We start from the raw sequence: 55,508 nt of genomic DNA on the forward strand, positions 1-55,508 counted from the left end.
GGGCGCGGTTTATCGCGGGGGGGGGGGTTATGTTGGCCCTGGGCGGCCGTGTTGCCGGGGCGCCCCCGGGGCCCGTTTCCGCGGCGTGGGGTGCTGGGGTGGGGGCCCCCCCGGGGGCGGGCCCCCCACTTCCGAGGCACGGCACGCGGCTGACAGGGCCGACGGGGCCGAGCCGGAACGTCGGCCGCAATGCGCCTACTTCCGCCCCCACGCCGAGATCAGCGGCGCCGTCGCCAGGTCCATGGTCCCGTCGGCGACGTTCGCCAGGTGCTGGTCGATCTCGTCGTCCGTCGCCAGGCCCGCCGTCACGAGCTGCGCACGGATCTGCCCGACCGTCGCCGTCTCCAGCGCCGTGCAGGCCGGTGACGCCAGCGGGAAGTACGCGTCCGCCTCGACCTGCCGCAGCCCCGCCGCCCGCAGCAGCCCCGGCAGCTTCCGGCCGTACGACAGATCGGCGCCGCGCTCCGCGAGCAGCGAACGGAAGCCGTGCCGCAGGCGGTTGGCCAGTTGCTGCGCGGGCCCCGCCTCGTCTGGACAGAGCAGCGGCTGGAGCGCGGGGTCGGCGTCCTCGATGAGCAGCCGGCCGCCGGGGCGCAGCGCGCGGATCATCGACGCCAACGCCCGCTCCCGGTCCGGGACATGGACCAGGACGAGGCGCGCGTGCACCAGGTCGAAGCTCTCCGCGGGCGGCTCGTCGACGCCGATGTCGTGGCGCCGCACCTCGACGGGCGTACGGGGCGTGGCGGCCTGCCAGGACGTGTCGATGTCGGTGGCGAGGACCCGGCCGGTCGGGCCGACCTTCCGCGCGAGCCACGAGACCACGGACGTGCCGCCGGCCCCGACCTCCCAGCAGCGCCAGCCGGAGCCGATGCCGAGACGCTCGATGTGCCGGAACGTCGTGGGGTCGAAGAGGACCGAGAAGGCGTCGAAGCGCCGTCCTGCCTCGGGCCGCTGGTTGTCGAGGAGGTACGCGTGCTCGCCTGATCGCATCATGAACCGATCATCTCAGCCCAATCGTTGGATACCGGACATTGCGCCAGTGGAGCGGAGCCTTCCGTTCCCACAGGGGTGGACACGCTGTCGGTGACCGCTGGCAGACTGACCCATCAAGTCATCTTCGTGACGGAAAACGAACGGCACAACGGCCGGAAAGCGGGAGGGCCAGAGCATGTCCATGGCGGGCAATCTGCGGAAGGTCGGCGGTCTGCGCAGGGTGGGCAGCCTGCGCAAGGTCGCGCGGCTCGCGCGGCGCACGCCCAAGGTCGACCTGAGCCACCCGGCGCGCTCCCCGCTGGGCTCCGCGGTGGTGAACTGCGTGACCTACCGGGACGGCGTGCGCGAGGCGGGCGACAGCGATCTCGTCGAGTCGGTGCGCGCGGTGCGCAAGGCCGCGGACGGGTTCGTCTGGCTGGGGCTGCACGAGCCGTCGGAGCTGGAGTTCGCGGACATCGCCGAGCTGTTCGACCTGCACCCCCTGGCCGTGGAGGACGCGGTGCACGCGCACCAGCGGCCCAAGGTGGAGCGGTACGGGCAGACGCTCTTCGCGGTCCTGAAGACGGTCTGCTACGTCGACCACGCGGAGCTCACCGCGACCAGCGAGGTCGTGGACACCGGCGAGATCATGGTGTTCCTCGGCCAGGACTTCGTGATCACGGTGCGGCACGGCCGGCACGGCTCGCTCGGCCCCGTGCGCGAGCGGATCGAGGCGGACACGGAGCAGTTGGCCAAGGGCCCGGCGGCGGTGCTGCACGCGATCGCGGACAGCGTCGTCGACGACTACCTGACGGTGATCGACGAGGTCCAGGCGGACATCGACGAGGTCGAGGCGGCCGTCTTCGCGGCGAACGGCGCGAAGGCCGACCCCGGCCGGATCTATCAACTCAAGCGCGAGCTCCTCGAGTTGAAGCGGGCCGTGGTGCCGCTGTCCCGGCCGATACAGGAGCTTTCGGGGCGCCCCTTCCCCGCCGTGCCGCCCGAGATACAGGCGTACTTCCGCGACGTGTCGGACCACCTGCTGCGGGCGGCCGAGCAGATAGCGGCCTTCGACGAACTGCTCAACTCGATCCTGCAGGCACATCTGGCACAGGTGACGGTCGCGCAGAACGAGGACATGCGAAAGATCACGGCGTGGGCCGCCATCGTCGCCGTGCCGACGATGGGCTGCGGCGTCTACGGCATGAACTTCGACCACATGCCCGAGCTGCACTGGCGGTTCGGCTATCCGCTGATGATGTCCGTGATAGCGGTCATCTGTTTCGTGGTCTACCGAGGGTTCAAGCGCAACGGCTGGCTGTGACCCACCGAGCGGTCACCCGCTCCACGCCGGGTGGCGCGGGTCGTCCGCGCGGACGACGACGTCGGCGCTCCGCGCGGGCCCGGTCTCGGAGTCGTAGCGCTCGAAGGCCGGGAGCGTCCACTGCTCGGACTCGGGGGTGCGGCGCCGCAGCGCGCCCCGCGACAGGCTCACGTGCACGGCCAGATCGAAGGGGAACCAGTGGTGCAGGAGCAGCGGGCCGTGCATCAACAGCACGCCACCGGGAGGGAGTTGGACGTACCCGCTGCGGGTCGCGCGGTCCGTGACCGGGTCCCACAGGTCGGGCAGGACCCGGCCCGTGCCGTCCGGTTCGAGCGGGCCGAACACCTCGCGCCACAGCGCGCCCGTGTCGAACCAGCCGCTGTAGTACGCCTCGACGTCCCGGTGCCCGTACTCGAACCGGAGCGAGGCCGGGCGCAGAAAGCCCTCGGTGCCGACCGTGAGCGAAGACCGGCCCCGGGTGCGCAGGGCCTCGGAGACGAGCGCGGCGAGCTCGCCGGTGCGGGCGGCCGGCGCCCCGTCGAGGGCGACCTTCACCCACGGGCCGCCGTCGGCCGGCTTCAGGTCGAACAGCCGCTCGGCGAGGGCGTCGCCGAGCCGTTCCCAGGTGATCGCTTCGAGTCGCACGCACTCCATGATGCAGGGCACGCGCGGGCGGGCATCACGCTCGTATGACCAGAGCCGTCCCGCCGCAGGCCGGAACCACCTCACCCCAGGCCGAAGCCGTCCCGCCGCCGGCCGCGCGCACCACCCCGGCACCGGCCGCCGCGCGCAGCCCCCTCGTCCTCCAGCCGGTCAAGCGCAGGCGGTGCGGCGCCTGCCGGCGGGGGCCGCTCGGGTTCCTGACCCTGGAGGACGGGCAGCCGCGCTGTCTGGACTGCGCCGACCTGGGGCACCTGGTGTTCCTGCCGCGCGGGGACACGGCGCTGACCCGCAGGGCGCGCGAGGAGAGCACGCTGTCGGCCGTCGTCGTGCGCTTCCACCGGAAGCGCGGGCGGTACGAGCGGCAGGGCGTGCTCGTCGAGGAGGCGGCGCTCGCGCGGGCCGAGGCGCGCTGCCTCGCGGACTCGGAGGCGCGGGCCCGGCGGCGGGCGCGGGACGCGGCGCGGCGGGCGGCGCTGGACGCGGAGTTCGTGGCGGAGTTCGCGGCGCGGATCCTGCGGCTGTTCCCGGGCTGCCCCGCGGACCGGGCTACGGCGATCGCCGCGCATGCCGGGGCGCGCGGGAGTGGGCGGGTGGGCCGGAGCGCGGCGGGGCGGGCGTTCTCACAGGGCGCGGTCGCGGCCGCGGTGCGGGCCGCCGTGCGCCATGTGGACACGCCGTACGACCGGCTGCTGATGGAGGGCGCGCCCCGCAGGGAGGCCCGGTCGCGGGTGGCCGGGGCCGTGACGGCGGTGCTAAACGAGTGGCAGGGGCCGACCCCCGCCCCGCCCACCACACCCGCCCCGTCGACCGCACCCATCGGACTCCACAGAAACACCACAACCGGCACCGTTCGCTCAATGTAATCGTGAAATCACTGTCCACAACCGACAAACTGCGGCATGATCCCCCTGAGACAGGGGGGCGCATGATCGAAGGTCCGTATTTCGTGCTGGTCGTGCTGGGGGCGGTCTGGTGCGGGGTGAGTTCAGGGGTGTTCATCGCGTTCTCCACATTCGTGATGCGCGGCCTCGGCGCGCTGCCGGCCGCACAGGGGATCGCCGCGATGAACGCCATCAACGTCGCCGCGCTCACGCCACCGTTCATGGTCGTCTTCCTCGGCGCGGCGGTGCTGTGCGCGGTGATCGCGGTCGTGACGTTCGTGCTCTGGCCCGATCCGGGCACCGTCGAGCTGCTGCTCGGCTGTGCGCTGTACTTGGTCGGCACCTTCGGCGTGACGGTCCTCGCGAACGTGCCGCGCAACGCGGCGCTCGCCGGTCTCTCCGGCGCCGAGGACTCCGAGAGCGGCGCCGCGCAGTGGCGGACGTATCTCGTCGAATGGGTGCGGTGGAACCACGTACGGGCCGCGACGGGCGCCGCCGCCTCGGCGCTGTTCGTGCTCGCCCTGACCTGAGCCGGGGCGGCCCGCGCCCACCCGACGTATCGTGACGAAAGGAACCACGGCACCGACAGGAGTCACGGCGTAGGGAGACGGCCATGGCCGACCCCAAGGGCTTCCTCACCACGCCCCGGCAGGAGGCGCCGCGCCGCCCCGCCGCGGAGCGGGTCCGCGACTGGGACGAGGTGTACGTCCCCGGCGGCCTGCTGCCCATCATCGAGTCCCAGGCCGACCGCTGCATGGACTGCGGAATCCCGTTCTGTCACGAGGCGTGCCCGCTGGGGAACCTGATCCCCGAGTGGAACGAGCTCGTCTCGCGGGACGACTGGCAGGCGGCGAGCGAGCGCCTGCACGCCACGAACAACTTCCCGGAGTTCACCGGCCGCCTGTGCCCGGCCCCCTGCGAGGCGGGCTGCGTCCTCGCCATCAACCAGCCGGCCGTGACCATCAAGAACGTGGAGGTCGCCATCGCCGACCGGGCCTGGCACGAGGGCTTCGTGTCCGCGCAGCCGCCCGAGCGGCACACCGGACTGACCGTCGCCGTCGTCGGCTCGGGCCCCGCCGGGCTCGCGGCCGCGCAGCAGCTGACCCGGGCCGGGCACACGGTCGCCGTGTACGAGCGGGACGACCGGCCGGGCGGGCTGCTGCGCTACGGGATCCCCGCGTTCAAGATGGAGAAGCACCAACTGGACCGAAGGCTGGACCAGTTGACCAAGGAGGGCGTGCGCTTCCGTACGTCGACGGAGATCGGCCGGGACCTCGCAGCCGCCGACCTGCGGTCCCGCTACGACGCCGTCGTGATCGCGACCGGCGCCACGGCCTGGCGCGAACTGGACGTGCCCGGGCGTGAGTTGACCGGCGTCGAGCAGGCGATGGAGTACCTGCCGTGGGCCAACCGCACGTACGAGAACGCGCAGAACACTCCGAAGGAGCAGTCGGTTCCGGAGCCACCGGACTCGCCGCTCACCGCCACCGGAAAGCACGTCGTCATCGTCGGCGGCGGCGACACCGGGGCCGACTTCCTGGGCACGGCGGTGCGCGAACGGGCGGCGTCCGTCACACAGTTGGACATCTACGACCGGCCGGGCGAGGCCCGCGACGAGGAGGCCGAGCCCTGGCCGACGTACCCGAAGCTGTACCGGCTCTCCGCCGCGCACGAGGAGGCAGGTGAGCTGCGCACGGCTCCGGCGGCCGACGCGGACGCCCGGCTCTTCGCCGCCTCCACGCTGCGCTTCACCGGGGACGCGGCGGGGCACGTTCGGGAGCTGCATCTCGTGGAGGTGGACGCGGCGCGCAAGCCGCTGCCGGGAACGGGGCGGACGCTGCCCGCCGATCTGGTGCTGCTGGCGCTCGGCTTCCACGGGCCCGAGCGTCGAGCCGGTGGTCTCATCGACCAGTTGGGGCTCGACCTGGACGAGCGGGGCCGGCTCGCTCGGGACGCCGCCTTCGCGACGGGTGTGCCGGGCGTGTTCGTCGCGGGGGACGCGGGGCGCGGCGCTTCGCTCGTGGTGTGGGCGATCGCCGAGGGCCGGGCGGCGGCCGCCGCGGTCGACCGCTGGCTGACGGGGCGGACACGGCTGCCGGAGCCGATCGGGGCGCACGACCGCCCGATGACCGTCTGAGCGGACCGCCCACCGAAGCGGCCGGCCCGCGGTGCGTCACGAGAGCAGAAAGTCCGCGGCTCCCGCCTTCGCCCCTTCGATGAACGCGGTGATCTCACCGATGGTGTAGATCAGCGCGGGCCCGTCGGGGTCCGACGACTGACGTACGGCGACGCGCCCGTCGGCCAGCTTCATGGCTTCGAGGCAGTTGCCGCCGTTGCCACCGCTCCAGGGCTTGTGCCAGCCCTCGCTGCCGAGTTCGCGCGCGGGCATGCCGTTGTAGATCGGCTCGCCGTCGACGCCTCGTATTCGGTCCTTGATCGAGTCCATTCACAGCTCCTTGCGGAGATCACGGAGAATCTCCTTTGTGCGTTGCGCCGTCGCGGCATGCGCCGCCATGCGGTCCATGACTTCGAGGTGGGTGGCCACCTCGGGGCGCGCGTCGAGGTAGACCGCGCCTGTCAGGTACTCGCTGTAGACCATGTCCGGCAGTTCTGACATGGCAAATCGGAACAGGACGAAGGGGCCGTACGTGCCCGGGTGCGGGCCCGCGGCGAACTCCGCGACCTGAAGCGTCACGTTCGGCAGCTCCATCGCCTCGAGCAGCCGGTCGATCTGGGCGCGCATCACGTCCGCGTCGCCGACCGGGCGGCGCAGGGCGGTCTCGTCCATCACGACCCACAGACGGGGGGCGTCCTCGCGGGTGAGCAGGGCCTGGCGCCGCAGGCGCAGCGCCACGTGCCGCTCGACCACGTCGGGGTCCTCGGCGAGGGCCCGCCCTATGGCTCCGGACTCCAGCACCCCGCGCGCGTAGTCCTCGGTCTGCAGCAGGCCGGGCACGAAGTGCGGGTCGTAGGACCGGATGAGCCGGGCCGCGCCCTCCAGGCTCACGTACATGGAGAACCAGTTGGGCAGGATGTCGTGGTACCGCTGCCACCAGCCCGGCTTGTTGGCCTCCTCCGCGAGCTGCACGAAGGATGCGGCCTCGTCGTCGGCGACGCCGTAGGCCTTCAGGAGCAGTTGGACGTACGGGATCCGCAGCGAGACCTCGGCGGTCTCCATGCGGCGGATCGTCGCGGCGGTCACGCGGAGTACTTTCGCGGCCTCCTCGCGCTTGAGCCCGGCGCCCTCGCGAAGGTCCTGCAGGCGGCGACCGAGAACGACCTGGCCGACCGTCGGCGCGGACCGGGGTTCGCTCACGCCCCCTACCTCCCAGTAGTCCCGATGTCTGAAACCCGCCACTTCGCACTGCGGGGAAAGGCCCGAAAGACGTCCCTCACCGGCCGTTTCCCTGCGGTTCGCCCCCGATTGGGGCCGCGTGGCGCGCTGTTGCGAGCAGTCTGCCATGCCCGCTCCACACGGCATACGCCACTCTGCACTTTTCAGAGTGGCCCTTGCCAAGTGTTCATGGCGGGGAGATAGTGGCAAGCGTGACTCCGTCTGCGCCTTTAGGAACAGAAGCCGGCGAAACTACGCTCGGTGACCGTTCGGGTACCCCGGCAGGGGCCCACCCGTCGGCTGCCCGTCGCAGCAGTTTCGAACTGGCTCCCCATCCGGGCTCCGCCGCTCAGGCCCGGCGCGTGACGCGCACCCACCTCAGTGCGTGGGGCGCGTGCGAGGACACCTGCGACGCGGCGGCCCTCGTCGTGTCCGAACTGGTCACGAACGCGATCGTGCACACCGCGAGCCGCCGCATCCAATGTGAGTTGCGCGAACTGCGCGACGCCTCGGGCGACCGCCTGCGGATAGCGGTCAGGGACGAGGGCTGCATCCCCGGTGACACGCGCGCGGGCCGTGTCGCGCCCGAGGAGGAGCACGGCAGGGGCCTCCTCCTCGTGGCCGCGGTCGCGACGGCGTGGGGCGCCCAGGAGACCGGGCCCGGCCTCCTGGTCTGGGCCGAACTGCCCCACGACGACCGGGAGCCGCAGCCGCCGGGCCCGGTGCCCGGCGCGTCGGACGGCGCCGGATGGGCCTGGTGAACGTCCGCCCCTGCCGGACGGCGGGCGGAGGAACGACGAACGTGCGAAACGGGATCGGATGGGCGTGGTGACAACGGGCAAGCGGACGATGCACTTGAACTCGCTGGCCGGACTGGCCCGGAGGCGTCGCCCCCGGTCCCCGGAGCACGCGGACGCGCCGCGTCCCGGCCGCGCCCGGCCCGTGCGGCTCAGCGTGCCCGCGGGCATGACCGCGCCGCTCGGCTGCGACGCCGTCGCGGTGCCCGAGGAGTTCGGCCGGGCGATGGCGAAGCGGCTGCCGCGCATGGGCTGTGTGTACGCGGACGGGGCGCACTGGTGGTGGCTCGTGCCCTCGGACTCCGATGTGTCCCTGGAGTGGCCGGCGCCCGCGGCCTACACGGCGGGCGCCCTGGTGCGCGACGCCCCGCGGGCCCCGTCCCTGGTGCACTGCCCGGAGGGTTCGGTGCCGTACACGCCGCCGATTCCGCTGTACCTCGCGCTGTGCCGGGTCACGGGGACCACACCGGTGTGGTCGCGCTCGGTCGGCGCTTCTTGAATTCCCGGCGCCGGGACGGGCGTCAGCCCACCGGATCGGCGACCGGTTCCCGCACGATCACCAGGAACGCGTCCGTCGCCAGGTCCATGACCACCTCGGCCTGCTGGCCCTCCTGACGGCGCCGGCTCGCGTACTCCTCCGCGGGCCAGGAGCCGCGGGGTCCGCCCGCCGGGAAGCGTTGCAACACCACTCGTCCGTTGATCATCACTTGTCCCTGCCCCCGTGATCGTGCCGATGTGCGGCGCCCGGCGCGTCCGGGCGCTTCATGAGGGAGAACGTTGACAGGGGCGCTCACGGCTCGCAACGTGACGAGAATGACACCGAGTTGAGACGCGGTCAGGTCGTACGCGCCGGGGTTCCGGCGGCGGATCTCAGTCGAGGTACTCGTCGTGATAGCGCACCCGCGCGCTGCCCGCGGGAGCCCCGAGGGCGGACGCGCGCCCCGCCGGCTGCTCCCACTCCTCCTGGCGGCCGAGGGCGGTGAGGTCCAGGAGGTTCGTGGTGAACCCGATGTGGTCCATGCCGCGGGCGAACGTCGAGTACGTGTGGAAGACCCGCTCCCCCTCGCGCAGGAAGCAGCTGATCGCGGGCTGCTCCTGCGGGACGCCGTCCTCGCCCGCCACCGTGGCCCCGAAGTCCTGGTTGAAATCGCTGAGATGGGAGGAGTACCAGGGCACCGTCCAGCCCATCCGGGCCTTGAACGGCAGGATCCTGGTGAACGGCGCGCGGGACACCGCCGCGAACTCCGTGCCCCTGGCCCGCAGATGTGCCAAGTGCCCGATCTGGTCGAGGAATCCGGAGCAGCTGCGGCAGCCCGCGTCCCAGTCGGGGGCGAACATGAAGTGGTAGACGACGAGTTGGGAGCGCCCCTCGAACAGGTCGAGCAGCTCCGACTTCCCGTCCGGGCCCTCGAACACGTACGACTTGTCGATCTCGACCATGGGCAGCTCGCGCCGCCGTGTGTTCAGCGCGTCCCGTGCCCGGGTCGCCGCCTTCTCCAGGGCGAGCAGTTCCTCGCGCGCGGCGCGCCACTCCTCGCGCGTGACCACCTTCGGCAGCCCCATGGTTCCTCCTCCGGTCGTGTCTCTCGTCAGGGGTGACCGGGGGGCGGTGCGGAACTCATCGCTGCGGCGGAAGTTTTTCCGAAGGAAGTACGGGAGGAGTCCTGTCGTCCCCGCGCGGCCGCTGGGACGCTGGCCGCCCCGGCCCGTCCGGGCCGGCCGGAGGACGGAGCACGCCATGCTCGTCGGAACCTGGAACCTGGAGAACCTCTACCGTCCCGGTGGCCCCTACGGCCCCCGCGACAAGGCCACGTACGAGGCGAAACTCGCCTCTCTCGCCGACACCGTGAACCGGCTGCGGCCCACCCTTCTCGGCGTGCAGGAGGTCGGCGACCCGGCGGCGCTCGACGATCTGGTGCAGCTGCTCGACGAGCGGTACCGGGTGACGTTGTCGGAGTACCCGGACGAGCGCGGGATCCGGGTCGGCTTCCTCAGCGACGTCATCGTGAACGTGGTCTCGGACACGGCCGCGTTCCCCGAGGCGGTGCGCCCGGTGCAGGTCGACGACAGCGGCAGGACCGCGGACCGGACGGGCCGCGGCGTGCTCGCCGTGCACTTCTCGACGCGGGCGACCTGGCTCACGGCCGCCGTCTGCCACCTCAAGTCGAAGCTGCTCGGCTACCCGGGCGGCAGGTTCGTGCCGCGCGACGAGGGCGAGCGGGCACGCTACGCGGCCTACGCGCTGCAACGGCGCGCGGCGGAGGCGGCGACCGTGCGCGCCCTCGCGGACACCCTCATCGGGGAGGACGGCCGTCGTGAACGCGTCGCCGTCCTCGGCGACCTCAACGACGAGGTGGCGGCGGCGACCACGCAGATCCTGCAGGGCCCGCCCGGCTCCGAGATCGGCACGCCCGGCTTCGACCACGCCGACAAGGGCGACGCGAAGCGCCTGTGGAACGTGGCGCCGCTGATTCCCGAGGAGCAGCGCTACTCGCGGGTGCACGCGGGTCACCGCGAGCTGATCGACCACGTCTTCGTCTCGCACGAGCTGCTCGGCCACGTCGTGCGCGCCGGAACGGGCGTGCCGCGCGGCGAGGACACCGCCCTCGAACCGCTGCCGTCGGTGGGCGCGGACCCGCAGGACCGGCGGGACGCGCCGGGCTCCGACCACGCGCCCGTCTGGATCGACCTGCGGCCCTGAACCGCGCGTGTCAGGCGGCGAGTTCCGCGAGCAGCACGTCGATCCTGCGCGCGTGCTGCTCGGGCACCCGCCCGGTGTCGTCGACCTGCACCGCGCACGCGGTCGTCGCGTCGACGAGCCGTTCCAGTACGACGGTGACCTGCCGCGAGCCGTCCGAGTGCCGTGCGAGCACCGGCAGTTCGGCGGCGGCCAGGTCGACGGCGGCCCGCGCCTGCGCGAGCGTCCGGTACGCCTCGCGCCGCAGCGCCCACCGCCCGTGCCGGTCGATCCCTTCGGCGCCCTGCGCTCCCTGCGCGGACTCGCTCAGCACATGCCGTACGTAGGCGTGAGCGGCGTCGTGCGCGACGGCGAGCCGCACCCGCACCCCGCCGCCGCGGTGCCGGCCCGGCAGCGGCAGATGCCCGGCGACCAGCACGATCGCGCAGGCGAGCAGCGTCTCGGTGATCCGGCCCCAGGAGGCCTGCGGCTCGCCGCCGACCATCACCAGGGACAGTACGAGGACGGTGACGACGGCGGTCTGCGCGGCGAAGTGCCGGGTGGCGACGGGGATCAGCGCCCCGCAGGCGGCGACCAGCGCGACGAGCCCGAACGGCTGGGGCAGCACGGCGGCGAGCCCCGCGAACAGCACGGCCCCCGCGACGGTCCCCGCGGCCCGGCACAGCGCGCGCGAGGCGAGCGGCCCGAGGTCCGGCTTCACGAGGAAGACGGCGGTGGCGGGCAGCCAGTACCAGTGCAGCGGGTGCAGGGCTTGGGCGACGGCGGCGCTGGCCCCGAAGGAGAGCCCGACCCGAACCCCGTACTCGCGCCCCGCGGGCCCGGCGACCCTGCGCAGCAGCGTGCTCGCGGACGCGCGGCGGCGTGCCGACGGCAGGTGGCCGGCGGCCCCGTCGAACGCTTCGGCGGCCCGCAGCAGCGACTCGTCGAGCGCCCGCAGTCCCGCGTCGGCGCGGGCGGGGGCGGGCAGTGCGCCCGGTGCCTCCCCGGACCGCACGGCGGCGGCGAGGCGGCGCGGCCCCTGCGCGGCCCGCGCGGGCACCGGCTGCCCGGCCCAGGCGAGCGCGGTGGCGGCCTCGGCGAGCGGGAGGGCGGCGGAGTACTGGCGGCGCAGGCGCCGGGTGGCCGCCGAGCGGCCGGGCCGCAGGGCGTCCTGCGCCTGGTCGAGGGCGGCGGTCAGGGCGACGCGGCGCGCCTGGGCCTCGGGGCCGCCGACGGCGTCGAGCAGCCGGGCCACGGCTTCGTACACGGAGGCGACGGCGGCACGCTCACCGTCGTAGAGATACCCGAGGCCCTTCGTGCGTACGTTCGCGCGGACGGGAGAGGGCAGCACGAGCCGCAGCAGGATCAGCCACGCGGCGCCCCCGGCGAACAGCAGCGCCCGCTGCCAGCCGGGCTCCGGCAGCGGCATCCCCGCGCCTATCGCGACGGTCACGAGGAACTGGGTCCCGGCCGAGGACGCGACGGGCCCGATGGCACTGAAGGCACCGCCCACGAGCCCGAGCACGGCGAAGATCCCGGCGATGAGCGCCCCGGTCGGCAGCGCACCGCCGACGAAACTGCCGACCGTCATCCCCAGGGCACCGGCGAGCGCGGGCCCGCCGAGCCGCGACACGGCGGCGAGCCGCGGCCCCGGCCGGTCGTTGACCCCGGCGAGCAGCGTCCCGAGCGCGAGCAGCACACCGCTGGAGGGCCGCCCGGCGGCGACGGCGACGAGCAGCAGCGGCCCGCCTGCCAGGGCCCCGCGCACGACGGCGGGCCACGGCACGGGCGCGCGCTGGGCGCGCAGTGCGTGGCTCAGCCAGGGCGGAAGCGAATGGGGGCGGCGCATGACGGTGGGCAGACTCCTGTCGTACGAACACGGAGGGGTGCCGGACGCCGTCGGCCAGCCTGAACTGGTCTGTCAAGAGTAAGCGGAGTTGTTGGAGGGGAGGAAACAGCGAGGTTTCCGGAATGTGACACTTGACCGTGCCCACACGACGTACTGCTCAGGACCACGGCGGCTGGCCGGATCTCCCCGGCGACACGGCCCTGACGATCCACGTCCCGGAGGCGGACCCGCTGGTCCGCACGCCGTCGAGGGCCCACATCACGCTCCTCTACCCGTTCCTCCCGCTGGCCCGGATCACGCCGGAGGCGGACGACGACCTGCGCGCCCTGTTCGCGGCGACGCCCCCGCTCCCGCTCACCTTCTCCGAAGTGCGCCGCTGGCCGGGCGTCCTCTACCTCGCGCCGACCCCGGACGACGCACTCCGCACCCTGACGAAGTCGCTACGGGAACGCTGGCCGGAGGCGGTCCCGTACCGCGGGATCTTCGGCGACGAGGGCCTGGACCCGCACCTCACGCTGGCGAGCGGCGCGGGCACGGACGACATCCCGGAGACGGAGTTCACGGGGGCGCTGCCGCTGCACGCGCGCGTGGAGTCGGTGAAGCTGATCGCGACGGAGGGCGCGGGGACGGGTTGGCGCGACCTCCGCACGTACCAGCTGGGCGCCGCCGGCTACTGAGCGCCGGCGACGGCCCGCGCCAGCAACTCCCGCGCGCGGTCGACGAGTTCAGCGAGTGGAATCGAAGGATCGGCCACGACCCGGTCGATCCCCCGCAGCCCGGCCCGCTCCAGCAGCCGCTTCTCGTTGGTCACCCACTCCCCGCGCGCGGCGAGCACGGCATGGGCGGCCTGCATGGCCGCGCCGGCGACCGCCCCGACGACCTCGGTGCGCCCGCCGAGGGGCGCGTTGTTCCCCTTCGCGTATTCGAGGGTGATCGAGGCGCGCCCCCACCACACGTCGGGGGCGGCCTTGCGCAGGGCGGCCGGGTACCCGTCGGGCCGGGGCGTACCGCCGCGCAGCACGCGGTTGACGGCGAGCTCGGCGACGACGAGATACGACGGGATCCCGGCGAGGTGGAACATCAACGGCTCGACCCGGAACCGCCCGGCCTCGGCCTCCCTCAACTCGTGCTCGACGACGTCGAGATCCCGGTAGTGCACATCGACGCGCCGCCCGTCGACGGTGAGCCAGGCCCCACCGTTGAACACCCCGCCGCCCCAGCCTCCGATCTCGGAGACCTCGCCCTGCCACCCGACGTCCCGCAGGTGCCGGGGCTCGAACAGCCCCTCGCTCCCCCGGTAGTACACGGCGGTGTCCCAATCGCTGGCGGCGGTGTGCGTGCCTTGGGCGCGTGACCCGCCGAGGGTGACGGCGTGCACGCCGGGCAGGGCGTCGAGCCGGTCGGCGAGGCGGTCGAGGAAGACGTCATCGGTGAACTCGGGCATGTGCCCACGCTAAGCGAACCTCGGCCGTGACGTCAGGCGTCCAGGGGCCCGTTCAACGGCCCGTCCAGCGGCAGGGCGGCCGACTCCGCCCGCTCCCGCCTGCACACCACCCCGTACAACCCCGCCCCCGCCGCCGTCCCGATGAACCACGAATACGCCGCCACCGAGTCGAAGTACGGGACAAGGGCGAGCACCACGGCCAGTGCCGCCGACGGGACGAACGCCGCCAGGGCCTTCGGGTTCACGCCGTGGCGGTAGTAGTAGCGGGACCCCGGCCGCGCGTCGAAGAGGGCCTCCGTGTCGACCCGGCCGCGCTTCACCCAGAAGTAGTCGAGCATCAGGATGCCGAAGAGGGGGCCGAGGAACGCGCCGAGGCCGCCCAGGAAGTAGTTCACGACGTCCGGGTTCGAGTACAGGTTCCACGGCGTGACGAGCAGGGCCAGGACCGTCGAGATCGCCCCGCCCACCTTGAACGTGATCTTCTGCGGCCAGACGTTCGCCAGGTCGTAGGCAGGCGAGACGAAGTTGGCGACGATGTTCACGCCCATCGTCGCGATCGCGAAGGTCAGGGCGCCGAACACCAGGACCCACGTGTTGCCGATCCGCGCCACCAGCATCGCCGGGTCGGTGATCGCCTCGCCGAAGACCTCGACGCTGCCCGCCGTGACCACGACGGACAGCACCACGAAGGCGGTCGAGTTGATGGGCAGGCCCCAGAAGTTGCCGCGGCGCACCGTGCGGTAGTCCGGCGCGAAGCGGGAGAAGTCGCAGAAGTTCAGCATCAGGGTGCCGTAGGTGGCCAGGATCAGGCCGATCGCGCCGAACCACTGGCGGAACTGTTCGCCCGTGGACACCGGGTGCGGTGTCGACGTCAGGGAGATCGTCCAGCCGGCCTTCGCCCAGATCCAGATCGCGAGGGCGAGCATCACCACCCAGATCGCGGGGCCGCAGAAGTCCTGGAACTTGCGGACCGATTCCATGCCGCGCGTGATGATCAGGGACTGGACCAGCCACAGGAGGAGGAAGGACGCCCAGCCGAGCGCGTGCAGGCCGAGGAAGGAGTGCTCCGTCCACGACTTGGTCTCCGGGAACGCCGCCAGCACCATCACATTGACCGCCACCGACGCCAAGTACGTCTGGATTCCGTACCACATGATGGCGATCACGGCCCGGACGAGCGCGGGGATGTTCGCTCCCCAGACGCCGAAGCTGATCCGGCTGACGACCGGGAACGGGACGCCGTGGCGCTGGCCGATGCGGCCCATCGCGTTGCAGCCGATGTAGATCAGGACGAAGCCGATGAGCAGCGAGGTGAAGACCTGCCAGGCGTTGAGTCCGAGCACCAACAGGCCTGCGGCGAACGTGTAGTTGCCGAGGTTGTGGACGTCGGACATCCACAGCGCGAAGAGGTCGTAGACCTTCCATTTGCGTTCGCGGGCCGGCGCCAGATCCTCGTTGGTCAGGCGCGGGTCGGGCGGCGTGGGGGTCATGGGCTTGGGGTGCACTGGCTCGGCCACGGACATACGGGTCCTCCGGCGAGGGGGCATTGGGGGCATGGGGGAGCATTGGGGGGTGTTTGGTATACCAATACCGCGCGATCGTCCCGCCGCCGACCGCATCGGGCAATGTCCGTGCGGTTACATCTCCGTAAACCCACCCCACTCCCCCTGCCCCTCCGGGACATCGACCAAGATGGCCCCATGACGACGGCAGGATCGGTGGAGCCCCCGGAGCCCCTGGGCGCGGTGCGCGAGCGCGTGCTCGCGGCCCTGCGCGAGGACATCATCGGCGGGCGCAGGCGGCCGGGCGAGCGGCTCGTCGAGCGGGAGCTCGCCGAGCGGTTCGGGGTCTCCCGGGTGCCCGTCCGCGAGGCGATCCGGGCGCTGCTCGCCGAGGGCTTCGTGACGTACGAGACGCCCCGCAGGGCCGTCGTGCGCACCCTGACCCGCACCGACGTCACCGAACTGTACGAGCTGCGCGAGGCCTTGGAGGTCTACGCGGCCGGGCTCGCGGCCGAGCGGGCCACCAAGGACGATCTGGCGGAGCTGGAGGGGCTGCTCGAACGCGCCACGCTTGCGACGCGCGAGGGCGACGCCGAGACCAACACCGACGTCAACTCCCGTTTCCACGACCGGCTGTTGGAAATGGCCCGCAACGAACTCATCGTGTCCGTGATGCAGCCCGTCAGCGGGCGGCTGCGCTGGCTCACCCGGCGCGCCGAGGAATGGACCCAACAGCTCGCCGAGCACCAGGAGTTGTACCGGGCGATGGCAGGCGGCGACGCGGACCGGGCGCGGGCGGTCGCCCTCACCCACGTCCGCACCAACTACCACTTCACCGTGCGCCACCTCTTCGACGACGAGCCCACCCCGTAGCACCGTGGGCCACCCCCCTAGCACCACGAGCCCACCCCGTAACACCAGGAGCAACCCCCTCGTGCCCACCCTCATCGGCGCCGCCCGCACCCGCCCCTGCACGCTCGTCGTGTGCCGGGGCTGCTGCTGCGGCGACGCCCGCAAGTACCCCGGCTACGACCACGACTGGCAGCTGGAGCGCTGGCAGGCGGCGGCGCGGGCCTCGCAGGGGCGGTTCGCCGTGCGGGTCGTCGACTGTCTCGGGCCGTGCGACCAGGCGAACGTGGTCGTCCTCCAGCCCTCCGCCCAGGGCCGTGCCCGCGGCGGAAAGGCCACGTGGATCGGCTGGTCGATGGGCGACGACGCGACCGACGAGGTTCTGGCGTGGGCCGAAGCGGGTGGGCCCGGTCTCGCACCCGCGCCCGTCGCCCTTGAGCTGCAGTTCATCGAGGCGCAGGGCAATGGGGTCTCCCCTGCTCGAACGTAGTTGAGAGCTTGGGGAAGCGTCAGACGGCGCCGCGGCCGCTAAACCGGTCCGGGTCGGCGAACCGGTCCAGGGCCGCGACCAGTTCGTCGGTGATGCCGCGCGCCCCCACGGTGTGCCCCGCGTCGTCCACGACGATCAGCTCGGCGTCCGGCCAGGCCTGCGCGAGCCGCCACGGGATGCCGAGCAGATTGCCCAGGTCCACCTTTCCCTGCACCACCACCGCGGGGACTCCCTTGAGCAGCGGCAGGTCGCGCAGCACCGTGTCGGGCCCGTCGAGGAAGTGCCCCCGACCCCAGTAGTGCGTCACCGTGCGCGCGAAGCCGTACCGGAAGACCGGGTCCTGGTAGCGGGGCACGGAGCGCGGCGGCTGCGAGACACACGCCGTCTCCCAGTCGGTCCAGGCGAGTGCCGCCCGCTCGCGCACGGCCGGGTCGGGCGACTCCAGGAGCCGGTTGTACGCGGTCGCCAGGTCGCCGTCCCGCTCCCCCTCGGGCAGCGCGTCGAGGAACGCGGCGAACGCCTCCGGGAACACCGCGCCGAGCCCCCGCGTCAACAAGTCGACTTCTTCCTGGCTGCCCGTCGCGAGGCCCGTCAGGACCAGTTCGGAGACGGACTCCCGGTGCGTCTGCGCGTACCGCAGGGCGAGCACGGAACCGAAGGACACGCCCCACACCAGCCAGCGCTCGATGCCGAGGTGGGCGCGGAGCAGCTCCAGGTCGGCGATCAGCTTCGGCAGCGTATTGACGCTCATGTCGGTGTCGTACGCGCTCGCCGGCGGGGTGGAGCGGCCCGCGCCGCGCTGGTCGAGCAGCACGATCCGGTAGCGCTCGGGGTCGAACAGGCGGCGGGCGAAGGGCGTGGCCCCGGATCCGGGCCCGCCGTGCAGCACAACGGCGGGCTTGCCGTCCGGGTTTCCGCAGGTCTCCCAGTGGATCCGGTTGCCGTCGCCCACGTCCAGGAGGCCGTGCCCGTACGGTTCGAGGGGCGGGTAGAGAGGCATCCGGCGAAGCTACTGCACGGACTGCCCGTCCGTCTTGATGCTGCGCATCCGCCCGTACGCGTACACACAGCCCGCGAGCGCCAGGTCGGACAGCAGCATGAAGCCGATGGAGTACGAGTTCTGCGCGCTGTAGATCGCGCCCATGACCAGCGGCGGGACGAAGCCGCCGAGGCCGCCGATGGCGCCGACGATGCCGGTGACCGAGCCGACCTGGGACGGTGGGGTGACCTGGGCGACCAGGGCGAAGACGCTGCCGCTCGCGGTGCCGAGGCCCGCGCCCATGACGAGCATGTCGACCGTGCCGCCGGGGGCCAGGTTCGGGTTGAAGGCCTGCACGATGGCGAAGACCGCGACGACTGCGAGCGCCCAGGCGGTGACGACGGCCGGGTGGATCCGGTCGGAGAGCCAGCCGCCGATCGGCCGGAAGACGACCGTGACGAGGGCGAAGCCGGCGGCCTTGGTGCCCGCGTCGATGGGGTCGAGGTCGTACCAGGTCTTCAGGTACGTGGGCAGATAGGTGCCGTACGCGACGATGCCGCCGAAGCCGATCGCGTAGAGCGCGGAGAGTTCCCAGGTCACCCGCAGCTTCCCGGCCTCGCCGAGGCGTTCGCCGAGTGTGGTGGTGGGGATGGTGCGGCCCGGGTGGTCGCTGATGAAGAGCCAGGCGATCACCACGTACGCGGCGAGCGCGATGGCGACGATGTAGAACGGCAGGTTCTCGCCGTGCTTGGCGATGCGCGGGGTGAAGTAGCCGGACAGCGCGACGCCGCCCATGCCCATGCCGAAGATGCCGACCGCCGCGCCGCGCTTGGCGGGCGGGAACCAGGCGTTCACCAGCGGGACCCCGATGGCGAACGTGGTGCCGCCGAGGCCCAGCAGGAAGCCGACGAGGATCATGGCCAGGTAGGAGTCCCTGGCCACCGTCACCAGCAGCACGGGGATGATCGTCGCCGCGGTGACCAGCGGGAACATCAGCTTGGCGCCGAACTTGTCGGTCAGGGCGCCGACCGGGATCCGGCCCAGCGAACCGACGATGACCGGCACGGCGACCAGGAAGGACTGTTCGAACGAGCTGAGTCCGAGGGACTCGCCGAAGGCGCTGCCGAGCGGGGCGATGAGGTTCCAGGCCCAGAACGTGAGCGCGAAGCCCACGGTCGCCACGATGAGGTTGCGATAGGCCGCCGCGGGCGGCTTGGACGTCGTCTCCTGCGCTGTCAGTGCTGCCACACCGCCACGCTAGGAAGCGGGGGCGTCCCGGTCTCCCTGAGCTGGGCCGAACGGGTGCAGGCCCGCCGTCCGTGCTGCCTCCCGCAGTACGTCCCGCAGCATCTTTGGGGTGAGTCGGCCCGTGAACGTGTTGCGCTGGCTGACATGGAAGCAGCCGAAGAGCGCCAGTGCTTCGGCCTCTTCGGCACCTTCCAGGTCGACGCGGGCGCCGTGCGCGAACGTGGGGCGGGGGCGCGGCACCGCCCACCCGGCCTCCGCGAACGCGGGCAGCGCCGCCTGCCAGCCGAATCCGCCGAGCACGACGACCGCGCGCAGGGTGGGCCGCAGCAGGTGCAGCTCCTGGACCAGCCAGGGCCTGCACGTGTCGCGTTCGGCCGGGGTCGGTTTGTTGGCGGGCGGCGCGCAGTGCACGGGCGAGGTGATCCGGACGCCGTGCAGCGTCAGCCCGTCGTCGGCGCTGACGGCGTCGGGACGGGAGGCGAGCCCGATGTCGTACAGGGCCCGGTAGAGGACGTCGCCCGAGCGGTCGCCCGTGAACATCCGGCCCGTGCGGTTGGCGCCGTGCGCGGCGGGCGCGAGGCCGACGATCAGGAGCGGGGCGTCGTGCGGGCCGAAGCCGGGCACCGGGCGCCCCCAGTACGTCCAGTCGGCGAACGCCGCGCGCTTGGTGCGCGCGACCTCCTCCCGCCACTCGACGAGCCGCGGGCAGGCGCGGCAGCCGCTGATCCGCTCGTCGAGTTCGCCGAGTCCGTCCGCTCCGTCCATGCACCCGACGATAGGGCTACGTGAACGCGGCCCCCAGCGCGACGAACACGCAGATCAGCACGAAGAGAATCGCCAGCAGCGGCCACACGAACCGCAGGTACTTGTCGTAGCCGACCTTCGCGAGGGCGACGCCGCCGATGGTGACGGCGGTCGTCGGCACCCACAGGTTCATCCAGCCGCTGGCCGCCTGCCACGCGGTGACGACGACCGCGCGCGAGACGTCCGCGAAGTCGGCGAGCGGCGCCAGGATCGGCATGGCGAGGGTGGCGTGCCCGGACGTGGACGGGATGAGGAAGGCGAGCGGCAGGTTCACGAGGAAGACGATGATCGCGAAGACCCCGGACGAGGTGCCCTTCACGACGCCCTCGATGGCGTGCAGGACCGTGTCCGTGATCTTCGAGTTGTTCATGATCACGGTGACGCCGCGGGCCAGCAGGATGACGAGGGCGGGCGACACGAAGTCGGCGGCGCCCTGGATGATCGTCGAGCTGAGCTTCTGCTCGCCCATCCGCGCGACGATCCCGACGAGCACGGCCGCGACCAGGAAAAGCGCCGCCAACTGCGGGAACGACCAGTCGAGTTCGAAGCCGTACGGGGTCGCGTCGGCGTCACCGGTCAGAGCGCTCGCCCAGGGCACCACCGAGAAGATCATGAACGCGAAGACCAGCGCCGTGGCGGCCAGAACACCCTTGTGCAGACCGGTCAGTTCGGGGACCTCGGCGCTCTCGGTCGCCGTCTCGTCGAGGTCCCGGTCCCCCGGCAGGAAGCCCGAGATCGAGCGCTCGGGATCGCGCCGCACCCGCTTCGCGTACCGGATGACGTACGCGATGGTGACCGCGGTCAGCACGATCCACATCACGAACCGCAGCGCGATGCCGTCGCCCAGCGAGATCTCGGCGGCCGAGGAGGCGACGCCGGTGGCGAACGGGTTGACGGTCGAGCACAGCACGCCGACGCCCGCGCCGAGGATGATCGCGCCGACCGCCGTCATGCGGTCGTAGCCGAGCGCCAGCATCAGCGGCACGATCAGGCCGTAGAACCCGAGCGTCTCCTCCGCAAAGCCCTCGACCGTACCGAGGACGGAGAAGACGGCCATCACGCCCGCGATGAGCAGCGCCCCGCGGTCGCGCAGCCGGTGGGCGAGGCGGCCGATGCCGCGGTCGAGGGCACCGGTCGCGAAGACGACGGTGATGAACGCGCCGATCGCGAGCACGAACAGGAAGACGCCCGCGCTGCCGTACAGGTCACCGGAGTTGTCGGGCGAGACGAGGGCGGTCTTCGGGTCCTGGATGCCGTAGAGGCCGTTGACCGGGGCGAGGAACAGGTCGTTCAGGCGGTCGACGAAGGACTGCCCGGAGTCGACGCGCTGGTACGTGCCCTCGACGGGCGCGCCCTCGCCGTTCCTGTCGTACTCCCCCGACGGGATCAGGAAGGCGAGCAGCCAGATCGCGATCGTGACGACGGCGAGGACGGTGAGGGCGCTGGGGAAGGTGAACTTCTTCTTCGCCGGTGGCTGTTCGGGAGCCTCTGCCGTGTCCGTCGGGCCCTCGGTGCTCATGCTCCGCTCCGGAAGTCGGCGGCGTACTCCCGCACGAACGCGCACATCGCGACGACCGTGGCGTGCAGTTCGGAGAACAGGACGCGTTCGTTGGGGGCGTGCAGATTGCAGAGGTTGTCCTGGGCGCCGAAGAGCAGCACCTCGGCGCCGGGCGCGGCCTTCGCGAGGCCGTTGACCAGCGGGATGGAGCCGCCGGTCGCGACGTACGAGGCGTCGGTGCCCCACGCCTCCTTGAGGGCTGCGCGGGCGGCCCGGTAGGCGGGGCCGCCGGTCGCCGCCTCGTAGCCCGGCCCGGTGTCGCCGGGGGTGACGGTGAGCGCGACGCCGAAGGGCCGCAACGAGCGCAGATGCCGTACGAGGAGTTCCTGGGCCTCGTTCGGGTCCTGCTGGGGGTGGAAGCGCAGGTTCAGCTTGGCGCGGGCGTGCGGGACGACGGCCGAGGCGGCGCCCGCCACGCTCGGTGCGTCGAGGCCGATGACGGTGATCGCGGGGCCGCTCCACAGGCGCTCGCCGAGGGTGCCGCTGCCGAGCAGCGGGAGGCCCTCCTCGACACCGGCGAGCTCGCGGAACTCGTCCTCGGTGTAGCTGGTGCCCTTCCACTCGTCGCGGCGCAGGCCCTCGACGGCCACGTCCCCGTGCACGTCGTGGAGCGTGGACAGGGCCTTGAGGAGGACGAGCAGGGCGTCGGGGGCCGCGCCGCCGAACTCGCCGCTGTGCCGGGCCTCTTCGAGGGTGCGGACCTCGACGGTGACCTCGGCGGCGCCGCGCAGGCCCGTGGTGAGGGTGGGGGTGCCGGGGCGGATGTTTCCGAGGTCGGCGATGACCATGGCGTCGCAGGCGAACCGGCCCGGATCGGTCGGCGGATACGCGTCGAACGGGCTGCCGTACTCCTCCTGCCCCTCGAAGACGATCTTCACCCCGACGGGCGGCCGGCCGCCGAAGGCCCGCAGCATCCCCAGATGCGCGATGACGTTCGACTTGTCGTCCGCGATGCCGCGCGCCCGCAGCCCGCCCTCGATCTCGGTCGGTTCGAACGGTGGCGACTTCCACAGGCTCTCGTCGCCGGGCGGCTGCACGTCGTAGTGGGAGTAGAGCAGGACGGTCGGGGCGTCGGGCGTGGGCGGCGGGATCTCGCCGAAGATCACCGGGGCGGTGTCGGGCAGGTCGAGGGTCTCGACCCGCTCCACGCCCGCGTCCCGCAGCAGCCCGACGAGCAGCTCATGGGCCTCGTGCACCGGCTCCTGGGGGTAGCCGGGGAAGGCGACGGACGGGATGGCCGCGAGCCGCTCCAGGTCGGACCGCAGCCCGTCCATCAGTCGGTCGACCGCCGCCCGCGGGTCACCGCTCGGGTCGATGGCATCCGTACCGTCCATACCGACCATGTCTTCATGCACCCCTAACTGTCGAATACGCTCCTTTCGCCCGGATTATCCGGGGAGGGTGGGGGCAGTTCGGCCGGGGCTCGCCGAGGGGTGCGACAACGGGTTCAGGGCGCGGCCCGCGCGGGACTATCGTCGGACTCATGGCATCGCAGACACCGGGGACACCACAGGCGCCGGACGGGCCGGACGGCGGCGGCAGCGTCCGGGTCGACAGCTGGATCTGGGCCGTACGCCTGGTCAAGACGCGCTCGGCGGGCGCCGCGGCCTGCAAGGGTGGGCATGTCAAGGTCAACGGGACGAGCGTCAAGCCCGCCCACGCGCTGCGCATCGGGGACGAGGTGCGGGTGCGAAGGCCCGGCGACCGCGAGCGCCTGGTGAAGGTCACCCGCCTGATCCGCAAGCGCGTCGGTGCGCCGGTCGCCGCCGAGGCCTACGTCGACAACTCCCCGCCGCCACCCCCTCGCGAGGCGATCGCCCCGGTCCCCGTCCGCGACCGCGGCACAGGCCGCCCAACAAAACGCGACCGCCGCGAACTGGAACGCCTGCGGGCCACGTTCGACCAGGACAAATCAAGCCCCGGCGCAGGTTGAGCAATTCAAACCCCGGCGCGGGCTGAGCAAATCAAGCCCCGGCGCGGGCTGAGCAAATCAAGCCCCGGCGCGGGCTGAGCAAATCAAGCCCCGCCGGCGATTGAGGCGCGGGGTCCGGGGCAGAGCCCCGCGGCGTAGGACCGGTGTCCCGCAACGGAACCCGCGGCGTAGACCGGCATCCCGCAACGGAACCGCAGGCGCCACCCACCCTCACGCCAAAACAGCCCGCACCCACGTCCCGTCCTCCGTCAACACCCGGTCGATCTTCAACCCGGCCCCCGCCAACACCTGCTCGAACTCCGGAGGAGTAAGCGGACGCACCCGATACGTCTGCGTCCACACCGCGTCCGGGAACACGTACTCGACCTTCACCGAGCGCACGCCGTCGCCGACCGGCTCCGAGTAGAGCTTGCGGATCGTGAACCCACCGCCGGGCCCGGTCACCTCCCGCGGCAGGTTCTCGTGCGCCCCCTGCCACTCCCGCTGGATCAACACGCAGCCCCCGTCGGCGACATGGCGCCGGCACGCGTCGAGCATCCCCGCGCGCACCTCCGCGTCCCCGGTGTGGACGAGGATGGACCCGAGCAGCACCGCGTCGAACGTCTCGCCGAGGTCGAGGGTCTCGATGGCGCTCCGCACCGTGCGCGCGCCTCTGACCCGCTCCAGCATCTCCGGCGACTCGTCCACCGCCGTCACCTGGAACCCCCGGTCGACGAGCGCGTGCGTCACACGGCCCACCCCGCAGCCGAGCTCGAGCAGCGTCGCCCCGGCGGGCACGGCGCCCGCGACGACGTCCGGCTCGCCCTCGACCGCGAGCCGCGAGTACAGCTCCACCGCACAGCCGTCCGGCGTGATGGCGCCCGGACCCGTGCCCTCGTAACCCGTACGCATCTCAAGGCTCATGCACGTCCAACGATCCGCCCACCGGCCCGGTTCCAGCCGCCCGCCCCTTCACCCGTGAGTGGCATCCTGGAAGGTGCCGCACCCCGAGGGGATGGTGATCATGAACCGCACGCATCCGCGTCGCACGCACGTGTCAACGCACGTGCCGCACTCGGCGCACCTCGTCCGCACCGGTGACGAGCCGGTCACCGCCCGCAGCCCGCTGCGCCTGAGGCTCGGCCTCGCGCTGTTCGGGCTCGTGTGGACGGTCTTCGGCACCGTCGCGTTCCTGCTCGCGCACCGCCCGGGATGGGCCCTGGCCTGCGGAATCCTCTGGCTGATCACGACGGTCGACCTGTTCATGATCCTTCGGCACCTGCGCCAGGGCCCGCACTATCAGCCGGGCCGGGACGTCCCCCCGTACCGCAGGGTCCGGTAGCGCCCCTCAGTCGTCGAAGCGCGCCGCCGCCAGGTACTCCGGCTGCGGGTCGAGCGCGGCGGCGAGGCGGAAGTGCCGCCGGGCCTGCTGCGGGCGCGACCACCGCTCGTACGTCCTGGCCAGCGCGAAGTGCGCGAACGCGTTGTCCGGCTCGCGCTCCAGGACGATGGTGAACTCCAGCTCGGCCGCCCGCAGTTGCGCGGCGGCGAAGAACGCGCGGGCCCGCAGCAGCCGGGCCGCCGTGTGCTCCGGGTAGACGGCGAGCACGTCGTCCAGAAGCTTCACCGCTCCGCGCGGATCGCGCGCGGCCAGGAGCTGCTCGGCGGCGCGATAGTCGATGACGTGTGTCTCCGGGGTGGCCTCGGGCACGACGAACCTCCTCCTGGTGTCGACCACGTCAACACCGTGGACCGTAAGGGCTATTCCTTCCCGCGGCCCTTCGGCAGAACACGCGGCGCGCTCAACGCGAGCGGCTCAGGGACACCGTCAGCACCATGCCGACGAGCACGAGCAGCGCTCCCGCGAGCATGAAGGCCCGGTCCACGCCGGGCCGCTCGCTGCCGAGCAGCACGGTCTCGCGCGGGTCCTCGGTGTCGTACGCGACGCTGACAACGCCGCCGGCGGCCAGCGGGCGCCGCTTGCTGGGCGGCACCGGCGAGACGACCTCGACCACCCTGCCGTCGCCCGTCTCGAACTGGAGCAGCGGCCGCTCGGACCCCGGCTGCGGCGGTTTGACCAGGGCCTGCGCGACGTTCCCCGCGCTCTGGACGCGCCGGCCGCGCTGCAGCCCGTACGCGCCCGCGATCAGCGCCACCAGTCCGCCCAGTGCGGTGCAGGCGGCGAGAACGATCACGCGGTCGCGGCACGCGCCCGGCGCGCCAGCTCCGCCCAGACCTCGTCGACCCGCTCCCGCAGCCGCTCCAGCGGTACGTCGTTGTCGATCACGACGTCCGCGATCCCGAGCCGCTTCTCGCGGGTGGCCTGCGCGGCCATCCGGGCCCGCGCGTCCTCCTCGCTCATGCCGCGAAGCCGGGTGAGGCGGTCGAGCTGGGTGTCGGGGCTCGCGTCGACGACGATCACCAGGTCGTAGAGCGGGGAGAGCCCGTTCTCGGTGAGCAGCGGCACGTCGTGGACGACGACGGAGTCGGGGCCCGCGGCGGCCTCCAGCTCGGCGGAGCGGGTGCCGACCAGCGGGTGCACGATCTTGTTGAGGGTGGCCAGCTTGTCGGCGTCCGCGAACACGACGGAGCCGAGTTTCGGCCGGTCGAGGCTGCCGTCGGGCGCGAGCACCTCGTCGCCGAACGCCTCGACGACGGCCGCGAGCCCCTCGGTCCCGGGCTCGACGACCTCCCGCGCGATCCTGTCGGCGTCGATCAGCACGGCTCCCCGCTCCACGAGCAGCCGTGACACCTCACTCTTGCCGGCGCCGATTCCGCCGGTCAGCCCCACCTTCAACATAAGCGGAAGCTTAGGGCCTGCCCGCGGAATCGGGCAGAGCCTGCGATCAAGCAGGACCGAGATCAAGCACGGGCCGCGACCAGACCGGGACCGCGATCAGGCGTCGCCCTCGCGCTCCGCCAGGAACTTCTCGAACTCCTTGCCGATCTCGTCCGCCGACGGGATGTCCATGGGCTCCGCCAGCATGTTGCCCCGCTGGTCCGCTCCCGCGGCCGCGTCGTACTGGTGCTCAAGGCCCTGGACCAGCGAGACCAGCTCCTCGTCGCCCTCCTGGACCTGCCGGTCGATCTCCGTCTGCGTACGGTGCGCGTCCGTGCGCAGCCCGTGCGCGACGCCCGGCAGCACCATTCCGGTCGCCGCCGTGATCGCCTCGAGGACGGTCAGCGCGGCATCCGGGTACGCGGAGCGGGCGATGTAGTGCGGGACGTGCGCGGCGACGCCGAGGACGTCGTGGCCCGCCTCCATGAGGCGGTACTCGACGAGGGCCGCGGCGCTGCCCGGCACCTGCGCCTCGTCGAACGGGCTGGCGTGTCCCGGCACCAGATCGGTGCGGTTGCCGTGCGGGGTCAGGCCGACGGGGCGGGTGTGCGGGACACCCATCGGGATCCCGTGGAAGTTCACCGCGAGGCGCACTCCGAGGCGCTCCGCGATCTGCCGCACGGCGGCCGCGAAACGCTCCCACTCGACATCCGGCTCGGGCCCGGCGAGCAGCAGGAACGGCGCCCCCGTCGCGTCCTGCACGAGCCGCACCTCGAGCACCGGCGTCTCGTACTCGGTCCACCGGTCGCGCCGGAACGTCAGCAGCGGGCGGCGGGCCCGGTAGTCCACGAGCCGGTCGTGGTCGAAGCGGGCGACCACCTGGTGCGGCAGCGAGTCGATGAGCCGCTCGACGATCTGATCACCGGTCTCGCCGGCGTCGATGTAGCCGTCGAAGTGGTAGAGCATGACCAACCCGGCCGACTCCTGGGCCAGCGCCATGTCCACGGCGGCGAGCCCCTTCGGCTCCCATGAGTACAAATCCTGCGGATCAAGCACAGTGACCGCTCCTCCTCGTGTTCCATCCCAAGAACGCGCGGAGCGGGTGCGGGCATTCCCGCCCGCACCCTTTCTCAGCCGCCTCTCACGAAGATGAGCAGCGCATAAGTCGGCGCCGGGACGTGTCAGTCGGCCAGCACGCGCGCGTGCAGCCTGCTCACGGCCCGCCGCGCCGACGTGAACGCCCCGTGCTGCCAGGCGTCGGTGTAGCTGAGCCAGTCGCCGGCGAAGTGGACGCGGCCCGTCGGCTCGTTGAGCGGCTTGTAGCGGGGATCGTCGGGGCCGCCCGGGGTGTCGTGCCAGGCGGCTTCCAGGTGCGGCGTCTGCCGCCAGTGGTGCGAGAACGAGCTCGCCAGCTCCGTCCGGTACTTCTCGCCGTAGATCTTCACGCCCTGCGCCACGGCCCGCGCCTCGCGCTTGTCGGGCGTGAGCTTCCCGTACGCGTCGGCATCGGCGTCGTAGTTGTAGTAGCCGATCATGAGGCCGCGCTCGCCGTGGAACCCGTACGACGGGTGCCAGATGTGGCTGAGGTCCATGTCGGTCTCGGTGATGCCGCCGTAGATCCGGTGATCGGTCTCCCACCAGCGGGACCGGTACTCCAGGCCGATCTTCCCCGCGGACTGCGGCGTGATGGCCTCCAGGGCGCTCTGCACGCCGGAGCCGAGGTTGTGCGGGATCTTGGCGAGGATGTTGGGCGGCAGCGCCCCGACGCAGAAGTCCGCCTCGACGACCCTGGTGCGACCGCCCTGCGCGTAGGTGACGGAGACCCCGTCCCCCTTGTCCGTGATCTTGCTGACGACTGCCCCGGTACGTATCCGGGAGGCCCCTATCGCGCGCGCCAACGCCTTCGGTATCCGGTCCATCCCGCCGACCGGCTGGAACATCTGCATGGCCTGGTCGAAGCCGAACTCGAAGGAGAAGTAGCGCCCGACGCCGCTCGCGAACACCTCCGACGCGGAGGGCACGTCGCCGAGCACCACGCCCGGCGTCCCGGTCGCGGCGGGCACGGTCGCGTACCCGCGCCGGTCGCACCCCTCGTAGGAGAGCTTGTCGCCCAGTGCCCCGAAGTCCTTCAGGAACTCGACGAGCCGCTCCTGGTCGGCGACGCTCAACTCCTTGTCCAGCGCCCCCTTGTCGGAGGCCTTGGCCAGCAGCTCGGACACGTAGCCGTAGACATCGGCCTTGGCGGTCCTGTAGCGCACGGGCTTCGTCATCCCGGCGGACTCGTTGAAGAGATACGCGTCGGCATTGGTGTTGGTGAACACCTCGATGGGGACGCCGAGTTCACGGCAGTAGTCGAGCGTCACCATCCACTGCGGAAGTCTCGCGGGGCCGGCGTTCATGTACTGCCCGTCGCTGAACCGCGCGGTCTGCCGGTTCCCGTACGTGTCGACGGTCGAATCCCCGCCCCGCACCGTGAAGTTGCGTCCGCCGGTCCGGTCCCTGGCCTCCAGGACCGTACAGTCGTAGCCGGCCTTGCCCAGCTCGTACGCGGTCGCGAGCCCGGCGATGCCGCCGCCCACGATCACGACCTTCGCGGCGCCGCGCCCGCTCAGCGAGAAGTCCCCCGACCGCGGCGCACGGTACGGCGCTTCGCGCCGCGCGGCCTGCGCCGTGGGCGCGAGCCCGAGCGCCCCCATGGTCGCGAACATGGCCCCGGCGCCCCCGCTGACGCCCACGTTCCGCAGAAACGCCCGCCGACTGCTGCCCGTCCCTGCCGCCTGCTGTACTGCCGCCATGTGCCCGGCTCCCCTCAGGATCAGTGAGTTCTCGACCGACCCGGGGATGCTGACAACACCGTGTTACGCCCCGCCCCCACTAGCTGTATCCCCCAAGTAACGGCTTTTGGGGGCGCGGGGAACTGCGCGCGCAACACATCGCCGCGCACACAGCCGGCGAGGCAACGCCCTGTGGCCCAGGGCACAAAAAACGGTTGGGCTGCACCATACGGTGCAGCCCAACCGCTAACTACCTGCTAGCGCAGAGCGTTTCAGCTCTGGCCACCCGCCAGCTTCTCGCGAAGCGCGGCGAGCGCCTCGTCCGAGGCGAGCGCGCCGGAGTTGTCGGCCGTCTCCGAGGAGTACGAGCCGCCGCCGCCACCGCTGCCGCCGGAGGCAGCCGGAGCCGAAGCACCGGCGGGAGCCGCGGCACCCTCGGCCTCGGCCTGAGCGTCGGCCTCGCGGGACTTGATGACCTGAGCCTGGTGCTGCTCGAAGCGCTGCTGCGCCTCGGCGTACTGGGTCTCCCAGGCCTCGCGCTGGGTGTCGAAGCCCTCGAGCCAGTCGTTGGTCTCGGGGTCGAAGCCCTCGGGGTAGATGTAGTTGCCCTGGTCGTCGTAGGACGCGGCCATGCCGTACAGGGTCGGGTCGAACTCGACGACCGACGGGTCGGCGCCGAAGGCCTCGTTGGCCTGCTTCAGCGAGAGGCTGATGCGACGACGCTCGAGGTCGATGTCGATGACCTTGACGAAGATCTCGTCGTTGACCTGGACGACCTGCTCCGGGATCTCCACGTGGCGCTCGGCCAGCTCGGAGATGTGGACCAGGCCCTCGATGCCCTCGTCGACGCGGACGAACGCACCGAACGGAACCAGCTTCGTGACCTTGCCGGGAACGACCTGGCCGATCTGGTGCGTGCGGGCGAACTGCTGCCACGGGTCTTCCTGCGTCGCCTTCAGCGACAGGGAGACACGCTCGCGGTCCATGTCGACGTCGAGGACCTCGACGGTGACTTCCTGGCCGACCTCGACAACCTCGGACGGGTGGTCGATGTGCTTCCAGGAGAGCTCGGAGACGTGGACGAGACCGTCGACGCCACCCAGGTCCACGAAGGCACCGAAGTTGACGATCGAGGAAACGACGCCGGAGCGGACCTGACCCTTCTGCAGGGTGGTGAGGAACGTCTGGCGGACCTCGGACTGGGTCTGCTCGAGCCAGGCACGGCGGGACAGGACCACGTTGTTGCGGTTCTTGTCCAGCTCGATGATCTTCGCCTCGAGCTCCTTGCCCACGTAAGGCTGAAGGTCGCGGACGCGGCGCATCTCGACGAGGGAGGCCGGCAGGAAGCCACGGAGGCCGATGTCGAGGATGAGACCACCCTTGACGACCTCGATGACGGTACCGGTGACGATCCCGTCCTCTTCCTTGATCTTCTCGATCGTGCCCCAGGCACGCTCGTACTGAGCGCGCTTCTTGGACAGGATGAGACGGCCTTCCTTGTCCTCCTTCTGGAGAACCAGGGCCTCGATCTCGTCGCCGACGGCCACGACCTCGTTCGGGTCGACGTCGTGCTTGATCGAGAGCTCGCGGCTCGGGATGACACCTTCGGTCTTGTAACCGATGTCGAGGAGAACCTCGTCCCGGTCAACCTTGACGATGACGCCGTCGACGATGTCGCCATCGTTGAAGTACTTGATCGTCTCGTCGATGGCGGCGAGGAAAGCTTCCTCGTTACCGATGTCGTTGACCGCAACCTGCGGGGTGGTGGCGGTGGTCTCGGTGCTGCTCGTCATGTGGGAAAGGGCTCCGGCGGACATTGAAAGTCGGTGGGTACTGCTACGCCGGGAGCCCGTTTCGCTCTGAAGAAGCCGGACAGCCTTGGAAGCGCCGAATCCGGACTTCCGTGTGGAACCGGTGGCGCCTCGACAACCGAGGGGACATGCAACAGATGCGAGCACAGCCTGCTATGTCCGAGGTGCGCAGGCCCGCAGCGCAACTTGTAGCATACGGGGGCAGCCGGACAGGGTCAATGCGCGAAGGCGCACACCCGGGGCGGATCGCCGCATACCCGGCACAAAACCTGTCACGCGAGGCCACTGGCATCGCCATGGGCCTCGCAGGGCCCGCACACTATTACGAGGGAGCGGATCATCCAAGAGTCCGGACCAATGGAAGCGCACGACTCCCCCACTACGGTCGACGACGACTCGACGGCGACCCGGCGGGACGCGGACACCACGGAGAGCGCGCGGGCCAACCGCGGCTGGTGGGACAGGAACGCGGACGACTACCAGGTCGAGCACGGCACGTTCCTCGGCGACGACCGTTTCGTGTGGTGCCCCGAGGGGCTCGACGAGATGGAGGCCGAGCTGCTCGGCCCGCTCGACGAGCTCGCCGGCAAGGACGTCCTGGAGATCGGGGCGGGCGCCGCGCAGTGCTCGCGCTGGCTGCTCGCCCAGGGCGCGCGTCCCGTCGCCCTCGACCTCTCGCACCGCCAGCTCCAGCACGCGCTGCGCATCGACGGCGGCAAGGTGCCGCTCGTGGAGGCGGACGCGAGCGTGCTCCCCTTCAAGGACGGCTCCTTCGACCTCGCCTGCTCCGCGTACGGGGCGCTCCCCTTCATCGCGGACCAGGTGCAGGTGCTGCGCGAGGTGCACCGCGTGCTGCGGCCCGGCGGCCGGTTCGTCTTCTCGGTCACGCACCCGGTCCGCTGGGCGTTCCCCGACGAGCCGGGCCCCGAGGGCCTCTCCGTCTCCGCCTCCTACTTCGACCGCACCCCTTACGTGGAGCAGGACGAGGAGGGGCGGGCCGTCTACGTGGAGCACCACCGGACCATCGGGGACCGGGTGCGGGACGTGGTGGCGGGCGGCTTCCGGCTCGTCGACCTCGTGGAGCCCGAGTGGCCCGGGTGGAACACGCAGGAGTGGGGCGGCTGGTCGCCGCTGCGCGGGAACCTGATCCCGGGGACGTCGATCTTCGTGTGCGAGCGGCAGTAGACACTGGTCACGTGATCCGTGACGACGCCCTGCGAGCCCTCCCCGTACGTTCCGCGCTGCCGGACCTGACCTCCGCGCTCGACGCGGACGGGGTCGCGGTGCTCGTCGCCCCGCCCGGCACCGGCAAGACGACCCTCGTTCCGCTGGTCCTTGCCGGGCTGCTCGACGAGGACGCTCCCGTACGTCGTGTGGTGGTCGCCGAGCCGCGGCGGATCGCGGCCCGGGCGGCGGCCCGGCGGATGGCGTGGCTGCTCGGCGAGAAGGCCGGGGAGCGGGTCGGGTACACGGTGCGCGGGGAGCGCGTCGTGGGGCCTCGTACGTGCGTCGAGGTCGTGACGACCGGGGTGCTGCTGCAACGGCTGCAGCGGGATCAGGAGTTGGCCGGCGTCGACGTCGTGATGCTCGACGAGGTGCACGAGCGGCACCTGGACGCGGACACCGTGGCCGCCTTCCTGTGGGACGTGCGCGAGGCGCTGCGTCCCGAGCTGAAGCTGGTCGCGGCGTCCGCGACGACGGATGCCGAGGGGTGGGCGGCGCTGCTCGGGGGCGCTCCGGTCGTCGAGGCCGAGGGCGTCTCGTACCCGGTGGACGTGGTGTGGGCGCCGCCCGCGCGTCCGGTGCGGCCGCCGCACGGGATGCGGGTGGATCCGGCGCTGCTCACGCATGTGGCGTCCGTGGTGCGGCGCGCGCTCGCCGAGCGGGACGGGGACGTGCTGTGTTTCCTGCCCGGCGTCGGGGAGATCGCGCGGGTGGCCGGTCAGCTGGGCGGCCTGGGCGAGGTGGACGTGCTGCAGGTGCACGGGCGGGCAGCGGCCGCCGTGCAGGACGCGGTGCTCTCGGCGGGTGCGCGGCGGCGGGTCGTCCTTGCCACGGCCGTCGCCGAGTCGTCGTTGACGGTGCCCGGGGTGCGGGTCGTCGTGGACGCGGGGCTGGCCCGTGAGCCGCGGGTGGACCACGCGCGCGGGTTGAGCGCGCTGACGACCGTACGGGCCTCCCGGGCCGCCGGGACGCAGCGGGCCGGACGTGCCGGGCGTGAGGCGCCGGGTGTCGTGTACCGGTGCTGGGAGGAGGCGGAGGACGGGCGCCTGCCGCGCTTCCCCTCCCCGGAGATCAAGGTCGCGGACCTGACGGCGTTCGCGCTGCAGGTGGCGTGCTGGGGCGACCCGGACGCGTCGGGCCTCGCGCTGCTTGACGCGCCGCCCGGCGGGGCGATGGCGGCGGCCCGGTCCGTACTGACGGCGGTGGGCGCGGTCGACGGGGATTCGGGCCGGGCCACCGGGCGGGGTGCGCGGCTCGCGCGGCTCGGGCTGCATCCGCGCCTTGGCCGTGCGCTGGTGGACGCGGCGCCGGTGGTGGGCGCGAAGCGGGCGGCGGAGGTCGTGGCGCTGCTGAGCGAGGAGCCGCCGCGGGAGTACGGGGACGATCTCGGCGGGGCGTTGCGGGCAGCTCGCCGCGGGGGTGACGCGTATGCCCGGCGGTGGACCGCGGAGGTCCGGCGGCTCGCCCGCCTGACCTCGGGGGACGCGGCTCCCCCGGCGACCGGATCGGACGATCACGCCGTCGGTGTCGTCGCCGCGCTCGCCTTTCCCGAGCGGGTCGCCCGGCGCTCCGGCGGATCGCTGCTCATGGTCTCCGGCACCCGCGCCGACGTGCCCGACGGCTCCGCCCTGCGCGACGCCGAGTGGGTCGCCGTCGCCGTCGCGGACCGGCCCGTGGGGGCCGGGCACGCGCGCGTGCGGCTCGGCGCCGTGGTGGACGAGGAGGTCGCCCGACGGGCCGCCGCGTCACTGTTCCACGAAGGCGATGAAGTGGCCTGGGCGGGCGGCGAGTTGGTGGCTCGGCACGTCACCCGGCTCGGCGCCGTGGAACTCGCCGTGCGCCCCCTCAAGAACCCCGCCCCCGGCCTCGTACGGGACGCGCTGCTCGAAGGGCTGCGGCGGGAAGGGCTCGGGCTGCTGCGGTGGAGCAAGGATGCCGTGGCGCTGCGGGAGCGCCTTGCGTTTCTGCGGCGGCATGTCGGGGAGCCGTGGCCGGACGTGGGCGACGAGGCGCTGCACGCGCGCGTGGACGAGTGGCTCGAGCCCGAGTTGAGCGCGGCGCGGCGCCGGGCGGACCTCGGGCGGATCGACGCCGGGGAGGCGCTGAAGCGGCTGCTGCCGTGGGCGGGCGGGCAGGCGGCGCGCCTGGACGAGCTGGCGCCCGAACGCCTCGAGGTGCCGAGCGGGTCCCGGATCCGGCTCGACTACGCGGACCCCGAACAGCCCGTGCTCGCGGTGAAGTTGCAGGAGATGTTCGGGCTGCGGGAGACGCCGCGCGTGGCGGGGGTCCCGGTGCTCGTACATCTGCTGTCGCCCGCCGGGCGGCCCGCCGCGGTCACGGCGGACCTGGCCTCGTTCTGGGGCGACGGCTACCGCTCCGTACGGGCCGATCTGCGCGGCCGCTACCCCAAGCACCCGTGGCCCGAGGACCCGGCGACGGCCGAGCCCACGCGGCACACGAACGCCCGGCTCAGACGCTGACGGGGTCGGGCTCCGGCTCGGTCACCGGCGTCTCCTCCGGCTCACCGGGGCGCCGGCTGCGCGCCTCCAGCCACAGCGACAGCGAGAGCAGCAGCGCGCCGAGGATCAGGAAGCCCCATGGCAGGTAGGACGTGAGCAGCAGGACCAGGACGCGCTGGGACTTGACCAGGTCGACCGTCGACTCGATGAAGTCGGGGCGCATCTTGACGTGTCCGGAGAACGCGGTGATCTTCTTGTCGGGATCACTGGCAAGGAGCGTGCCGCCGCGCATCTGCTCCTTGTGGATCTCCTCGCCGTACACGGGGGCGCCGGTCGTCGGGTCGACCCAGAACTTGCGGACCGTCGTGTAGTACATCTCGGTGCCGGTCTTGGCGACCGACTCCGGGGTGATGCCCTTGACGGGGAGCTTCTTGGGGAAGGGGACCTTCGTCCACGGGATGGTCTGCTCGAAGTAGTAGACGCTCAGGCCGTGGAAGTTCTGGGTGCCCTTGTAGTGGATGGGGCGGGTGACGCGGGCGCGCGCGTCGAAGTACTCGTAGTCCCGCTTCTCCGTCAGGAACGGCCACTTGAACTCGATGCCCTCGCGCTTGACCGGGTCCCCGTCGACGGATTCGCCCTTGGCGTGCACGGGCGCGGAGCTGTGGGCGTCGAAGATGTAGCGCTCGGGGATCTGGGACACCATCTTGCCGTCGGGTCCCACGACGTAGGTGAGGCCGTCCCAGACGACGACGTCGCGGCCTGCGGTCTCCTCCACCTTGTTCGACGCCTCGACGTTGCCCTTGAGGGTCTGCACGATGCTGAGCTTGGGGACCTTCTTCTCCTTCATGGTCCCGTAGTCGACGAGGGTCGCGTTCTTCGCCTCCAGGACCATCGTCTGGTACTGGCTCGGCGGGATCTTCGCGAGGCGCGGGAACGCGTACCAGCGCATCAGCGGGGACATCGCCGTGCAGAACACGGCGAAGGCGAGCAGGATCAGGCTGGCCTTGCGGCGCATCGCGGCGGCCCTCCTCAGCTACGGGCGTGGCACGGGCTTCTACGGGTGTTTGGGCACGGAGTGCAGCAGCGGTTTCGGGGATGTCTCGCCCGGCGGGGCACCGACCGCGGTCATGGTGAGGACCAGGGCGAGCGCCGCGGCGAGACCGATCGCCGCGGCGACGAGAGCGCGCATGTCCGACCTCCCTGCAGCCTTGCGGCACACGGAATCTGATGAGGCGTCAGGCCTCTGGGTCGGTGCACCGTAGCAACGCGGAGCGGGAATGAGAACACGTTGTACGGGACGTAGTTGAGCCCCCGACCATGTGCGGTCGGGGGCTCAACTGCGCGGTGCGCGGGGCGTGTTACGAGGCGGAGGCGGCCGTCACCTTCAGTTCGACGTCGAGCGTCGCGCCGCCCGTCGTGGTGACGCGCAACAGGAACGTGCCGGTGGTGTCGTCCGCGTACAGCTTCGGCACCGTGAGGTTCCCCTCGGCGTCGGCCGTCAGGCCCTTGAAGGTGCGGATCGTCTTGCCGTCCGCGTCCTTGAAGTAGGGGCCCTTGTCCGCCTGGGTCGCGTCGTCCTTGGACTTCACGAGGGTGGCGGTCGCGCCGACCTTGCCGGCGGCGGCGCCCTTGTACGTGGCCTTCAGCTCGACGTCCTCGGCGAAGGTGCCGCCCGCCTCGCAGGTCAGCTCCTCCTCGCCGGCGCGGATCAGCTTGTCGGCGCGGGCGGTGACCGTCGCCGTGGCGTAGACGGGGTCCAGGGTGCGGCCGACGACGGTGGCGCGGACCTTGAACTGACCGGTCTGCTTCCCCGCCTCGACCGCGGGCGCGGTGGCCACGCCGGAGCTGTTCGTGCTGACGGTGGCGCCGGTGGCTCCGCCGGAGAACGTGGCGTCCGTGTCGCCGACGATCGCGAAACGAATCTTCGCGGAGCCGACGGCGGAGCCCGCCGCGTTCCTCGCCTTCACCTTGACCCGCTGGCTGAAGGTGTCGTCCTGGAGGGCGGCGAGGGTGCCGGTGCCGGCGTCGGCGAGCTTGGTGACGGACTCGGTGGGGCTGGTGGTGGGCGGCGGGGTGGTCTCGCCGGGACTCTCCGAGCCGCCGCCGGTGCTTCCGCCGGTGTTTCCGCCGGGGCCCGTCGAGCCGCCGCCGGACGGGGCCTTCGGCGGGTTCTTGGACGGCTGCTTCGTGGTCGGGGCGTCCGACGGCCGGTCGGATTCACGGCCGGAGGGGCTCGGCGACGGGCTCGCGCCGCTGCCGCCGCCGCTCGGGTGCTTGGGCAGCACGCCGGTGCCGTCGGGGACCGAGTGGGAGTCCTTGCGGTAGCGCTCCAGCCAGGCCAGAACAGTGGCGAGGTACTCCGAGGAGTTGTTGTAGCTGAGGATCGCCTTGTTGAGGTCCAGGGCGTTCGACAGGTCGCGGTCGTCGCGGCACAGGTAGTGGCCCGCGGCGAGAGCGGCGTCGTAGACGTTGTTCGGGTCCTTCTTGCCGTCGCCGTTGCCGTCGCGGCCCGCCCACTCCCACGTGGAGGGGATGAACTGCATGGGGCCCACGGCCCGGTCGTGGACCGTGTCGCCGTCGTAGTTTCCGCCGTCGGTGTCGGTGATCTTCGCGAAGCCGTTGCCGTCCAGGGGCGGGCCCTTGATCGCGTGCAGCGTGTTGCCGTCCGCGTCGACGTCGCCGCCGCGGGCCTGACCCGACTCGACCTTGCCGATCGCGGCGAGCAGCTGCCAGTCCAGGTTGCAGCCGGGCTTCGTGGTGCCTATCTCGGCGGCGGCCTTCTTGTAGGCGTCGAGGACGGTCGCGGGGATGCCGGAGTCGTCGCCGCCCTTGCTGCCCTTGCCGGGCGAGGTGGTGGGGCTGTCCAGCGGCGGCAGGTCCGTGTAGTAGTCGGGGCCCGACGCCGAGTCCGGCGGGGTGTCGTCGGAGCGGTCCGCCGCGGACTTGCCGCTGTCCCCGTGCGGGGTGATCACGCCGGGTGCCTGGGACGCGGACAGGGCCGCCACCGCCGCGGCGGCGACCGCGGCCGTCATGACTCCCCTGCGCAGTCGCCTGCCGAATACCGCCGCCATGCCGCGAGCCCTCCCCTTGTCGCCTGTACCGACCCGCGATGCTCCCCCAGCACGCGGATCCCGCCGACCCTACGACAACTTCCGCCGCACAGACACCCGTTCGTGCCCGGTATTGAACGATTGCGCCGCTACGGATGCCGTACGATTCCACGCTCGCACGTACGGGAAAACAGGGGGACACGTGCCGTTCACCATCAGCCATGCCGCGGCCGTGCTGCCCTTCGTGCGGCGGGACGGTGCGGGGCGGGGGCCGCTGGTGCCCGCGCTGCTCGTCGCCGGGTCGTTCGCGCCCGACCTCACGTACTACGCGGCGGGTGTGGCGCCGGGGGCCATGGAATTCGGCGCGTTCACGCACTCGTTCGCGGGCGTGTTCACCGTGGACGTGGCGGTCGCGCTCGTGGTGGTGGCCGTGTGGCGGCTGGTCCGGGAGCCGCTGCTCGGGCTCGCGCCGGGGCGGGTGCGGGGGCGGTTGGCGGCGGTGCTGCGGCCCCGGGCGCGGACGGGGCGGTGGCCGCTGTGGTGGTACGTGTCGGCGGTGGTGGGCGCGACGACGCACGTCGTGTGGGACGCCTTCACGCACCCGGACCGCTGGGGGACGCGCCTCTTCCCGGTCCTCGACGAGACGTTCGCGGGGTCCCCGCTGTACTGGTACGCCCAGTACGCCGGTTCGGCCGCCGCGCTCGCGGTCCTCGCCGGGTACGCGTGGTGGGCGCTGCGGACCGCCGTCCCCGCCCCGGCGCCGCCCGCCGGGGAGCGGTGGCTCGGCTGGACCCTGATCGCGGCCTGCGCGTGCGCCGCCGGCACGCTGCGGGTGACGCGCTGGCTGTCGTACGTGAACGGGGCCGGCCTCACGTGGCAACCGTGGGAGATCGTCCCGGCGTTGTGCTTCGGCGCGGGAGCGGGCGTGGTGGTGGGCGTGGTGCTGTACGCACTGGTGACCCGTTTGAAGCCCCGCCGGCGATTGAGGCGCGGGGTCCGGGGCAGAGCCCCGCGACGTAGGCCCGGTGCGGGCCGCGACAACGCAACCCGCACCCGACCGACCAGCCCCTAGTGGGCGGCGGACTCCCAGTCCGCCCCCAGCCCCACCGACACATCCAGCGGAGCGCGAAGCGCGACCGCCCCGGCCATCTCCCGCCGCACCAGCTCCTCCGCCGCCGCGGCCTCGCCCGGCGCGATCTCCAGCACGACTTCGTCGTGCACCTGGAGCAGCATCCGGGACTTGAGCTTCGCCTCGCTCAGCGCCTTGTCGACGTTGAGCATCGCGATCTTCACGATGTCGGCGGCGGTGCCCTGGATCGGCGCGTTGAGCGCCATCCGCTCGGCCATCTCGCGGCGCTGCCGGTTGTCCGAGTTCAGGTCGGGCAGGTAGCGGCGGCGTCCCAGCATCGTCTCCGTGTACCCGGTGGCGCGCGCCTCGTCGACGGCCCGCCGCAGGTAGTCCCGTACTCCGCCGAACCGCTCGAAGTACGTGTCCATCAGGCCGCGCGCCTCGCCCGGGTCGATGCCCAGCTGGCCGGAGAGCCCGAACGCGGACAGGCCGTACGCGAGTCCGTACGACATCGCCTTGATCTTGCGGCGCATCTCCGCGTCGACCGCGTCCCGCTCCACGCCGAAGACCTGGGAGGCCACCGTGGTGTGCAGGTCCTCGCCGGAGTTGAACGCCTCCAGGAGGCCCTCGTCCTCCGACAGGTGCGCCATGACGCGCAGTTCGATCTGGCTGTAGTCGGCCGTCATCAGCGACTCGTAGCCCTCACCGACCACGAATCCGCGGCGGATGGCACGGCCCTCGTCCGTGCGCACCGGGATGTTCTGCAGGTTCGGGTCCGTGGACGACAGGCGGCCTGTCGCCGCGACCGTCTGGTTGAACGTGGTGTGGATGCGGCCGTCCGCCGCGATCGTCTTGATCAGGCCCTCGACGGTGACGCGGAGCTTGGCCTGCTCACGGTGGCGCAGCATGATCACGGGGAGTTCGTGGTCGGTCTGCGTGGCCAGCCAGGCGAGCGCGTCGGCGTCCGTCGTGTAGCCGGTCTTGGTCTTCTTCGTCTTCGGGAGGTCGAGTTCCTCGAAGAAGACGGCCTGGAGCTGCTTCGGGGAGCCGAGGTTGAACTCGTGCCCCACCGCGTCGTGCGCCTCCTTCACCGCCTGCTGCACGGCGCCCGCGAACATCTGCTCCATCGACTCAAGGTGGGCGCGGTCGGCGGCGATGCCGTGCCGCTCCAGGCGGGCGAGGAGCGTGGACGTGGGCAGCTCGATGTCGGTGAGCAGGTCGGCGGCGCCGACCTCCTTGAGGCGCTCGCCGAAGGCCTCGCCGAGGTCGAGGATCGCGCGGGCCTGCACCATGAGCGCGTCGGCCTCGGCCTGGTCGTCCTCGTCGGTGCCGAAGGCGAGCTGGCCGTCGGCCGCTCCGGCGGGGGCGAGCTCGCGGCCCAGGTATTCCAGGGACAGCGCGTCGAGCGCGAAGGAGCGGCGGCCCGGCTTGACCAGGTACGCGGCGAGCGCCGTGTCCATGGTGATGCCCTCGACGCTCCAGCCGTGCTCGGCGAAGACCCGCATGACGCTCTTGGCGTTGTGCAGCACCTTCGGCTTCTTCGCGTCGGCGAGCCAGGCGGCGAAGGCCTTCTCGTCGGCCTCGTCGAGCGTCGACGGGTCGAACCAGGCGGCCTCTCCCCCGGCGGCGGCCAGCGCGATCTCGGTGACCGAGCCGGTGCCCAGCGTCCAGGTGTCGACGGTCGCCATGCCGAGGACCGCCTTGCCGTGCTCGGCCAGCCACGGCGCGAGCTCGCCCGTCGCGAGCACCTTCCCGTCGAGCTCGACGCCCGGCTCGGCCGGGGTCTCCTCGGCCTCCTCGGCGCCCGGGTCGACGGCGAACAGGCGCTCGCGCAGCGACGGGTTACGGATTTCGAGGGTGTCCAGGATCATCGCGATCGCTGTCCGGTCGTACGCCTCGCGTCCCAGGTCGGCGACCGTCTTCGGCAGCTCGACGTCGCGCACCATCTCGGTGAGGCGCCGGTTCAGCTTCACGGCCTCGATGTGGTCCCGGAAGTTCTGCCCGGCCTTGCCCTTGACCTCCTCGGCGCGCTCGACCAGCTCGGCGAACGAACCGAACTGGTTGATCCACTTCGCGGCGGTCTTCTCGCCGACTCCGGGGATGCCCGGCAGGTTGTCCGAGGGGTCGCCGCGCAGCGCGGCGAAGTCCGGGTACTGGGCCGGGGTGAGCCCGTACTTCTCCTCGACCTTCTCCGGGGTGAACCGGGTCAGCTCGGAGACGCCCTTGGTGGGGTACAGCACCGTCACGTTCTCCGACACCAGCTGGAACGAGTCCCGGTCGCCGGTGACGATGAGGACCTCGAAGCCGGCGGCCTCGGCCTGCGTGGCGAGCGTGGCGATCACGTCGTCGGCCTCGAAGCCGTCGACCGCGAAGCGCGGTGTGTGCATCGCGTCGAGCAGCTCGCCGATCAGCTCGACCTGGCCCTTGAACTCGTCCGGCGTCTTCGAACGGTTCGCCTTGTACTCGGTGAACTCCTCGGAGCGCCACGTCTTGCGCGACACGTCGAACGCCACCGCGAAGTGCGTCGGCTCCTCGTCGCGCAGCGTGTTCGCCAGCATCGACGCGAAACCGTAGATCGCGTTCGTCGGCTGGCCCGTCGCCGTCGTGAAGTTCTCCGCGGGCAGCGCGAAGAATGCCCGGTACGCCAGCGAGTGCCCGTCCATGAGCATCAGGCGGGGACGCCCGCCCGAGCTGCCGTCTGCTGCCTTCGCCACCGGATCCACCGTCTTCTTAGCCGTCTTCGCTGCTGCTTTCTCTGCCACGCCCACGATCCTGCCACGCCCCACTGACAGCGCGGCCCACCTCCCACCGGAGCGGGCGTTGTCGGACCCCCGTGCGAAGATCGGAGACGTAGCTCACAGCGCTGCTCGGCAGGACGCGCAGCAGCACCGCAGGACCGCTCAAAGGGGAGCCGATCGATGGCAAGCAAGCCGCCCGCATCCGACCCGGTACAGGACGCGCCGCAGGTCGCGGCGCCGCAGCACCATGCCGCCGGGCTCCCCGCCGTGAAGCACTCGCTCAAGATGGCGCGCGAGCAGATGGGCGTGAAGCGGACCGCGCTGACGCTGCTTCGCGTCAACCAGAAGGACGGCTTCGACTGCCCGGGCTGCGCCTGGCCGGAGCCGGAGCACCGGCACGCGGCGGAGTTCTGTGAGAACGGGGCGAAGGCGGTCGCCGAGGAGGCCACCCTGCGCCGCGTGACACCGGAGTTCTTCGCCGCGCACCCGGTGACGGACCTCGCGACGCGCTCCGGGTACTGGCTGGGCCAGCAGGGCCGCCTCACCCACCCCATGCTTCTGGACGAGGGCGGGACCCACTACGAGCCCGTCACCTGGGAGCGCGCCTTCGACCTGATCGCGGACGAGCTGACCGCGCTCGACTCCCCCGACGAGGCCGTCTTCTACACGTCGGGGCGCACGAGCAACGAGGCGGCGTTCCTCTACCAGTTGTTCGCCCGCGAGTTCGGCACGAACAATCTGCCCGACTGTTCGAACATGTGCCACGAGTCGTCGGGCTCCGCGCTCACGGAGACGATCGGCATCGGCAAGGGCAGCGTCCTCCTCGAGGACCTCTACAAGTCGGACCTGATCATCGTCGCCGGGCAGAATCCGGGCACGAACCATCCGCGCATGCTCTCCGCCCTGGAGAAGGCGAAGGCCGGCGGCGCGAAGATCATCTCCATCAATCCGCTGCCCGAGGCGGGCCTGGAGAAGTTCAAGAACCCGCAGACCCCCAAGGGCCTCACCAAGGGCGCGGCGCTCAACGATCTGTTCCTGCAGATCCGTCTCGGCGGCGACCAGGCCCTCTTCCGCCTCCTCAACAAGCTGATCCTCGCCACGGAAGGCGCCACCGACGACGCCTTCATCGCCGAGCACACGCACGGCTACGAGGAGTTCGCGAAGGCCGCCCGGGACGCCGACTGGGACGAGACCCTCGCCGCGACCGGCCTGTCCCGCGCCGACATCGAGCGCACCCTGGAGCTGGTCCTCGCCTCCAAGCGCACCGTCGTGTGCTGGGCCATGGGCCTCACCCAGCACAAGCACTCTGTGCCGACGATCCGCGAAGTGGTCAACTTCCTGCTGCTGCGCGGCAACATCGGGCGTCCGGGCGCGGGCGTGTGCCCGGTGCGCGGCCACTCGAACGTGCAGGGCGACCGCACCATGGGCATCTTCGAGCGCCCCGCCCCCGCGTTCCTCGACGCCCTGGAGAAGGAGTTCGGCTTCGCCCCGCCGCGCGAGCACGGCTTCGACGTGGTCCGCGCCATCCGGGCCCTGCGCGACGGACAGGCGAAGGTCTTCTTCGCCATGGGCGGCAACTTCGTCTCGGCGTCCCCCGACACCGAGGTCACCGAGTCGGCGATGCGCCGCGCCCGCCTCACCGTCCACGTCTCCACGAAGCTGAACCGCTCGCACGCCGTCACCGGCACCCGCGCGCTGATCCTGCCCACCCTCGGCCGCACCGAGCGCGACCTCCAGGGCAGCGGCGAACAGTTCGTGACCGTCGAGGACTCCATGGGCATGGTGCACGCCTCCCGCGGCCGCCTGGACCCTGCGAGCCACCACCTGCTGTCCGAGCCGGCCATCGTCGCCCGCCTCGCCCGCCGCGTCCTCGGCACCGAATCCCTGACGCCCTGGGAGGAGTTCGAGAAGGACTACGCGACGGTCCGCGACCGCATCGCTCGCCTGATCCCCGGCTTCGAGGACTTCAACGAGAAGGTCGCCGACCCGAGCGGCTTCGCGCTCCCGCACGCCCCGCGCGACGAGCGCCGCTTCCCCACGGCCACCGGCAAGGCCAACTTCACGGCGGCGCCCGTCGAGTACCCGCGCGTGCCCGAGGGCCGCCTGCTGCTCCAGACACTGCGCTCGCACGACCAGTACAACACCACGATCTACGGCCTGGACGACCGCTACCGCGGCATCAGGAACGGCCGCCGCGTCGTCCTCGTCAACGCCGACGACGCCAAGGACCTCGACCTCGCCGAGGGCTCCTACGTGGACCTCGTAAGTGAGTGGGACGACGGCGTCGAGCGGCGCGCGCCCGGCTTCCGTGTCGTGCACTACCCGACGGCCCGCGGCTGCGCGGCCGCCTACTACCCGGAGACGAACGTGCTGGTGCCGCTGGACGCCACCGCGGACACCAGCAACACACCCGCCAGCAAGTCCGTCGTGGTCCGCCTGGAACAATCCAGGACCGACTGAGCGTTTGCTCAGCCAGGTATCAGCCACGTATCAGTCACGTAGACGACTCAAGCACCGCACGACGAACGGAGCCGGGCGCCATGGGCGAGCAGAACCACACGCAGTTCCCGCAAGAGGTCATCGACGAGTACGCCGCACTCGGCATCGACCTCGTCGCCCTGTTCTCCGCCGGGCACCTGGGCACGCGCATGGGCATCGACGTCAAGGAGGCCTCGGCCGAGCGCGTCGTCGGCACCATGCCCGTCGAGGGCAACACGCAGCCCTACGGGCTGCTGCACGGCGGCGCCTCCGCCGTCCTCGCCGAGACCCTCGGCTCCGTCGGCGCGATGCTGCACGGCGGCAGCGGCAAGATCGCCGTCGGCGTCGACCTGAACTGCACGCACCACCGCGGCGCCCGCTCCGGCCTCGTCACCGGCGTCGCCACACCGCTGCACCGCGGCCGCTCCACGGCGACGTACGAGATCGTCATCACTGACGAGCAGGACAGGCGGGTCTGCTCGGCCCGCCTGACCTGCATGCTGAAGGAAGTCCCGGACGCGCCGACCGCGTAGTACGGGACTCCCCGGGCGCCTACCCCTTGCCGGTGGGCGCCAGCGGCAGCGTCACCGAGCTGTCCCCGGCGCGCACGGTCATCCTCGTGCCCGCCGGGTAGCGCAGCGTGTAGTCGTAGTCGGTGGAGATCAGGACGACACCGAGCCGGTGCCCGGCCTTGAAGACGTAGTCCTCGGGCTGCATGTCCCACTTCAGCCGGTACTCGCGGCCCTCGACGACCTTGGACTGCCGCTCGTACGACGTCCGATTGCGGGCATCCAGCCAGCCCCGCGTCACGATCTTGAAGTCGGCGGTCTCGGTGCGGTGCTTCGTGCGGTACGCACAGCCCGTCTCACCGGCGAGCCCCGGCACCCCCTCGCCGTAGCAGACCTGCTGCGAGGTGTCGGTGACCGTGCCCGACGTGGCCCGGGTGTCCCGTCCGTAGTCGACGAGCAGCGCCGTCACATACGGCGACGTTCCGGCCAGCGAGGCCCGCACATCGACCTCCGGCACACCGTTCAGCCGGACGTCCTTGTCGAGCGTCCCCGTCGTGTACGCGAGCCGGTTCGGATTCACGTCGTCCGGCGACGTCACCAGCTTCTCCGCGGCGACCGTACGGCCCGCGTCGGTCAGCGACTGCACGCGCTTGGGGCCCGCCGTGCTCCCCAGCGCCCCGTCGGCACGCATCCGCAGCGTCGTCGAGCGGGTCCCCGCCGCCGGCCAGTCGCTCTGCTGCTGCCAGCCGAAGTCGGCCTGCTCGACGTCGACTTGAGGCTCCTTCGTGACGCCGTTGTCGATGCCGTACAGATAGTGGTCGAACCAGTGATGGACCTGGCTCAGCCACTCCTCCATGCGCAGCGGCATCGGATTGGAGTGCCCGGCCTGGTGCAGCCACAGCTTGCGCGGCACATGGTTCTTCTTCAGCGCCTCCCACAGCTGACCGGCGTTCTTCGTCTTCACGTTCCAGTCGCCCAGGCCGTGCACGACGAACGTCGCCGCCTTGATCCGGCGGGCGTCCTTCAGATAGTCGCGCTCCTGCCAGTACGGCGACCAGTCACCGCTCCCCCGGTCCTGATCACGCTCCAGCGCGTCGAGCACCGGCTTGCAGATCTCCCGGTCGGCCCGCGAGTACACGTACCGCGCGAGGACGTCGGTGTCCTCGCCCTGGAACGTGCCGGGCGCCACGACCCCGCCGTTCGCCCGGTAGTAGTCGTACCAGGAGGAGATCCCGGAGATCGGCACGATCGCCTTGAGGCCCTCGACTCCCGTACTGGCGACGGCGGTCGGCAGCGTGCCGTTGTAGGAGATCCCCATCATCGCGGAGTCACCGGTCGACCAGTCGGCCCGCACCGGCTCGCCGTCGGTGTCCCAGCCCTTGGCGCGCCCGTTCAGCCAGTCGATCGCGGCCTTCGCCCCCAGGGTCTCGTTGCGGCCGCCCGAGGTCGGACAGCCGGTGGAGCCGCCGGTACCGAGACTGTCGACCTCGGCCACGGCATAGCCGCGCGGCAGGAAGTAGTTGTCGTAGTACCCGCCGTACGCCACCGCAGGACCCGCCAACCCGGCCTTGCCGGGTTCCCGTTGGAACCGGTTCCCCGACTCCGGAAGCCCGTCCTCGTCCAGGTCCACGACATGGTTCGGTACATCGTTGCCACCCGCCCAGTACGGGCTGGCCTCGACGATCGTGGCGACCTTCAGGCCCGCCGTGTCCGTCTCCTTGGGCCGCAGGATCCGCATGCGCACCGTGTCGCGCTTCCCGTCACCGTCACTGTCGGCCTCGGTCTGCACGTCGACCTTCTGCAGCACGGCGTCCGCACGCGAGAAGACGGGCTGCGTCTCACGATCCTCGATCCTCAACTCCGCCCGACCGGCGGAGGGTTGCACCGCGTACGCGGACGGGGCGGCCGTCGCCGCCACCAGCGCACACACCAACGTCAGACCGAAGCGTCTCTTACCGGTGGATCTCGCCATCGTGCCTCCAAGGGCGCGTTCAGGGAGCTCACTCACGGGACGGGAGGTGACGTGAGGTATTCCACCGCGCCACGCCCCGCCCGACCAGAGGGCCTCAGCAACTCCCGCCGCCAGAAGCAACATTGGCGACAATCCCGCCAACTCGGCCGAACCGCACCGACGTTGGCGGAACCACCCCCTCCGCCCTACCGTCGAGCATGACCGGCATCGGGCCCGTCGAGCCGCACGAACCAGCGGCCGACAGCCACCCCCCAACGCCGCACCCCACCGACATCGTCGGCGCCGACTCCCCACACCCGTACGAACGTTGGGCCGCACTGCCCCCACGCAGACGCCGTCTCCTCCTCGCCGCGACGGTCACCGCGGCCACCGTCGCGGGCACCCTCCTCCTGCCCCACCCCGAACACCCCGCCCCCGGGCCGCCCGACCCCTGGCCCGCCCAGGTCACCCACCTCACGTACGAGGGAGCACGCGGCGACACCTTCCGGTTCACCGTCCGCGTCGACCACGGAGGACCCGTGACGATCCGTCACATACAGGCAGGAGACCCCCGCTTGAGCCTCACCACCACACCCCGCCCACCGATCGAGGCCACCGCGGACTCCCACCGCACCCTCACCGTACGGATCCACGTACGCGACGACTGCTCCGCCCTGCCCCGCGCCCTCGACATGACCTACCTGGACCTCACACTCACCAACCGGCGCGCCAGAGAACTCCACAGCTTCATCTTCGTCGACCGCTACCCGCACGACCTGCTCACCCTGCTGCGCGCCCGCTGCGCGGAGCCCCGCACCGAACTCACACAGCGGTAACACTCGGTTACCTCTGCCGCAACGAAGCAATGCGAACGTCGCACCGCGCAGCCCTGACGACGATCACGGGGTGTACGCGACCGAATCGATCTTGAGAACACCCCGCTCCACTACGGGACTTGAGGTGATCTTGGTCCGCCCCGCCCCAGCGGCAGGCCCGGCATAACAAGAACGTCACAGCCTCTTCCGCACCCACGCTCCACCCCGCCACCTGCGCTTATAGTCACGGCCAGTCACCGCGCCGCCGGGCGCTTCACTTGCACGGCCCCTGTACCACTCCGTACGGCCCGGCGAGACACACGGCCCCTGGACCAGGGGACCGCGCCAGGGAGAGGAATGATCGTGCGACACCGTTCTTTGCTCATACTCACCGCCGTGCTCACCACCGGAGCACTCACACTCACCGCCTGCGGATCGCGCGACGACGACAACAAGTCCGAGGGCGGCCAGAAGACCACCGTGGTCATCGGCGTCGACGCCCCGCTCAGCGGCGACCTCTCGGCCATCGGCATCGGCATCAAGAACTCCGTCGACCTGGCCGCGAAGATCGCCAACAAGAACAACGAAGTCAACGGCGTCACCTTCAAGACCCAGCCCCTCGACGACGTCGCCAACCCCTCCACCGGCGGACAGAACGCCACCAAACTCGTCGGCCAGGACGACGTCCTCGGCGTCGTCGGCCCCCTGAACTCCAGCGTCGCCCAGTCGATGCAGAAGACGTTCTCCTCCGCGAACCTCGTCCAGGTCTCCCCCGCGAACACCGCCCCCGAACTCACCCAGGGCGCCAAGTACGCGACCAAGAAGGCCCGACAGTTCGACACCTACTTCCGCACCGCCACCACCGACGCCCTCCAGGGCCCGTACGCCGCCCAATACGCGTACAACACCCTGAAGCTGAAGACCGTCTACTCCGTCGACGACAAGAAGACCTACGGAGCGGGCCTCGCCCGCACCTTCCGCGAGGAATTCACCAAGCTCGGCGGCAAGGTCGTCGCCACCGACCACATCAACCCCGACGACCGCGACTTCGGCGCCATCGCCACAAAGATCAAGAACTCCAAGGCCGACTTCGTCTACTACGGCGGCGAATACCCGGCCGGCGCCCCCCTCTCCAAGCAGATCAAGGACGCCGGAGCCAAGATCCCCGTCGTCGGCGGCGACGCCCTCCAGAGCGCCGACTACACCAAGCTCGCCGGCAAGGCCGCCGAAGGCGACTTCGCCACCTCCGTCGGCGCCCCGCCCGAGAAGCTCGACACCGCCAAGAAGTTCATCGCCGACTACGAGGCCGGCGGCTACAAGGAGCCCTACGAGACCTACGGCGCCCTCTCCTACGACGCCGCCTGGGTCATCATCCAAGCCGTCAAGCAGGTCATGTCCGACAACGACGGCAAGCTTCCCAGCGACCCCAAGGAAGCCCGCAAGAAGATCACCGAAGCCACCCAGAAGGTCTCCTTCAACGGCGTCACCGGCAACGTCGGCTTCGACGAGTACGGCGACACCACCAACCGCACCCTGACCGTCTACCAGGTCAAGAGCGGCAAGCACGCCCCGGTCAAGACCGGCGAGCTGGAAGCCCAGTAACACCCAGGGAGCGCCCGGCACCCCGGCCACTCCCCAGTACGAGCACAGCACCAAGCGCGGGGGGCCCACCAACAGCCCCCCGCGCACCCGTACTTGACACCACACCCACGGAGGCCCAGCGGTGCACGATCTGCCGCAACAGCTGGTCAACGGCCTGATCCTCGGAGCCCTGTACGGCCTCATAGCCGTCGGCTACACCATGGTCTACGGCATCATCCAGCTCATCAACTTCGCCCACGGCGAGATCTACATGATCGGCGGCTTCGGCGCCCTCACCATGTGGCTCTGGCTCCCCGGCGGAACATCACTCGCCCTCGCCCTGCCCCTCATGCTCCTGATGGGCATCACCTGCTCCGTCCTCATCGCCGTCGGCGCGGAACGTTTCGCCTACCGCCCCCTCAGAAACGCCCCACGCCTCGCACCCCTCATCACCGCCATCGGCCTCTCCATCGCCCTCCAACAAGCCGTCTGGGCCTTCTACCCCGACGCCAAGGCCGACCGCACCTTCCCCCAGTTCGAAGGCGGCCCCATCGACCTCGGCGCCTTCAACCTCCAACGCGGCGACCTCTTCCTCATCATCGCCGCCCCCATATGCATGGCCTCCCTCGCCTTCTTCGTCGCCAAAACCCGCACCGGCCGCGCCATGCAAGCCACCTCCCAAGACCCCGACACCGCCAAGCTCATGGGCATCAACACCGACCGCATCGTCGTCACCGCCTTCGCCATCGGCGGCGCCTTCGCAGCAGTCGCCGCCATGGCCTACGGCCTCAAATACGGCCAAGTCGGCTTCAAAATGGGCTTCATCGCCGGCCTCAAAGCCTTCACCGCCGCCGTACTCGGCGGCATCGGCAACATCTACGGCGCCATGATCGGCGGCCTCGCCCTCGGCCTCGCCGAAGCCCTCGCCACCGCCTACATCCAGGACATCCCCGGCATGGAACTCCTCGGCGGCGGAGCCTGGAAGGACGTCTGGGCCTTCGTCGTCCTCATCCTCGTCCTCCTCCTGCGCCCCCAAGGCCTACTCGGCGAACGCGTCGCGGACAGGGCGTGATCACCATGACGACAACCACCACACCCGCCATGAAGACCGCCGCCCTCCCCCTCCCCGAGAAGGCCGCCCGCTACGGCACCGCCGCAGCCGCCCTCCTCACCCTCGCCAGCACCTTCCTCGCCTGGACCTGGACAGAAGAATTCCCCGGCGACCTCACCGTCACCGGCTACCCCGGCGGACTCCAGGTCCTCACCCTCGCAGGAGCCCTCTTCACCCTGCTCCTCGCCCTCTCCGGACTCGGCACCCGCGGCCTGCGATGGCTCACCCCCGCAGGCACCACCGCCCCCACCCTCCTCTTCGCCCTCGGCACCCTCGGCACCACCGGCTTCACCATGGGCGCCATCTCCGCGAAACTCGGCGGCACCGCCAACCTCGAACCCGGAGCCTGGATCGCCGGCCTCGCCGCCCTCGCCACCACCCTCCTCGCCCTCGGCCTCCCCGCCGACACCCCCGACCCCGAAGCCACCAACCCCTGGACCCGCTTCCGCGCCGCACTCAAAACCCCACCCGCACGCCCGGCCACCATCACCCTCCCCAACTGGGCAGAAATCCTCCTCATCGCCGTCGCCTTCGGCCTCGCCCTCTACGTCTTCACGTACGGCATCGACACCGAATACGGCGAACTCTTCATCGGCTACCTCATCATCGTCGGCTTCGGAGCCGCCGCCCTCTCCAAATCCGGCCTCCTCAGCCGCATCACCGGCCTCACCAACAAACACCGCAACATCAGCCTCACCGCAGCCTTCGTCGCCGCAGCCGCCTTCCCCTTCACCCAGACCAACGACACCTACACCAACGTCGCCGCCAACATCCTCGTCTTCGCCACCGTCGCCCTCGGCCTCAACGTCGTCGTCGGCCTCGCAGGCCTCCTCGACCTCGGCTACGTCGCCTTCCTCGGCGTCGGCGCCTACGCCGCAGCCCTCGTCTCCGGCAGCCCCGACTCCACCATCGGCGTCCACTTCCCCTTCTGGGCAGCCGTACTCACCGGCATGGGCGCCTCACTCGTCTTCGGCGTCGCCATCGGCGCACCCACCCTGCGGCTGCGCGGCGACTACCTCGCCATCGTCACCCTCGGCTTCGGCGAGATCTTCCGCATCACCATGAACAACCTCGACGGCGACTCAGGCCCCGACGTCACCAACGGCCCCAACGGCATCCCCAACATCCCCGACCTCAAAATCTTCGGATTCGACCTCGGAGAAACCCACACCGTCCTCGGCGTCGACCTCGGCCGCTTCGCCAACTACTACCTCCTGATGCTGTTCTTCACGATCATCGTCGTGACCGTCTTCCGCCGCGCCGGCGCCAGCCGCATCGGCCGCGCCTGGGTCGCCATCCGCGAAGACGAAACAGCAGCCCGCGCCATGGGCATCAACGCCTTCCGCCTCAAACTCCTCGCCTTCGCACTCGGCGCGGCACTCGCAGGCATGGCCGGCTCCGTACAGGCCCACATCCAGTACTCCGTCACCCCCGACCAGTACAAGTTCGTCGAGAACGCACCCCCCAACTCCGCCTTCCTGCTCGCGGCAGTCATCCTCGGCGGCATGGGCACCGTCAGCGGCCCCCTCATCGGCGCGGCACTCCTGTACCTCATCCCAGCGAAACTCCAATTCATCGGCGACTACCAACTCCTCCTCTTCGGCGTCGCATTGATCCTCCTCATGCGCTTCCGCCCCGAAGGCCTCGTCGCCGACCGCCGCAAGCAACTCGAATTCCACGACACCGGCCAACTCGACGTCCCCGAACAAACAACCCTGCCCGGCGCCACGACAAAGGCAGGAGCGTAACCACGATGACCAACACGACCACCGTGCTCCAGGCAAGCGGCGTCACCATGCGCTTCGGCGGCCTCACCGCCGTACGCAACGTCGACCTCCACGTCGACCAAGGCGAAATCGTCGGCCTCATCGGCCCCAACGGCGCCGGAAAAACGACCTTCTTCAACTGCCTCACCGGCCTCTACATCCCCACCGAAGGCAGCGTCTCCTACCAAGGCAACACCCTCCCGCCCCAACCCCACCTCGTCACCCAGGCAGGCGTCGCCCGCACCTTCCAGAACATCCGCCTGTTCGCCAACATGACAGTGCTGGAAAACGTCCTGGTCGGCCGCCACACCCGCACCAAGGAAGGCCTCTGGTCCGCCCTCCTCCGCGGCCCCGGCTTCAAAAAGGCCGAACGCGGCAGCGAGGAACGCGCCATGGAACTCCTCGAGTTCATCGGCCTCGCCCACAAACGCGACCACCTCGCCCGCAACCTCCCCTACGGAGAACAGCGCAAGCTGGAAATCGCGCGGGCACTGGCGAGCGAACCGGGCCTGCTTCTGCTGGACGAACCCACCGCCGGCATGAACCCGCAAGAAACCCGCGCCACCGAAGAACTCGTCGTCGCCATCCGCGACAAGGGCGTCGCCGTCCTCGTCATCGAGCACGACATGCGCTTCATCTTCAACCTCTGCGACCGCGTCGCCGTACTCGTCCAAGGCGAAAAGCTGGTGGAGGGCACCAGCGAGGTGGTCCAAGGCGACGAACGCGTCATCGCCGCCTACCTCGGCACCCCCTTCGAAGGCGCCCCCGAAGACACCGCCATCGAAGAAGTCCAGGCCGCGGAAGCCCAGGCCGGCGGGGAAGGAAACGACCAGTGACCGCACTGCTCGAGGTCGAAGACCTCAAGGTCGCCTACGGCAAGATCGAAGCCGTCAAGGGAATCTCCTTCAGCGTGGAGGAGGGCCAGGTCGTCACCCTGATCGGCACCAACGGCGCCGGCAAGACGACCACCCTGCGCACACTGTCCGGACTGCTGAAACCTTCGGGCGGCAAGATCACCTTCGCGGGACAGCCACTGGCCACCGTCCCCGCACACAAGATCGTCGCCATGGGCCTCGCCCACTCCCCCGAAGGCCGCCGCATCTTCCCCCGCCTGACCATCATGGAGAACCTCCAGCTCGGAGCATTCCTCCGCCGCGACCAGGCGGCCGTCGAAAAGGACATGCAGCGGGCGTACGAGCTGTTCCCCATCCTGGGCGAACGACGGAAGCAGGCGGCCGGAACGCTGTCCGGGGGCGAACAGCAAATGCTGGCCATGGGACGGGCGTTGATGTCACAACCGAAACTGCTGATGCTCGACGAACCCTCCATGGGCCTCTCGCCGATCATGATGCAGAAGATCATGGCGACCATCAACGAACTCAAAGCCCAAGGCACCACCATCCTGCTCGTCGAACAGAACGCACAGGCCGCTCTGTCGCTCGCCGACCAAGGGCACGTGATGGAGGTCGGCTCCATCGTGCTGTCGGGCACCGGCGAGGACCTGCTGCATGACGAATCCGTACGGAAGGCCTACCTCGGCGAGGACTGATGCCTTTACGTAAATGTGGCCCGTGCCCCTGGGAGGGGCACGGGCCACATTGACATCCGGCGGGCCTCAGCCCTTCGACGCCTTCTTCTCCTCGGCGTCCTGAATGACCGCCTCGGCAACCTGCTGCATCGAAAGACGACGATCCATCGACGTCTTCTGAATCCAACGGAACGCCGCCGGCTCCGTCAGCCCGTACTCCGTCTGAAGCACCGACTTCGCCCGGTCCACCAGCTTCCGCGTCTCCAAGCGCTGCGTAAGGTCCGCGACCTCGTTCTCCAGCGTCTTCAGCTCCGTGAACCGGGACACGGCCATCTCGATCGCCGGGACGACGTCACTCTTGCTGAACGGCTTCACCAGGTACGCCATCGCGCCCGCGTCGCGCGCACGCTCCACCAGGTCGCGCTGCGAGAACGCGGTCAGCATCAGAACCGGGGCGATCGACTCACCGGCGATCTTCTCCGCCGCGCTGATGCCGTCCATCTTCGGCATCTTCACGTCGAGGATCACCAGGTCGGGCTTGTGCTCACGGGCCAGCTCGACGGCCAGCTCGCCGTCGCCGGCCTCGCCCACGACGGAGTAGCCCTCTTCCTCGAGCATCTCTTTGAGGTCGAGGCGGATGAGGGCCTCGTCCTCGGCGATGACGACGCGGGTCGTCAGCGGCGGGACGTGCGACTTGTCGTCGTCGACTGCGTCTACGGGCTCGGGCGTCTCGGGGGCGGTCACGGGGGCGCTCCTTGTTCGGGCAGGCGGTGTGCTGCTGCCCCAAAGCCTACCTAGCTGCGACTCGCGTTCATGAACCGGTACACTCAGCGCAGTGCCGAGCCGGGTTGGTGGAACGGTATACACGGAGGTCTCAAACACCTCTGCCTGAGAGGGCTTGCGGGTTCGAATCCCGCACCCGGCACAGACCAGAAAGCGGATGCTCACGTTCTCGTGAACATCCGCTTTTTGCTGCGCGGCGTGACGGCCGCTCACTCAGAGTGTTCACATGAAGCAGCACAGCCCTTCCCTTCGGGAACGCGCGATCGAACTCATGCGGCAAGGCGTCCCGAACCGGGAGGTCGCTGAGCACCTGGGCGTGCCCAGGGGCACCGTCGGCTGGTGGCGCAGCGAAGACCGGCGCGCCCGCGGTGAGGTGTACAGGCAACCGACGGACTGCCCTCGGTGCACCGGCCGGGACTTCGACCACGTCGCTTACTCATACCTGCTCGGGCTCTACCTCGGAGACGGCCACATCGTCTCCAAGCCCAAGCAGAACCACCTGTCCATTTTCTGCAACGCCTCACAGGTCGGCCTGATCGCCGCCGCCGAGGAGGCCATGCGCAAGGTCATGCCGAACCCAGGTGTGGGCAGGCACCAAAAGATCGGCTGTACCGAGGTGAAGTCCTACACCAAACACTGGACCTGCATGTTCCCTCAGCACGGCCCCGGCAAGAAGCACGACCGCAAGATCACCCTCGCCGACTGGCAGCAGGAGATCGTCGACGCCCACCCGTGGGAGTTCCTCCGGGGGCTCATCCACTCCGACGGGTGTCGGATCACGAACTGGACGACCCGGGTCGTCGGTGGTGAGCGCAAGCGCTACGAGTACCCGCGGTACTTCTTCACCAACAAGTCCGACTGCATCCGGCACCTGTACACCGACACCCTCGACCGGCTCGGCGTCACGTGGACGCACTGCACCCGCCACGGCAACCCGTACAACATCTCGGTCGCCCGCAAACAGGACGTGGCCCTGCTGGACGTCCACATCGGCCCCAAGTATTGAACTACTTCGGGCTGTCGTCCTCGCCGATGTGGTGGATGCGGACCAGGTTCGTGGAGCCCGCCACCCCCGGAGGGGAGCCCGCCGTGATGACCACGACGTCGCCCTTCTTGCAGCGGCCGATCTTCAGGAGTTGTTCGTCGACCTGGGCGACCATCGCGTCGGTGGACTCGACGTGCGGGCCCAGGAACGTCTCCACGCCCCACGTGAGGTTGAGCTGCGAGCGCGTCGCCGACTCCGGCGTGAAGGCCAGGAGCGGGATCGGCGAGCGGTAGCGGGAGAGCCGGCGGACGGTGTCGCCGGACTGGGTGAAGGCGACGAGGAATTTGGCGCCGAGGAAGTCGCCCATTTCGGCTGCCGCGCGGGCGACCGCGCCGCCCTGGGTGCGGGGCTTGTTGCGTTCGGTCAGGGGCGGGAGGCCCTTGGCGAGGATGTCTTCCTCTGCCGCTTCGACGATGCGGCCCATTACCTTGACCGTTTCGATGGCGTATTTTCCGACGCTGGTTTCACCGGAAAGCATGACGGCGTCCGTACCGTCGATGACGGCGTTCGCCACATCGCTCGCCTCCGCCCTCGTCGGGCGGGAGTTGTCGATCATCGAGTCGAGCATTTGGGTCGCGACGATGACGGGCTTCGCGTTGCGCTTGGCGAGTTTGATGGCGCGCTTTTGGACGATCGGGACTTGTTCGAGGGGCATTTCGACGCCGAGGTCGCCGCGGGCGACCATGATGCCGTCGAATGCGGCGACGATGTCGTCGATGTTGTCGACGGCCTGGGGCTTTTCGACCTTGGCGAT

Annotated in this window: 52 protein-coding genes and 1 tRNA gene (1 of these 53 running past the window's edge); 25 read left to right on the forward strand and 28 right to left on the reverse strand. The window is 70.9% G+C overall.

Annotation, left to right across the window (positions count from 1 at the left end; all coding sequences use genetic code 11):
- Positions 1–195: 195 nt before the first annotated feature.
- Positions 196–993: a methyltransferase domain-containing protein gene (locus ACFV9W_RS27260; RefSeq protein ID WP_385765510.1), complete on the reverse strand. Its 798-nt coding sequence runs from the start codon at positions 991–993 to the stop codon at positions 196–198.
- 175 nt (positions 994–1,168) lie between these two features.
- On the opposite strand from ACFV9W_RS27260, the gene ACFV9W_RS27265 reads away from it, so the two are divergent.
- A complete protein-coding gene (locus tag ACFV9W_RS27265) occupies positions 1,169–2,296 on the forward strand; it encodes a magnesium and cobalt transport protein CorA (protein ID WP_385765513.1) in 1,128 nt (375 codons plus the stop codon).
- Between the two features lie 12 nt (positions 2,297–2,308).
- Here ACFV9W_RS27265 and ACFV9W_RS27270 read toward each other — a convergent pair whose 3' ends face one another.
- The gene (locus tag ACFV9W_RS27270; RefSeq protein ID WP_385765515.1) at positions 2,309–2,941 is read right to left on the reverse strand and encodes a uridine kinase; all 633 of its coding nucleotides are present in this window, start codon (positions 2,939–2,941) and stop codon (positions 2,309–2,311) included.
- Between the two features lie 44 nt (positions 2,942–2,985).
- Between ACFV9W_RS27270 and ACFV9W_RS27275 the strand changes: the two genes are divergently transcribed.
- From ACFV9W_RS27275 to ACFV9W_RS27285, 3 genes are all read left to right on the forward strand, one after another.
- Positions 2,986–3,822, forward strand: a complete 837-nt coding sequence (locus ACFV9W_RS27275) for a DUF2293 domain-containing protein (protein ID WP_385765518.1) — start codon at positions 2,986–2,988, stop codon at positions 3,820–3,822.
- Positions 3,823–3,884: 62 nt separating this feature from the next.
- Positions 3,885–4,370 (forward strand): DUF1772 domain-containing protein, encoded by a 486-nt coding sequence (locus ACFV9W_RS27280; protein ID WP_385765521.1) that lies wholly within the window; start codon positions 3,885–3,887, stop codon positions 4,368–4,370.
- An 83-nt stretch (positions 4,371–4,453) separates the two neighbouring features.
- Positions 4,454–5,977: a glutamate synthase subunit beta gene (locus tag ACFV9W_RS27285; protein ID WP_385765524.1), complete on the forward strand. Its 1,524-nt coding sequence runs from the start codon at positions 4,454–4,456 to the stop codon at positions 5,975–5,977.
- 36 nt (positions 5,978–6,013) lie between these two features.
- Here ACFV9W_RS27285 and ACFV9W_RS27290 read toward each other — a convergent pair whose 3' ends face one another.
- Entirely contained in the window at positions 6,014–6,286 is a 273-nt protein-coding gene (locus ACFV9W_RS27290) for a DUF397 domain-containing protein (RefSeq protein WP_385765527.1), read from the reverse strand.
- Complete coding sequence (locus ACFV9W_RS27295; protein ID WP_385765530.1) at positions 6,287–7,156, reverse strand: helix-turn-helix domain-containing protein; 870 nt, start codon at positions 7,154–7,156, stop codon at positions 6,287–6,289.
- A gap of 380 nt (positions 7,157–7,536) precedes the next feature.
- On the opposite strand from ACFV9W_RS27295, the gene ACFV9W_RS27300 reads away from it, so the two are divergent.
- Positions 7,537–7,935, forward strand: coding sequence for an ATP-binding protein (locus ACFV9W_RS27300; protein ID WP_385765533.1), 399 nt, complete (start codon positions 7,537–7,539; stop codon positions 7,933–7,935).
- A gap of 58 nt (positions 7,936–7,993) precedes the next feature.
- On the forward strand, positions 7,994–8,470 hold the full coding sequence (locus tag ACFV9W_RS27305) for a hypothetical protein (protein WP_385765536.1): 477 nt from the start codon (positions 7,994–7,996) through the stop codon (positions 8,468–8,470).
- Between the two features lie 22 nt (positions 8,471–8,492).
- Here ACFV9W_RS27305 and ACFV9W_RS27310 read toward each other — a convergent pair whose 3' ends face one another.
- Together ACFV9W_RS27310 and ACFV9W_RS27315 are read right to left on the reverse strand one after the other, a co-directional pair.
- Complete coding sequence (locus ACFV9W_RS27310; RefSeq protein ID WP_385765539.1) at positions 8,493–8,675, reverse strand: hypothetical protein; 183 nt, start codon at positions 8,673–8,675, stop codon at positions 8,493–8,495.
- Positions 8,676–8,841: 166 nt separating this feature from the next.
- A complete protein-coding gene (locus ACFV9W_RS27315; protein WP_385765542.1) occupies positions 8,842–9,534 on the reverse strand; it encodes a DUF899 domain-containing protein in 693 nt (230 codons plus the stop codon).
- A 175-nt stretch (positions 9,535–9,709) separates the two neighbouring features.
- On the opposite strand from ACFV9W_RS27315, the gene ACFV9W_RS27320 reads away from it, so the two are divergent.
- Positions 9,710–10,672 (forward strand): endonuclease/exonuclease/phosphatase family protein, encoded by a 963-nt coding sequence (locus tag ACFV9W_RS27320; RefSeq protein WP_385765545.1) that lies wholly within the window; start codon positions 9,710–9,712, stop codon positions 10,670–10,672.
- Between the two features lie 10 nt (positions 10,673–10,682).
- On the opposite strand, the gene ACFV9W_RS27325 is transcribed toward ACFV9W_RS27320, so the two are convergent.
- Positions 10,683–12,497, reverse strand: a complete 1,815-nt coding sequence (locus ACFV9W_RS27325; protein ID WP_385765548.1) for an FUSC family protein — start codon at positions 12,495–12,497, stop codon at positions 10,683–10,685.
- 137 nt (positions 12,498–12,634) lie between these two features.
- Between ACFV9W_RS27325 and ACFV9W_RS27330 the strand changes: the two genes are divergently transcribed.
- Positions 12,635–13,174 carry a 2'-5' RNA ligase family protein gene (locus ACFV9W_RS27330; protein ID WP_385765551.1) on the forward strand — a complete coding sequence of 180 codons (540 nt, stop codon included), beginning with the start codon at positions 12,635–12,637 and terminating at the stop codon, positions 13,172–13,174.
- Here the strand turns inward: ACFV9W_RS27330 and ACFV9W_RS27335 are convergent.
- Together ACFV9W_RS27335 and ACFV9W_RS27340 are read right to left on the reverse strand one after the other, a co-directional pair.
- A complete protein-coding gene (locus ACFV9W_RS27335; protein WP_385765554.1) occupies positions 13,168–13,941 on the reverse strand; it encodes a nucleotidyltransferase domain-containing protein in 774 nt (257 codons plus the stop codon). The two genes, ACFV9W_RS27330 and ACFV9W_RS27335, sit on opposite strands and share 7 nt — an antisense overlap.
- 32 nt (positions 13,942–13,973) lie before the next feature.
- Positions 13,974–15,431: an NCS1 family nucleobase:cation symporter-1 gene (locus ACFV9W_RS27340; RefSeq protein WP_385765557.1), complete on the reverse strand. Its 1,458-nt coding sequence runs from the start codon at positions 15,429–15,431 to the stop codon at positions 13,974–13,976.
- A gap of 210 nt (positions 15,432–15,641) precedes the next feature.
- Between ACFV9W_RS27340 and ACFV9W_RS27345 the strand changes: the two genes are divergently transcribed.
- Together ACFV9W_RS27345 and ACFV9W_RS27350 are read left to right on the forward strand one after the other, a co-directional pair.
- Positions 15,642–16,316 (forward strand): GntR family transcriptional regulator, encoded by a 675-nt coding sequence (locus ACFV9W_RS27345; protein WP_385765559.1) that lies wholly within the window; start codon positions 15,642–15,644, stop codon positions 16,314–16,316.
- 61 nt (positions 16,317–16,377) lie between these two features.
- Complete coding sequence (locus ACFV9W_RS27350) at positions 16,378–16,782, forward strand: (2Fe-2S) ferredoxin domain-containing protein (protein WP_385765562.1); 405 nt, start codon at positions 16,378–16,380, stop codon at positions 16,780–16,782.
- A gap of 19 nt (positions 16,783–16,801) precedes the next feature.
- Here ACFV9W_RS27350 and pip read toward each other — a convergent pair whose 3' ends face one another.
- Genes pip through ACFV9W_RS27375 form a run of 5 tightly spaced genes read right to left on the reverse strand, consistent with a single transcriptional unit; the run spans position 16,802 to position 22,705 of the window.
- On the reverse strand, positions 16,802–17,782 hold the full coding sequence (pip, locus tag ACFV9W_RS27355) for a prolyl aminopeptidase (RefSeq protein ID WP_385765564.1): 981 nt from the start codon (positions 17,780–17,782) through the stop codon (positions 16,802–16,804).
- A 9-nt stretch (positions 17,783–17,791) separates the two neighbouring features.
- A complete protein-coding gene (locus ACFV9W_RS27360; protein ID WP_385765567.1) occupies positions 17,792–19,009 on the reverse strand; it encodes a nitrate/nitrite transporter in 1,218 nt (405 codons plus the stop codon).
- Between the two features lie 9 nt (positions 19,010–19,018).
- Positions 19,019–19,774 (reverse strand): uracil-DNA glycosylase, encoded by a 756-nt coding sequence (locus tag ACFV9W_RS27365; protein ID WP_385765570.1) that lies wholly within the window; start codon positions 19,772–19,774, stop codon positions 19,019–19,021.
- Positions 19,775–19,790: 16 nt separating this feature from the next.
- The gene (locus tag ACFV9W_RS27370; protein ID WP_385765573.1) at positions 19,791–21,332 is read right to left on the reverse strand and encodes a YfcC family protein; all 1,542 of its coding nucleotides are present in this window, start codon (positions 21,330–21,332) and stop codon (positions 19,791–19,793) included.
- Positions 21,329–22,705, reverse strand: a complete 1,377-nt coding sequence (locus ACFV9W_RS27375; protein WP_385765576.1) for a M20/M25/M40 family metallo-hydrolase — start codon at positions 22,703–22,705, stop codon at positions 21,329–21,331. The genes ACFV9W_RS27370 and ACFV9W_RS27375 overlap by 4 nt, the downstream gene beginning before the upstream one ends.
- Before the next feature lie 149 nt (positions 22,706–22,854).
- Between ACFV9W_RS27375 and ACFV9W_RS27380 the strand changes: the two genes are divergently transcribed.
- Positions 22,855–23,304 carry an RNA-binding S4 domain-containing protein gene (locus ACFV9W_RS27380; RefSeq protein WP_385765579.1) on the forward strand — a complete coding sequence of 150 codons (450 nt, stop codon included), beginning with the start codon at positions 22,855–22,857 and terminating at the stop codon, positions 23,302–23,304.
- A 210-nt stretch (positions 23,305–23,514) separates the two neighbouring features.
- Here the strand turns inward: ACFV9W_RS27380 and ACFV9W_RS27385 are convergent, their stop codons facing one another.
- Entirely contained in the window at positions 23,515–24,207 is a 693-nt protein-coding gene (locus tag ACFV9W_RS27385) for a class I SAM-dependent methyltransferase (protein ID WP_385765582.1), read from the reverse strand.
- Between the two features lie 100 nt (positions 24,208–24,307).
- Between ACFV9W_RS27385 and ACFV9W_RS27390 the strand changes: the two genes are divergently transcribed.
- Complete coding sequence (locus ACFV9W_RS27390; protein ID WP_385765585.1) at positions 24,308–24,625, forward strand: DUF6343 family protein; 318 nt, start codon at positions 24,308–24,310, stop codon at positions 24,623–24,625.
- Positions 24,626–24,631: 6 nt separating this feature from the next.
- Here the strand turns inward: ACFV9W_RS27390 and ACFV9W_RS27395 are convergent, their stop codons facing one another.
- From ACFV9W_RS27395 to rpsA, 6 genes are all read right to left on the reverse strand, one after another.
- On the reverse strand, positions 24,632–24,994 hold the full coding sequence (locus ACFV9W_RS27395; protein WP_385765588.1) for a tetratricopeptide repeat protein: 363 nt from the start codon (positions 24,992–24,994) through the stop codon (positions 24,632–24,634).
- Between the two features lie 91 nt (positions 24,995–25,085).
- Complete coding sequence (locus tag ACFV9W_RS27400) at positions 25,086–25,478, reverse strand: DUF3592 domain-containing protein (RefSeq protein WP_385765591.1); 393 nt, start codon at positions 25,476–25,478, stop codon at positions 25,086–25,088.
- The gene (gene coaE, locus ACFV9W_RS27405) at positions 25,475–26,083 is read right to left on the reverse strand and encodes a dephospho-CoA kinase (protein ID WP_385765594.1); all 609 of its coding nucleotides are present in this window, start codon (positions 26,081–26,083) and stop codon (positions 25,475–25,477) included. Before coaE ends, ACFV9W_RS27400 begins: the two co-directional genes overlap by 4 nt.
- 96 nt (positions 26,084–26,179) lie before the next feature.
- Complete coding sequence (locus ACFV9W_RS27410; protein WP_385765595.1) at positions 26,180–27,118, reverse strand: PAC2 family protein; 939 nt, start codon at positions 27,116–27,118, stop codon at positions 26,180–26,182.
- A 125-nt stretch (positions 27,119–27,243) separates the two neighbouring features.
- Complete coding sequence (locus ACFV9W_RS27415; RefSeq protein ID WP_385765746.1) at positions 27,244–28,770, reverse strand: flavin monoamine oxidase family protein; 1,527 nt, start codon at positions 28,768–28,770, stop codon at positions 27,244–27,246.
- 338 nt (positions 28,771–29,108) lie between these two features.
- Entirely contained in the window at positions 29,109–30,629 is a 1,521-nt protein-coding gene (gene rpsA / locus ACFV9W_RS27420) for a 30S ribosomal protein S1 (RefSeq protein ID WP_385765598.1), read from the reverse strand.
- A 375-nt stretch (positions 30,630–31,004) separates the two neighbouring features.
- On the opposite strand from rpsA, the gene ACFV9W_RS27425 reads away from it, so the two are divergent.
- Positions 31,005–31,832, forward strand: coding sequence for a class I SAM-dependent methyltransferase (locus ACFV9W_RS27425; protein ID WP_385765601.1), 828 nt, complete (start codon positions 31,005–31,007; stop codon positions 31,830–31,832).
- Between the two features lie 11 nt (positions 31,833–31,843).
- Positions 31,844–34,351 carry an ATP-dependent helicase HrpB gene (gene hrpB / locus ACFV9W_RS27430; protein WP_385765604.1) on the forward strand — a complete coding sequence of 836 codons (2,508 nt, stop codon included), beginning with the start codon at positions 31,844–31,846 and terminating at the stop codon, positions 34,349–34,351.
- On the opposite strand, the gene ACFV9W_RS27435 is transcribed toward hrpB, so the two are convergent.
- The 3 genes from ACFV9W_RS27435 to ACFV9W_RS27445 all read right to left on the reverse strand — a co-directional run bounded on the left by ACFV9W_RS27435 (position 34,341) and on the right by ACFV9W_RS27445 (position 37,401).
- Entirely contained in the window at positions 34,341–35,345 is a 1,005-nt protein-coding gene (locus ACFV9W_RS27435) for a DUF3068 domain-containing protein (RefSeq protein WP_385765607.1), read from the reverse strand. The genes hrpB and ACFV9W_RS27435 overlap by 11 nt on opposite strands.
- 39 nt (positions 35,346–35,384) lie before the next feature.
- Positions 35,385–35,519, reverse strand: coding sequence for an SPW_0924 family protein (locus ACFV9W_RS27440; RefSeq protein ID WP_266720761.1), 135 nt, complete (start codon positions 35,517–35,519; stop codon positions 35,385–35,387).
- Positions 35,520–35,688: 169 nt separating this feature from the next.
- A complete protein-coding gene (locus ACFV9W_RS27445; RefSeq protein WP_385765612.1) occupies positions 35,689–37,401 on the reverse strand; it encodes a lytic transglycosylase domain-containing protein in 1,713 nt (570 codons plus the stop codon).
- Positions 37,402–37,582: 181 nt separating this feature from the next.
- Between ACFV9W_RS27445 and ACFV9W_RS27450 the strand changes: the two genes are divergently transcribed.
- On the forward strand, positions 37,583–38,452 hold the full coding sequence (locus ACFV9W_RS27450) for a DUF4184 family protein (RefSeq protein WP_385765615.1): 870 nt from the start codon (positions 37,583–37,585) through the stop codon (positions 38,450–38,452).
- Here the strand turns inward: ACFV9W_RS27450 and polA are convergent.
- Positions 38,449–41,118 carry a DNA polymerase I gene (gene polA, locus ACFV9W_RS27455; protein WP_385765749.1) on the reverse strand — a complete coding sequence of 890 codons (2,670 nt, stop codon included), beginning with the start codon at positions 41,116–41,118 and terminating at the stop codon, positions 38,449–38,451. The genes ACFV9W_RS27450 and polA overlap by 4 nt on opposite strands.
- A gap of 249 nt (positions 41,119–41,367) precedes the next feature.
- Here polA and ACFV9W_RS27460 point away from each other — a divergent pair, with 249 nt between their 5' ends.
- Positions 41,368–43,647: an FdhF/YdeP family oxidoreductase gene (locus ACFV9W_RS27460; RefSeq protein ID WP_385765618.1), complete on the forward strand. Its 2,280-nt coding sequence runs from the start codon at positions 41,368–41,370 to the stop codon at positions 43,645–43,647.
- Positions 43,648–43,727: 80 nt separating this feature from the next.
- The gene (locus tag ACFV9W_RS27465; RefSeq protein ID WP_326017619.1) at positions 43,728–44,198 is read left to right on the forward strand and encodes a hotdog fold thioesterase; all 471 of its coding nucleotides are present in this window, start codon (positions 43,728–43,730) and stop codon (positions 44,196–44,198) included.
- A gap of 19 nt (positions 44,199–44,217) precedes the next feature.
- Here ACFV9W_RS27465 and ACFV9W_RS27470 read toward each other — a convergent pair whose 3' ends face one another.
- On the reverse strand, positions 44,218–46,146 hold the full coding sequence (locus ACFV9W_RS27470) for a Xaa-Pro dipeptidyl-peptidase (protein ID WP_385765621.1): 1,929 nt from the start codon (positions 46,144–46,146) through the stop codon (positions 44,218–44,220).
- A 197-nt stretch (positions 46,147–46,343) separates the two neighbouring features.
- On the opposite strand from ACFV9W_RS27470, the gene ACFV9W_RS27475 reads away from it, so the two are divergent.
- The 6 genes from ACFV9W_RS27475 to ACFV9W_RS27500 all read left to right on the forward strand — a co-directional run bounded on the left by ACFV9W_RS27475 (position 46,344) and on the right by ACFV9W_RS27500 (position 52,947).
- On the forward strand, positions 46,344–46,961 hold the full coding sequence (locus ACFV9W_RS27475) for a hypothetical protein (RefSeq protein WP_385765624.1): 618 nt from the start codon (positions 46,344–46,346) through the stop codon (positions 46,959–46,961).
- A gap of 342 nt (positions 46,962–47,303) precedes the next feature.
- Positions 47,304–48,542 carry a branched-chain amino acid ABC transporter substrate-binding protein gene (locus ACFV9W_RS27480; RefSeq protein ID WP_385765627.1) on the forward strand — a complete coding sequence of 413 codons (1,239 nt, stop codon included), beginning with the start codon at positions 47,304–47,306 and terminating at the stop codon, positions 48,540–48,542.
- Positions 48,543–48,663: 121 nt separating this feature from the next.
- Complete coding sequence (locus tag ACFV9W_RS27485; RefSeq protein WP_385765630.1) at positions 48,664–49,593, forward strand: branched-chain amino acid ABC transporter permease; 930 nt, start codon at positions 48,664–48,666, stop codon at positions 49,591–49,593.
- Positions 49,594–49,598: 5 nt separating this feature from the next.
- Positions 49,599–51,380 carry a branched-chain amino acid ABC transporter permease gene (locus ACFV9W_RS27490; protein WP_385765633.1) on the forward strand — a complete coding sequence of 594 codons (1,782 nt, stop codon included), beginning with the start codon at positions 49,599–49,601 and terminating at the stop codon, positions 51,378–51,380.
- A 5-nt stretch (positions 51,381–51,385) separates the two neighbouring features.
- A complete protein-coding gene (locus ACFV9W_RS27495; RefSeq protein ID WP_385765636.1) occupies positions 51,386–52,234 on the forward strand; it encodes an ABC transporter ATP-binding protein in 849 nt (282 codons plus the stop codon).
- A complete protein-coding gene (locus ACFV9W_RS27500) occupies positions 52,231–52,947 on the forward strand; it encodes an ABC transporter ATP-binding protein (RefSeq protein ID WP_385765639.1) in 717 nt (238 codons plus the stop codon). Before ACFV9W_RS27495 ends, ACFV9W_RS27500 begins: the two co-directional genes overlap by 4 nt.
- Positions 52,948–53,013: 66 nt before the next feature.
- On the opposite strand, the gene ACFV9W_RS27505 is transcribed toward ACFV9W_RS27500, so the two are convergent.
- Positions 53,014–53,670 (reverse strand): ANTAR domain-containing response regulator, encoded by a 657-nt coding sequence (locus tag ACFV9W_RS27505; RefSeq protein WP_385765642.1) that lies wholly within the window; start codon positions 53,668–53,670, stop codon positions 53,014–53,016.
- A gap of 98 nt (positions 53,671–53,768) precedes the next feature.
- On the opposite strand from ACFV9W_RS27505, the gene ACFV9W_RS27510 reads away from it, so the two are divergent.
- Positions 53,769–53,851: transfer RNA gene (locus ACFV9W_RS27510), tRNA-Leu, on the forward strand.
- Positions 53,852–53,935: 84 nt separating this feature from the next.
- Positions 53,936–54,715 carry a helix-turn-helix domain-containing protein gene (locus tag ACFV9W_RS27515; RefSeq protein ID WP_385765645.1) on the forward strand — a complete coding sequence of 260 codons (780 nt, stop codon included), beginning with the start codon at positions 53,936–53,938 and terminating at the stop codon, positions 54,713–54,715.
- 1 nt (position 54,716) lies between these two features.
- Here ACFV9W_RS27515 and pyk read toward each other — a convergent pair whose 3' ends face one another.
- Positions 54,717–55,508 carry the 3' portion of a pyruvate kinase gene (gene pyk / locus ACFV9W_RS27520; protein WP_385765648.1) on the reverse strand. The gene runs 645 nt beyond the window's last position, so only the last 792 of its 1,437 coding nucleotides appear in the window; the start codon falls outside the window, past its right edge; the stop codon is at positions 54,717–54,719.

The organism is Streptomyces sp. NPDC059897, assembly GCF_042730865.1.
Taxonomy (GTDB): domain Bacteria; phylum Actinomycetota; class Actinomycetes; order Streptomycetales; family Streptomycetaceae; genus Streptomyces.

What these genes read in the sequence shown, in the direction of transcription:
- ACFV9W_RS27425 (WP_385765601.1), top strand. Translation starts at nt 31,005, where the DNA reads ATGGAAGCGCACGACTCCCCCACTACGGTCGACGACGACTCGACGGCG.
- ACFV9W_RS27390 (WP_385765585.1), top strand. Translation starts at nt 24,308, where the DNA reads ATGAACCGCACGCATCCGCGTCGCACGCACGTGTCAACGCACGTGCCG.
- ACFV9W_RS27465 (WP_326017619.1), top strand. Translation starts at nt 43,728, where the DNA reads ATGGGCGAGCAGAACCACACGCAGTTCCCGCAAGAGGTCATCGACGAG.
- ACFV9W_RS27340 (WP_385765557.1), bottom strand. Translation starts at nt 15,431, where the DNA reads ATGACCCCCACGCCGCCCGACCCGCGCCTGACCAACGAGGATCTGGCG.
- ACFV9W_RS27435 (WP_385765607.1), bottom strand. Translation starts at nt 35,345, where the DNA reads ATGCGCCGCAAGGCCAGCCTGATCCTGCTCGCCTTCGCCGTGTTCTGC.
- ACFV9W_RS27345 (WP_385765559.1), top strand. Translation starts at nt 15,642, where the DNA reads ATGACGACGGCAGGATCGGTGGAGCCCCCGGAGCCCCTGGGCGCGGTG.
- ACFV9W_RS27495 (WP_385765636.1), top strand. Translation starts at nt 51,386, where the DNA reads ATGACCAACACGACCACCGTGCTCCAGGCAAGCGGCGTCACCATGCGC.
- ACFV9W_RS27280 (WP_385765521.1), top strand. Translation starts at nt 3,885, where the DNA reads ATGATCGAAGGTCCGTATTTCGTGCTGGTCGTGCTGGGGGCGGTCTGG.
- ACFV9W_RS27470 (WP_385765621.1), bottom strand. Translation starts at nt 46,146, where the DNA reads ATGGCGAGATCCACCGGTAAGAGACGCTTCGGTCTGACGTTGGTGTGT.
- ACFV9W_RS27310 (WP_385765539.1), bottom strand. Translation starts at nt 8,675, where the DNA reads ATGATCAACGGACGAGTGGTGTTGCAACGCTTCCCGGCGGGCGGACCC.
- pip (WP_385765564.1), bottom strand. Translation starts at nt 17,782, where the DNA reads ATGCCTCTCTACCCGCCCCTCGAACCGTACGGGCACGGCCTCCTGGAC.
- rpsA (WP_385765598.1), bottom strand. Translation starts at nt 30,629, where the DNA reads ATGACGAGCAGCACCGAGACCACCGCCACCACCCCGCAGGTTGCGGTC.
- ACFV9W_RS27265 (WP_385765513.1), top strand. Translation starts at nt 1,169, where the DNA reads ATGTCCATGGCGGGCAATCTGCGGAAGGTCGGCGGTCTGCGCAGGGTG.
- ACFV9W_RS27490 (WP_385765633.1), top strand. Translation starts at nt 49,599, where the DNA reads ATGACGACAACCACCACACCCGCCATGAAGACCGCCGCCCTCCCCCTC.
- ACFV9W_RS27335 (WP_385765554.1), bottom strand. Translation starts at nt 13,941, where the DNA reads ATGCCCGAGTTCACCGATGACGTCTTCCTCGACCGCCTCGCCGACCGG.
- ACFV9W_RS27285 (WP_385765524.1), top strand. Translation starts at nt 4,454, where the DNA reads ATGGCCGACCCCAAGGGCTTCCTCACCACGCCCCGGCAGGAGGCGCCG.
- ACFV9W_RS27315 (WP_385765542.1), bottom strand. Translation starts at nt 9,534, where the DNA reads ATGGGGCTGCCGAAGGTGGTCACGCGCGAGGAGTGGCGCGCCGCGCGC.
- ACFV9W_RS27475 (WP_385765624.1), top strand. Translation starts at nt 46,344, where the DNA reads ATGACCGGCATCGGGCCCGTCGAGCCGCACGAACCAGCGGCCGACAGC.
- ACFV9W_RS27440 (WP_266720761.1), bottom strand. Translation starts at nt 35,519, where the DNA reads ATGCGCGCTCTCGTCGCCGCGGCGATCGGTCTCGCCGCGGCGCTCGCC.
- ACFV9W_RS27305 (WP_385765536.1), top strand. Translation starts at nt 7,994, where the DNA reads ATGGGCGTGGTGACAACGGGCAAGCGGACGATGCACTTGAACTCGCTG.
- ACFV9W_RS27260 (WP_385765510.1), bottom strand. Translation starts at nt 993, where the DNA reads ATGATGCGATCAGGCGAGCACGCGTACCTCCTCGACAACCAGCGGCCC.
- ACFV9W_RS27320 (WP_385765545.1), top strand. Translation starts at nt 9,710, where the DNA reads ATGCTCGTCGGAACCTGGAACCTGGAGAACCTCTACCGTCCCGGTGGC.
- ACFV9W_RS27515 (WP_385765645.1), top strand. Translation starts at nt 53,936, where the DNA reads ATGAAGCAGCACAGCCCTTCCCTTCGGGAACGCGCGATCGAACTCATG.
- ACFV9W_RS27380 (WP_385765579.1), top strand. Translation starts at nt 22,855, where the DNA reads ATGGCATCGCAGACACCGGGGACACCACAGGCGCCGGACGGGCCGGAC.
- ACFV9W_RS27325 (WP_385765548.1), bottom strand. Translation starts at nt 12,497, where the DNA reads ATGCGCCGCCCCCATTCGCTTCCGCCCTGGCTGAGCCACGCACTGCGC.
- coaE (WP_385765594.1), bottom strand. Translation starts at nt 26,083, where the DNA reads ATGTTGAAGGTGGGGCTGACCGGCGGAATCGGCGCCGGCAAGAGTGAG.
- ACFV9W_RS27445 (WP_385765612.1), bottom strand. Translation starts at nt 37,401, where the DNA reads ATGGCGGCGGTATTCGGCAGGCGACTGCGCAGGGGAGTCATGACGGCC.
- ACFV9W_RS27415 (WP_385765746.1), bottom strand. Translation starts at nt 28,770, where the DNA reads ATGTTCGCGACCATGGGGGCGCTCGGGCTCGCGCCCACGGCGCAGGCC.
- ACFV9W_RS27385 (WP_385765582.1), bottom strand. Translation starts at nt 24,207, where the DNA reads ATGAGCCTTGAGATGCGTACGGGTTACGAGGGCACGGGTCCGGGCGCC.
- ACFV9W_RS27290 (WP_385765527.1), bottom strand. Translation starts at nt 6,286, where the DNA reads ATGGACTCGATCAAGGACCGAATACGAGGCGTCGACGGCGAGCCGATC.
- ACFV9W_RS27275 (WP_385765518.1), top strand. Translation starts at nt 2,986, where the DNA reads ATGACCAGAGCCGTCCCGCCGCAGGCCGGAACCACCTCACCCCAGGCC.
- ACFV9W_RS27375 (WP_385765576.1), bottom strand. Translation starts at nt 22,705, where the DNA reads ATGGACGGTACGGATGCCATCGACCCGAGCGGTGACCCGCGGGCGGCG.
- ACFV9W_RS27365 (WP_385765570.1), bottom strand. Translation starts at nt 19,774, where the DNA reads ATGGACGGAGCGGACGGACTCGGCGAACTCGACGAGCGGATCAGCGGC.
- ACFV9W_RS27460 (WP_385765618.1), top strand. Translation starts at nt 41,368, where the DNA reads ATGGCAAGCAAGCCGCCCGCATCCGACCCGGTACAGGACGCGCCGCAG.
- polA (WP_385765749.1), bottom strand. Translation starts at nt 41,118, where the DNA reads ATGCTCATGGACGGGCACTCGCTGGCGTACCGGGCATTCTTCGCGCTG.
- ACFV9W_RS27370 (WP_385765573.1), bottom strand. Translation starts at nt 21,332, where the DNA reads ATGAGCACCGAGGGCCCGACGGACACGGCAGAGGCTCCCGAACAGCCA.